Below are 55162 nucleotides of genomic sequence, written 5' to 3'. Positions count from 1 at the left end.
GCGACGACACCGTGCGCCGCTGGATCGACGCCGGCACCCTCGCGAGCGGCAAGGATGAATCCGGGCGCACCGTGGTCGACGGTCTCGCCCTCGCCACCCTGGCGCGGGACAACGCGGTGCTCGCCGCCGACACCTCCGGCATCGGTCGCTCCGCGCGCAACCGCTTTGTCGGCCTCGTGACCAAGGTGACCATGGACACCGTGATGGCGCAGGTCGAGATCCAGTGCGGACCGCACCGCGTCGTGTCCCTCCTCAGCAGCGAGGCCGTGCGCGAACTCGGCCTCGAGCCGGGAAGCGTCGCCATCGCCGTCGTCAAGGCGACGAGCGTGATCGTGGAGACGCCGAAGGTGCAGGCGTGAAATGACCCCTCGCATTCGCGCCATCCTGGCCGTTGTCGTTGCCGCCACGCTCATCCTCGGAGCCTCGGCGTGCACCGCGGCCACCGCCGCCAGCACCGGGACCAGTACCAACACGTCTCCGCCGGTCAGCGGCTCCATCACCGTCTTCGCGGCGGCCTCGCTCAAGGGCACCTTCACCGAGCTCGCGAAGCGCTTCGAGGCGAAACACCCGGGCACGACGGTGAGCCTGAGTTTCGCCGGATCGTCCGACCTGGTCACGCAGATCACCGCCGGCGCGCCGGCCGACGTCTTCGCCTCGGCCGACACCCGGAACATGGCCAAGCTCACGGGGGCGGGGCTCGTCGACGGCAACCCCGTCGACTTCGCCACGAACACCCTCGAAATCGCGGTTCCACCGGCGAACCCCGCCGCGATCGCGAACTTCGCCGATCTGGCGAGGCCCGGAGTCAAGACCGTGATCTGCCAGGCGCAGGTGCCCTGCGGATCCGCGACCGTCGAGGTCGAGGCGGCGACCGGCGTGAAGCTCACCCCGGTGAGCGAGGAGCTCTCGGTCACCGACGTGCTCGGCAAGGTGTCGTCGGGGGAGGCGGATGCCGGACTCGTCTACGTCACCGACGTGAAGGCCGCCGGGCCGAGCGTGAAGGGGATACCGTTCCCCGAGTCGGGCAAGGCCGTGAACACCTACCCGATCGCGGCGCTCGGGGCGAGCGCGAGCCCGGTGGCGTCGGCAGCCTTTGTTCGGTTCGTGGTCGGCACGATCGGGCGCTCGGTGCTCACGGCGGCCGGCTTTGGCTCGCCCTAGCGTGGCCGGGCGGCTCGGCCGCCCGGGGTTCGACACGATCCCGCGCTGGGTGGTGGCGGTCGCGGCGATCGGCGCCCTCTTCGTGCTCCTGCCCCTCGTCGCGATGGCCACCAGGGTGGACTGGGCCAACTTCCTCGCCCTTGTCACCTCCGAATCATCCGTGGCCGCGCTGCTGCTGAGCCTGCGCACCTCGGTCGCGGCGACGGCGCTGTGCGTCGTGCTCGGCGTTCCGATGGCGCTCGTGCTCGCCCGCACGACGTTTTGGGGGCAGCGCCTGGTGCGCACGCTCGTTCTCCTGCCGCTCGTGCTGCCGCCCGTGATCGGCGGAATCGCCCTGCTCGCCGCGTTCGGCCGCCAGGGGGTGCTGGGCCACACGCTCGAGCTGCTCGGCATCCGGATCGCCTTCTCCACGACCGCCGTCGTGCTCGCCCAGACGTTCGTGGCCCTGCCCTTCCTCGTGCTGAGCCTCGAGGGGGCGCTGCGCGTCGCCGGCACCCGCTACGAGGCCGTGGCGGCCACCCTGGGGGCGCGGCCGACCACGGTGCTGCGCCGCATCACCCTGCCTCTCGTGCTGCCCGCCCTGCTCTCCGGTGCCGTGCTCTCCTTCGCGCGGGCACTCGGCGAGTTCGGGGCGACCCTCACCTTCGCCGGGAGCCTGCAGGGCGTGACGCGCACCCTGCCGCTCGAGATCTACCTGCAGCGGGAGACCGACCCGAACGCCGCCGTGGCGCTCTCCCTCGTGCTCGTGGTCGTGTCGGTCGCCGTCGTGGCGCTGACCCTGCGCACCGTCCCCGGCCCGGCCGGCGCGCAGTGACCCTCGCCTTCAGCGCCCGGCTCGCGGCCCGCGGCTTCGACGTGACGCTCGACGTGGCACGGGGCGAGACGGTGGCGATCCTCGGTCCGAACGGCGCGGGGAAGTCGACGGCGCTCGAAATCATCGCCGGGCTGCTGCGCCCGGACTCCGGTCACGCCGAGTGGGACGGCTCTCCGCTGTTCCGCCTCGACGGCGGGCCGCGCGGATCCTGGCTGCCCCCGCACCGCCGCGGGGTCTCGCTCCTCGCCCAGGACGCGCTCCTGTTCCCCCACCTGTCGGCGCTCGACAACGTCGCGTTCGGGCCGAGGAGCGCCGGGGCGGGGACGGATGCCGCGAGGGCGACGGCCAGAGCCTGGCTCGCCGAGGTGGAGGCCTCCGATCTCGCCGCGGTGCGCCCGGGCAGGCTCTCCGGCGGGCAGGCCCAGCGCGTGGCCATCGCCCGGGCGCTCGCCGCCGACCCGAACCTGCTGCTGCTCGATGAGCCGCTCGCCGCCCTGGACGCCGCCGTCGCGCCGACGATCCGGCGCATGCTGCGCCGGGTGCTGGAGGGCCGCACGGCGATCGTGGTGACCCACGAGGTGCTCGACGCTCTCACGCTCGCCGACCGGGTGGTGGTGATGAACCGGGGCGTGGTGGTCGAGACGGGCCAGACTCTCGAGGTGCTCGAGCGCCCGCGTCATCCGTTCACCGCCGAGCTCGCCGGGCTGAACCTCGTCGTGGGCACTCGAACCGCCAGGGGGATGGCCGCCGGCTGGGGCGAGCTCGTCGCGACCGTCGTCACCGTAGCCCCCGTATCCTCGATCGCCCTGGGCGACGCGGTCGCGGGCGCCATCCGGCCCTCCGCGATCGACGTGTCGCTGGAGCGCCAGCCCGGCAGGGACAACAGCGTTCCGGTGACCGTGATCGACCTCGAGCCGCGCGGCGACTCGATTCGGGTACGCGCCGATTCGCTCTCCGCCGACGTGTCGCCCGGCCGCGCGGCGGCCCTCGATCTCGCACCGGGTGACCGGGTCTTCTTCGGCTTCGACGGCGACGACGTGAGCCTTTACGCCTCGGAGCGGCCGTCGACCCTTCGGTAGTCTGTGCTGCACGCAGGTTCGAGGCTTCGAAGGGACGGTGGGCAATGCAGCACACACGGGCGCTCCAACCCGGCCAGGGTCCGATCCGATCGGCGATCTACCTGCCGGCCGATCCGTCCGCGGTGCTCTGGGGACGCCTTCCGTGCGCGACGGACAGCCCGGTGCTCACGATCGACTCCGGCACCGAGGTGACGATCGACACCCTCAGCCACGAGGGCGTGCTCGAAGACCAGGGGCGGGATCCTGTCGCCTTCTTCGGGGGATTCGGCGTGCGGCGCGAAGACGTGCTCCTGGACGCGATCGCGCTCGCCGCGTCCGATCATCCGCGGGATCCGGCCGTCGACGGTCCGCACGTCGTGACCGGCCCGATCCACGTGCGCGGCGCCGTGCCCGGGGACCTGCTCGCGATCACCGTGCTCGAGACCCTGCCGCGCGTGCCATACGGCGTGGTGTCGAACCGGCACGGTCGGGGAGCCCTGCCCGGCGAGTACCCGCTCGCCGCCGGCACGGTCAGCGTGTTCGCCGCGGTCGACGGCGAGCACGGCACCCTGCCCCGCGTGCTCGGCGGGGCGCACTCGGTGCGGTTCCCGCTCGCGCCATTCCTTGGCATCATGGGCGTCGCGGTGGCCGGTGGCTCGCGGCCGCACTCTGTGCCGCCGGGCGCGCACGGCGGCAACATCGACATCAACCTGCTCGCCGTCGGCAGCACTCTCTACCTGCCGGTGCAGGTTGCCGGAGCCCTCGCCTACGTGGGCGACCCGCACTTCGCGCAGGGCGACGGGGAGGTCGCGCTCACCGCGATGGAGGCGTCGCTGCGGGTGACCCTACGGTTCGACGTGCTCTCCGAGGCGGACGCGCTCGGGCAGTTCGGGCGCCAGGTCGGCCCGCTCGCCGAAACGGCCGATTTGCTGATACCGACGGGTCTTAGCCCCGATCTGGACGAAGCGGTGCAGAATTGCGTGCGGGCCGCCATCGGCCTGCTGCAGGCGCGATACGGCATGGATGCTGCCCACGCCTACGCCTACCTGAGTGCAGCAACCGACTTCAACATTTCCCAAGTCGTCGATCTCGTCAAGGGTGCGCATGCGCGCATCAGAAAGGGAGATTTTCATGACTGACGTGCGAGTTTCCATCCCCAGCGACGCCGAGGAGCCGAGCGGTTTGCTCGACGCCTTCTGGAGCTACGAGCGGGCCCTCACCGAAAACGACGTCGACGCGCTCGATTCGCTCTTCGCCCCCGGTCCGGACACGCTGCGCGGCGATGCCGGCGGGCTGCTCGTCGGGCACGACGCGATCGCGGCCTTCCGCCGCGGTCGGGCCGCGGCCCCGAAACGGGACATCCTCGAGGTGCGCGTGCTGCCGGTCGGCGATGACGCCGCCCTCGTCGTGGCCGTCACGGCCCCGGCCGACGGCGGTCGCGGCCAGCAGACCCAGTTGTGGACGCGCACGGATGACGAGTGGCGCATCGAGGCGGCGCAGGTGAGCGCCCCGGCGCCGGCCATCGCGGCCACCACCTGGCGGATCGTCGGCGACCCGCTCGTCGAGGGTGCCGCATCCGGTCCGCTCTCCGGCCACCGTGTCGCCGTCAAGGACCTCTTCGACGTCGTCGGCTTCCCCGTGGGGGCCGGCGTGCCCCAGTATCTCGCCGAGAGCCCCCGCGTTGTCACCAATGCGACGGCGGTGACCGCGCTCCTGGCCGCCGGGGCGAGCGTGCAGGGCATCGCCCGCACCGATGAATTCGCCTACAGCCTCTCCGGGCTCAACGCGCACTACGGCGCCCCGCAGAACCCCGCGGTGGTCGGAGCGATCCCCGGCGGCTCGTCGAGCGGCCCGGCGACCGCGGTCTCGAACGGCCAGTCGTCGATCGGTCTCGGCACGGACACGGGCGGCTCGATTCGGGTTCCCGCCTCCTGCCAGGGCCTCTGGGGCCTGCGCACCACCCATGGCTCCGTCAGCCGGGATGGCCTGCTCGGCCTGTCGCCCACCTTCGACACGGTCGGCTGGCTCACCCGCGACGGCGCGACGCTGCGGGCCGCCGCCTCGGCGTCCCTCGCGGGCGCGCAGCGCGTCTCGGCCGAGTCGCGCTTCGCCGTGGCTCCGAGGCTGACCGCCGTGGCGGGCGACGAGGTGCGGGCGGCATTCGAGGAGGCGCTCTCCGCGCTCGCCGCCGTCGACTTCACCGACGACATCCTGTCGATCGAGCTTCCAGACTCCGACGACCTGCTCGAGATCTTCCGCACCGTGCAGGCCGCCGAGGCCTGGCACACCCACGGCGCGTGGATCGAGGCGCACCCGGGGGCGCTCGGCGACGACGTCGCCGAGCGATTCGCCTTCGCGAAGTCGATCGACGCCGAGACCGAGGAGTTCGCCCGCCAGGCCCTCGGGCTCGCGCGGGAGCGCATCGACTCCGTGCTCGGCGACCGCATCCTGCTGCTGCCGTCCGCGTCGTCCGCCGCCCCGCTCGTGGACGCGGATGCCGAGGAACTCGAGCAGGCCAGGTCGAGCACGCTTCGCCTCACCTGCATCGCCGGTCTCGCCGGGCGTCCGGCGCTCAGCGTGCCGGTGCTCACCGTGGCCTCACCGACCTCGTCGGCCGCCCCGGTGGGGTTCGGCCTGGTCGGCCCGGTGCACAGCGACCTGTCGCTGATCGACGTCGGGGTCGCGCTCGCACTCAGCCTCGGCTAGTGGGAGAAGATCGCCGAGCCGCTCTCCATGTCGATCGGCAGCGAGGTGTGCTCGTGCACGACCTTCCAGACGCCGTCTTTCTTGTGCAGGCCGATGCTGAGCCGGTTGGTCATGGCGCGCTCGCGCTCCGCGGTCGCGGAGATCCCGGTGAAGGTCACCGCCGCGTGCCCGAACGCCACGTCGTCCCCCACCACCGACCGGAGATCGGCGAACCCGACCTCGACCGTCTCGTCGCCGAGCGACTCGAACCAGCCGGTGGCCATCGCGCGCCACTCGTCGATTCCGGAGTACTGCCACCGGCCCCAAGAATCGAAGATGTGCACGTCGTCGTCGTAGATCGCGGCGAACGCGTCGACGTCTTTGGCGTTGACCGCGGCCGCGTATGCGGCCAGCGTCCGGCCGACCGGGGTGTGCTCGATGCTCATGCCGTCACCATACTCCGGCACCGGCTATCGCGAGATTATGTCGTGTAGAGGCTCGTCGTCGATGGGGGCTGTGCCTGGTCAGGAGCGTCGGGACTGTAGCGCCGCTCGGGACCGCAGCGCGGCTCGGGACTGCAGCGCGGCGATCGCGGCGGTCAGCGCCGCGCGGTGCTCGCGAAGTCGCTTGTCTGACCATGGCTCGTCGCTCGCGGCCGCCCGCAGCGCGGGGCTGGCCATGAACCAGGAGGTGACGAGGCCGAGGGCGAGTGCGAGGGTGTCAACGGCTTCCGCATCCCCCTGCGCCGTGAGCGCCGCGACCTTCGCGGCGTAGGCCGTGGTCTCGACGGCCGTCGCCTCGGCGCGCTCGAGTTGGGCCCACACCGACACGCGGCCGAGCAGCGGGTTGGCAACGATGAAGTCGAAGAGCGCACCCCCGTAGCCGGGGAGGTCGTCGGCGGTGAATGGCACCTCGACCTCGAGTTGCGCGATGGTCTGCTCGATCACGATGTCGAACAGCCTCTCCTTCACCCCGAAGTGCACGTAGATCGAGCGCTTGTTGGCACTGGCGGTCTCGGCGATGCGGTCCACGCGGGCGCCGGCCAGCCCGTACTCGGCGAACTCGGCGCGGGCGGCGGCGAGAATTCGACGCTTGGTTTCGGTGGCGTCGGGCGGCATGCCCTCATCATACAAGGTAACCAACCAGATATTGACGAACCCGTCGAGGTGTGTCAGGGTAAGTAATAATCCGGATAGTTACCTACCTATTCGGTTCACACACCTCCCACAGAAGGACACCATCATGGCCAGGAAAGTCGCTCTCGTCACCGGCGCATCGTCGGGAATCGGCGAGGTCACCGCACGCCACCTGAACGAGCTCGGCTACACCGTGTACGCGGCGGCGAGGCGCACCGAGCGGATGAGCGGGCTCGCCGCGCTGGGCATCCGCCCGGTGGCCGTGGATGTGACGGACGACGCCTCGATGGTGACGCTGGTGAACGAGATCGTTGCCGACACCGGCCGGATCGACGTGCTCGTCAACAACGCCGGGTACGGCTCGTACGGCGCGCTCGAGGACGTTCCGATGGCCGAGGCTCGCCGCCAGTTCGAGGTGAACATCTTCGGGCTGGCCAGGCTCACGCAGCTCGTGCTGCCGCACATGCGCGCGCAGAAGGACGGCTACATCGTGAACATCTCCTCGATGGGCGGCAAGATCTGGGAGCCGCTCGGAAGCTGGTACCACGCCACCAAGTTCGCGGTCGAGGGCCTCAGCGACAGCCTCCGGGTGGAGGTGGCCCCGTTCGGCATCAAGGTCGTGATCATCGAGCCGGGAATCATCCGCAGCGAATGGGCGGCAATCTCCGCCGACGGGCTCGAGTCGACATCGGCCGGAACCGTCTACAGTGAGCAGGCGAGGGGCATGGTCCGCTCGTTCCGCGCGGCCAACGACGGACGGCTCGCGTCCGAACCGATCGTCGTGGCAAAGGCCATCGGCCGGGCAGTGCAGAGCCGGAGGCCGCGCACCCGGTACGCGGTCGGTGGCGGCGCCGGCCCCATCATCCTGCTTCGGCGGGTGCTCGGCGACCGTGGATTCGACCGGTTCATCGCGCGCACACTCGCGAGCGACTGACCGGGCGGCCGAAACCCGGCTGAAACATCCGTTCCGTAGAATCAGGATCTGAAACATCTGACTCACGTTGCGGAAGGGCCCACAGTGTCGCACCAGATCAACCCCCCCCAGCGGCTGCTCATGGGGCCGGGCCCGATCAACGCGGACCCGCGCGTGCTGCGCGCCATGTCCGCGCAGCTCGTCGGCCAGTACGACCCGGCGATGACCGCGTACATGAACGAGACGATGGGGCTCTACCGGGGAGTCTTCCGCACCGCAAACGCCGCCACCCTCGTCGTCGACGGCACCTCCCGCGCCGGCATCGAGGCTGCCCTCGTCTCGCTCATCGAGCCGGGCGACCGAGTGCTCGTGCCCGTCTTCGGGCGATTCGGGCACCTGCTGCGCGAGATCGCCGAGAGGTGCGGGGCGGAGGTGCACGTGGTCGAGCGGGAGTGGGGCACGGTGTTCACTCCGGCCGAGATCGAGCGGGCGATCGTCGAGACGAGGCCGAAGCTCGTCGCGATCGTGCACGGCGACACGTCCACGACGCTCGCCCAGCCGCTCGAGGAGCTCGGTGCCCTCTGCGCGAAGCACGGGGCGATCCTGTACACGGATGCCACGGCATCCCTCGGCGGCAACGCCTTCGAGGTGGATGCCTGGGGCATCGACGTCGCCACGGCCGGGCTGCAGAAGTGCCTCGCCGGGCCGTCCGGCAGCGCCCCGATCACCCTGTCGGAGCGCGCGGTCGAGGCGGTGAACGCGCGCAAGAGCATCGAGGCGGGCATCCGCTCGGTCGGCGACGCGGTGAGCGCGAGCCCCATCCGCTCCAACTACTTCGACCTGGCGATGATCCTCGACTACTGGGGACCCAAGCGGCTCAACCACCACACGGAGGCGACGTCGATGCTCTACGGCGCCCGCGAGTGCGCCCGGCTGCTCGTGGAGGAGGGGATCCCCGAGGCGGTGGAGCGCCATCGGCTGCACGGCTCGGCGATGGTCGCCGGCCTCGGCGGCCTCGGACTCGACCTCTTCGGCGACCAGGGGGCGCGGATGAACAACGTGGTCGGCGTGGAGATCCCGGCCGGCATCGACGGCGACGCCGCCCGGGCCGCCCTGCTCACCGACTACGGCATCGAGATCGGCACCTCATTCGGGCCGCTGCACGGCCGGGTCTGGCGCATCGGCACCATGGGCTACAACGCCCGGCGGGACACGGTGCTCACGACCCTCGCCGCGCTCGAGCAGGTGCTGCGGCGGGGCGGCGTCCCGGTGACCGCCGGCGGCGGCGTCGGCGCGGCCATCGACTTCTACGGCGAGCGATGACGCTCACCACCGCCCAGCTCGCCATTGCCCGGGTCATCCTCGACCGCTGCGACGAGCTCGCGACGCACAGCTCCCGTGAGACCGGTATCGAACGGGTCTACCTGTCCGCGGAGCATCGGGCGGTCAACGAGCTCGCAGCGGAGTGGATGCGCGGGGCCGGCCTCGCTCCCTGGCAGGACCCGGCGGGCAACCTGTGCGGCCGGCTCGAAGGCTCGAGCCCCGGACTGCCCGCGCTGCTGCTCGGCTCCCACCTCGACACCGTGCCGGGCGCCGGGCGCTACGACGGCATCCTCGGTGTGCTCGCGGCGATCGCCGTGGCCTCCCGAGTGCCGGCAGGCGAGCTGCCGTTCGCCCTGGAGGTCGTGGCGTTCGGCGACGAGGAGGGCACGCGCTTCGGCGCCACCCTGCTCGGCTCCCGCGCCCTCGCCGGCACCTGGCGACCGGAGTGGGCCGGACTCGTGGACAACGACGGCATCACCCTCGGCGACGCGGCGACCGCGTTCGGCCTCGATCCGGAACGCATCGGGGACGCGGCCCGCGACCCGGCCTCCCTCGTCGGCTACCTCGAGGCGCACATCGAGCAGGGGCCGCTGCTCGAGGACGCAGGCCGAGCCCTCGGCGTCGTAACCTCGATCGCGGCCGCGCGCCGACTACTCGTGACCCTCACCGGCGAGGCTCGGCACTGCGCAACCCCGTGGAACCTCCGGCACGACGCCCTGCTCGGGGCCAGCGAGGCGATCCTCGCCATCGAGCGGATCGCACGCGAGCACGGCAGCCCGGCCACTGTCGGGCACATCTCCGTGGAGCCGGATGCCGTGAACGTGATTCCGGGTACCGCCGAGTTCAGCCTCGACCTGCGCGACGAGACGGTCGAGGGCCGGGACCGCACCTGGCTGGCCATCCTGGCCGAGATCGAGCGTATCGCCGCGGACCGCGGCCTGGGCGTTGCCGTCGCCGAGACCCACTCGGCCCCGGCCGTGCAGTGCGCCCCGGAGTTGCGCGAGGTGATCCGCGCGGGCGTGCGCTGGACGGGCGACACCGACCCCCTCGAGCTGCACAGCATCGCCGGCCACGACGCGATGGCGGTCGCCGCCGTCACGGACGTCGGCATGCTCTTCGTGCGCTGCCGGGGAGGCATCAGCCACCACGCCGACGAATCCGTGCTGCTCGAGGATGTCGCGCTTGCTGTCGACGCGCTGCACGCGGCCGTTCTCGCCCGGGCGGCCCGGTCGTGACGCCCGGCCTCCTCGCCCGGATCGAGCAGGGCTACGGCGAGCTGTCCCCGCAGGAGCAGCGCGCCGCCGACTTCCTGCGCGACCACCTCGCCGACCTCGCCATCTACAACGCCACCGAGGTGGCGCGGCTCAGTGGGGTGTCGAAGGCCACCATCAGCCGGCTCTACCGCCGGCTCGGGTTCGGCAGCGCCGAGGAGTTGCGCGACCACGTGCGCGGGCTGCGGGCGGCGGGCACGCCGATCGCGACGGACGCTCCGATGAGCGTCACCGCCCACCTCGAGCGGGAGGTGGCCAACCTGCGCGCGGCGCTCGCCGCTCCGAAGCTCGAGCCGGCGGCGGCGCTCATCGCCTCGGCGAAGCGGGTGCTCGTGATCGGCTTCCGCAACAGCTATCCGGTGGCCCTGCACCTGCGCCAGCAGCTCGCCCAGGCGCGGGACGGCGTGGAGCTCGCGCCGCTGCCCGGCCAGTCCCTCGGCGAGGAACTCGTCTCCCTGGCGCCGGACGACGTGGTCGTCCTCGTGGGGTTCCGCCGCCGCCCCGAGGCGTTCGCCCGGCTCGTCGCGGCGGTGTCGTCGGCGCCGGCCCGCTCGGTGCTGCTCACGGACTCCACCGGCCGCCGCTTCGCGTCCGATGTCGATCACCTCCTCGAATGCCCGGTCGACAGCGTCTCGGCCTTCGACAGCTACGCGGCGGCGACGAGCCTGGTGAGCGTGCTCTCGGCGGCCGTGCTCGGGGCTCGGCTGCGCGAGGGACGCGAGCGGATCGCCGGAATCGGCGCCGCCTACGATCGGCTCGGAGAGCTCGAAGGGCCATGACCGGGGCTCCTTCCGGTATCGGACCTTCGTTTTCGTTGTGTCAATTCGGCGTGACACCAGGTCGAATTGACACGCGAAGAGTCGGTCCCGATCGATGTCAGTCCCTATCGATATCGGGCCCGGTCGATGTCGCGGCCGTCGAAGAGGTCGCCGCACTCGACCTCGGTCACGCCGTGCGCCACGAGGTAGGAGCGCGCGCCCCGGTCGCCTGCGACCTCGGCACCCACCGCGGCCCAGTGCGACCGCCCGATGAGCACCGGATGCCCCGGCCGGCCGTCGAAGACGGCCTGGCGCAGCGTCGAGGCGCGCGCGTCGTCGCCGAGCACTCGGAGGGCGACGACGAGCGGCAGGTCCGGCAGGTCGACGAGCGTGATGAGCGCGGCCACGGCATCCGTCTCCGCTGCGGCGGCAAGGCCCACGCGCAGCGACTCGGCCATGCCGTCCGCCCAGCGATCCGCGACGACCACCGCGACCCCGGACGGCACGAGTGGCGCCGCCTCGGCCGCGCGGGCGCCGAGCACCGCGATCACCGGATCACAGCCGGCCGCGCGCAGCAGGGTAGCCGCCCGGGCGAGCCACGGCTCGCCGTCCGCGGTGTGCAGAAGCGCCTTGGGGCTGCCGATGCGCGTGCCGGCTCCCGCCGCGAGGACGACGCCTGCGACTTCGGGCACTGCGGTGTCGGCCATGGGTAATGTTAGGCAGACCATGATGGAAATCCCCCTCAGCGAACTCCGCGAGAATCTCAGAGCGTGCCTCTCCGTGCAGCGCTGGATCGACGATGTCGTGCTCGCGGCCCCCTTCGACGACGTCGCCCAGTTGCTCGCCGTGGCCCACGACGCGGCCACGCCGCTGAGCCCAGCCGAGATCGACGAGGCCATCGCGCACCATCCGCGCATCGGCGAGAAGCCGCAGGGCGAGGGCGCCGCCCAGGACTTCAGCCGCAGCGAGCAGGCCGGACTGGGCGAAGACGAGAGCGAGTCCGGGCTCGCCGCGGCGATCGCCGCCGGCAACGGGGCATACGAGGATCGCTTCGGGCGCGTCTTCATCATCCGTGCGGCCGGACGCACTCGCGCCGAGATTCTCGAGGAACTCGAGCGGCGCCTCGAGCTGCCGAACAGCACCGAGCTCGAGATCGTGGGAGAACAGCTCCGGGAGATCGCCCTCATCCGGCTCGAGAAGATCTACGGGCGGGAGCTCCCGTGAGCCACGTCACCACGCACGTTCTCGACGCGGCGCTCGGCCGGCCGGCGTCGGGGGTCGCCGTGTCGCTCGAGAGCGAGGATGGCAGCCTGCTCGGCTCCGCGGTGACCGGCGCCGACGGGCGGGCGGGCGAACTCGGACCGGATGCCCTCCCGGCCGGTGCGTACCGTCTCGTCTTCGACACGGCAGCCTACTTCGCCGCGACGGCCACTCCCACCTTCTACCCGCGCGTGAGCATCGACTTCGACCTCGCGGACGCCTCGGCGCACTATCACGTTCCGCTGCTGCTCAGCCCGTTCGGCTACTCGACGTACCGCGGCAGCTGACCACGGTCGCCGCCTCTTCACCGCCTCTTCACCACCGTGAGGAGCATGACCGAGTCCTCCACGGCATCCACCGAATGGCGCCCCTCCGGCATGATCATCAGGTCGCCGACCGAACCGTTCCACGAGACGTCCCCGGACCGCAGCAGCACTCGGCCGACGAGCACCTGCAGGGTGGCCTCTCCCGGGTTCTCGTGCTCGGCGAGGCTCTCGCCTGCCCGCAGGGCGATGAGCGTCTGACGGAGCTGATGCTCGTGCCCGCCGAACACGGTGCTCGAACTGCGCCCGCTCGGGGCGTCGAGTGCCTGCGCCAGTTCGTGCCGAGCAAGAGCAATGAGTGAGGACTTCTGCATGTCGTCGCTCCCTTCGCTGGGTGACGCCGGAACGTCATGTTCCCAGTGTGCTCCTCCCGCGGCTCAGTAGTCGGTTCGGCCGTCCTGGGCGAGCCACGCGTCGAACGGCTCCTGGGAGTTGTCTGGCCGCACGGCGACGACCGGCATCGGCCAGCTGGCCCGATCCCGGCTGAACAGCTCGTAGAACTCGAGGTCGTCGAATCCGCCGCGCGCGGCGTCGTGGCGGTCGGCCGCGAACACGACCCGGTCGACGCGGGCCCAGAGCGCAGCCGAGAGGCAGAGCGGGCACGGTTCGCAGGACGTGTAGAGCGTCGCGCCGGCGAGCGAGAAGTCGCCGATGGCGAGGCACGCGGCGCGGATGGCCACCACCTCCGCGTGGGCGGTCGGATCGAGCGTGGCGGTCACCCGGTTCTGGCCCTCGGCCAGCAGCGCGCCGTCCTTCACCATGAGGGCACCGAACGGCCCGCCGCCGTTCGCCACGTTCTCGGTGGCGAGCTCGATCGTGCGCGCGAGCCACGCGGCGTCGGTCGGCGCCGCGGTCATGCGAGACCCGCGGATGATCGCCAGGCCTCGTGCGCATCCGGTGCATCGTCGCGCAACACCGTCGCCTCGATGAGCCCGTACGGCCGGTCGGCGGCGAAGAAGACCTCGCCGGGGTTCTCGAGCCCGAAGGGGGAGAGGTCCACCACGAAATGGTGCTTGTTGGGCGCGGTCAGGCGCACCTCGGCGATCGAGGGGAAGGCCTCGAGCACGGCCTTGCCCATGTGCCAGAGAGTCTGCTGGAGAGCGAGTGACTGCAGCACGGCGAACTCCTTGATCATGATCGCCTTGACGCCGGCGTACACCTCGTCCCACGGCACGTCGGTGCTGGTGAACCGCCACTTGGCCACGAGGGAGGTCGCCATCACTCGGTCGTGGGTCTCGGGCAGGGTCGTGTACTCGTCGGTGAGGAAGCCCGCGAACTCGGAGCCGGTGGACTTCAGCAGCACGAGATCCTTGAACCCGCCGACCACGTACTCGCCGGTCGCGTCGACGGTGACCGCCGCCGTGCGCACCTCCTGCCCGCTGCGCGTCCAGGTGTGGTCGTGCTCGACGCCGTCGACGATCGCTCGCTGCCAGGCGTACTCCTCGATCTCGATGCGGGCGCCCTCCACCGGCCCGATGTCGGTCACGAAGTGCCGGGCCAGATCCAGTCCGAAGTGCTCCATCGAGGAGACGCCCTTCGACCGGGCGAAGGCGTATGCGGTGTTCTTCTGCGTGTCGGTCGGCAGCACGTCGGACTGGTCGCCGACGAGGTAGGCCGGATCGAACGGCCCGCGAAGCGCCGTCGTCACGTTGAGGTCGCGGATCTCGTGTCGCGGCTGGTCGCGGTAGATGCGAACGAGCCGCGATTCGGCCTTTCCGTACTGGTGGTCGCCCAGGATTATTGCCATGCCCGATTGTGCCAAATCAATGTGACGGCGATGTTTCCGCAGCGTGCCGACAGGGCTCATCGGCCGGCCTCGAGCAGGCGTCCGCTGGGCGCGGCATCCGGTGCTGTCGACACCGGGTTCCCGGCGAGCCAGGTGCGCCGTGCGACGCCGCGAAGGCTCGCGCCGTCGTACGCGCTCACCGGGTTCCGGTGCTGCAGGGCCTCGGCGTGCACCGTGAAGCTCTCGTTCGGCGCGAAGGCGACGAGGTCGGCAGCCGCTCCCACGGCGATGCGGCCCTTGCCGGGCAGGCCCACGAGATCCGCCGGGCCGGTCGACATCCAGCCGAGCACGCGCTCGAGCGGGATGCCGCGCGCGTGCGCCTCGGTCCAGACCGCCGCGAGCCCGACCTGCAGGCCGGCGATGCCGCCCCAGGCGAGTCCGAAGTCGCCGCCGTGCGCGAACTTGAGGGCCGCGGTGCTCGGGCTGTGGTCGGTGACGACGATGTCGATGTCGCCGTCGAGCAGCGCCTGCCAGAGCGCGTCGCGGTTGGCGTCCGACCGGATGGGCGGGCAGCACTTGAACTGCGTCGCGGCATCCGGGATCCGCTCCGCCGCGAACGCCAGGTAGTGCGGGCAGGTCTCCACCGTGATCGGCAGCCCTTCGGCGCGGGCGGCGCGCAGGGCGGGCAGGGCCATCGCCGAGGACAGGTGCAGGATGTGCGCGCGAGCACCGGTGCGGCGCACCCCGGCGATCACCCGTTCGATCGCCGTGGTTTCCGCCTCGTCCGGGCGGGAGTCGACGAACCGGCGGTAGTCGACCCCTCCGGCGTTCGCGTGCGCGTCGAGCACGGCCGGGTCCTCGGCGTGCACGATGAGCAGGCCGCCGAACCCCGCGATCTCCTCGAGCGCCCGGTCGAGCTGGGCGGCGTCGAGGTGCTCGAACTCGTCGACGCCCGAGGGGGCGAGGAAGGCCTTGAAGCCGAAGACTCCGGCGTCGTGCATGCTCTCGAGGGTGCCGAGGTTCTGCGGCACCGCGCCGCCCCAGAAGCCGACGTCCACGATCGACTGCGGCGCGGCCGACGCCCGCTTGGTCGCGAGCGCCTCGACCGTGACGGTGGCCGGGATGCTGTTGAGCGGCATGTCGATGATCGTCGTGACGCCGCCGGCGGCCGCGGCCCTGGTCGCCGACGCGAAGCCCTCCCACTCGGTGCGACCCGGTTCGTTGACGTGCACGTGCGAGTCGACGAGCCCGGGGATGAGCACCTCGTCGTCGGCGAGGGTGACGGTCTCGTCGCCCTCAAGCGGCGAGGAGCTGATCGCGGCGATCCGGCCGCCGGAGACGCCGATGTCGGCGGGGCTGAACTGTCCGTCGACGAGCACGGATGCCGCCCGCAGGACGAGGTCGAATCGGTGCGCTGGTGGCATCGTTTCATTATCGCGGACTCGGGCGCGTGCTCGGTTCAACTGAAGTTCGCGAACCGTTCCGTCGTTCGCCTTGCATCGAGAACCGACGTTCTCTAGGATTGGAGCACCAGCCGAGAACGGACGTTCTCGGTTTCTACGAAGGGAACAACATGTCGTACATCACCGTCGGCCAGGAGAACTCCACGGACATCGAGCTGTACTACGAGGACCACGGATCTGGGCAGCCGGTCGTGCTCATCCACGGCTATCCCCTCGACGGGCATTCCTGGGAGCGCCAGACGAAGGTGCTCATCGCCGCCGGTTACCGCGTGATCACCTACGACCGACGCGGCTTCGGCCAGTCCAGCCAGCCGACAGTCGGGTACGACTACGACACCTTCGCGGCCGACCTCGACGCCGTGCTGACGACCCTGGACCTTACGGATGTCGTGCTCGTCGGATTCTCGATGGGCACCGGTGAACTGGCCCGCTACGTCGCCAATCACGGCGCCGACCGGGTGGCGAAGCTCGCTTTCCTCGCCTCACTCGAGCCGTTCCTGCTGCAGACCGACGACAATCCGACCGGCGTTCCCCGCGAGGTCTTCGACGGCATCGAGCAGGCGGCATCCGCCGACCGTTTCGCCTGGTTCACGGGCTTCTACCAGAACTTCTACAACCTCGACGAGAACCTCGGCAGCCGCATCAGCGAGGAGGCGGTGCGCAACAGCTGGAACGTCGCCGCGTCGAGCGCGGCCATCGTCGCCGCCGGTGTGGTGCCCAGCTGGATCGAGGACTTCCGCGGCGACGTGGCGAAGGTGCGCGCCTCGGGCACGCCGAGCCTCATCCTGCACGGCACGAAGGACCAGATCCTGCCGATCGACGCGTCGGGCCGCGAGTTCCACCGCGTCTTCCCCGAGGCCGAGTACGTGGAGGTCGATGGCGCTCCGCACGGCCTGCTCTGGACCCACGCCGACGAGGTGAACGCGGCACTGCTCGCCTTCCTCGGCAAGTCCTAACCCTCGCGGCGGGGGAAAGTAGTTCGCGGAGGGGGTTGCGACTCCCGCCGCGAGCCCTCTTCCCCGCCGCGCGGCGCGCTTTCTCCCTCCGCGACGGCGCCCTAGGCTGAGGCCATGACCGGCCTGCTCGAGTGTCCCAAGCGCATGGAGTACGGCCCGTGCGGCGGGGTGCAGTTCGACGGAAGCTGCGAGGTCTCGCCGCAGGCGTGCGTGTTCCTCGAGACGCCGACCGTGCGCTGGAACGACGCCGGGGACGCAGATCCCGGCCCGTCCGCGACGCCCCGGTCGATGCCGCCCCAGTCCGTCGGCGCCGTGCGGATGCGCGGGCTCCTTGCCGCGAGGCAGGTCGTCGTCGCCGACTTCCCGGCGCGCGCCCTCGACGCGGCGTCTCTCGCGGAGTGCGCCGCGGCGCTGGGTGGACGCGTGGATGCCGTGCTCGCCGGGGACGCCGGAACCGCGCGCGTGCAGTTCTCGCCCTCGTATCGCGCCCACCTCATCCGGTCGGCCGGACTCGACGTGTGGACCGGGTTCAACTGCCGCGACCGAAACCGGGTGGCGATGGAGGGCGAGCTCGCCGGCCTCGCCCACGTCGGCGTGTCCGGGGTGCACTGCGTCACCGGCGACCACACCCTCACCGGGTCGCGGCCCGATGCCCTGCCGGTGTTCGACCTCGACTCCACGGAGGCGGCCGCGCTCGCCCGCGCGAACGGGCACCTCGTCTCGGTCGCGGAGTCGCCGGCCGCCCCGCCGGTGGATCGCCGCCCGTCCCGGCTGCTCGAGAAGCAGCACGCGGGAGCGGAGGTCTGCTTCGTCAACCACTGCGGAGGCGCGGCGGCCGTAGCCGCGTTCGTCCGCGCCTCGCAGGACGTCGGCGTGACAATGGGGTTCATCCCCTGCGTGCCCATCGTCGTCGACCGGGGCAGCGCGGAGCTGCTGCGGAGCTTCACGACGCTCGTCCTCCCGGACGGCTACCTCGACCGCATCCTCGCCGCGCGCGATCCATTCGCGGAGGGCGTGGCCGCCGCCGCCGACCTGGCGCGGTCGTTCCTCGCGATCGACGGCGTCGCGGGAGTGAACCTGTCCGGCGGCGCCGGCCCCGGCCGGGAGGCCTGGTTCGCCGAGGCGCTCGCGCGGATTTCTGATGAGTTGGAGTTGGTGGGCGAATGAGCAACGCGATGTGGGACGAGCGCTACACGCAGGCGGCAGCGGCCGGATCGACGGTGTGGTCGCGGGGGCCGAACGCGTGGGTCGAGTCGACGGTCGGTGGGCTGCCAGCGGGCAGGGCGGTGGATCTCGCGGCAGGCGAGGGCAGGAACGCCCTGTGGCTGGCGTCCCTCGGCTGGTCGGTGACCGCTGTGGACTTCTCGGCGGCGGGGCTCGCGATCGGGAAGGCGCGCGCCGCGGAGCTCGGCGGCGACATAGAACGCGGCGACATTGAACGCGGCGACATCGACCGGGCCGACGTCGACCGGGCCGACGTCGACCGGGCCGACATCGACCGGGCCGGCATCGATCGGGCCGGCATCGACTGGGTGGTCGCGGACGCGACCGCGTGGGTCGCGCCGGAGCCGGTCGACCTCGTCGTGATCGCCTACCTCCAGCTTCCGGCCGCGGAGCTCGCCCGGGCGGTCGCCAACGCCGCGGCGTCCCTCCTGCCGGGCGGCACCCTGGCCATGATCGGCCACGACCGCGAGAATCTCACGCGCGGCATGGGCGGCCCGCAGAACCCGCTGATCCTGCACGACGTCGCGGAGCTGCGCGCCGCCGCGACCGGCGCGGCCCTCGACATCGTGGAGTGCGCCCGCCTCGAGCGGAAGGTGGCTGGCGGTGTCGCGATCGACACCGTCCTGCTCGCCCGCACACCCTCGGCCTAGCCGGGAAGGTGCGCGACCGTCCATCCGCCGGACGTCGCCCGGTACTCGAGGCGGCGGCTCGCCGCCTCCTGGTCGCTCGTCCAGAACGTCATCCGACTCGGGCGCACGAGGAAGCCGATCCAGTTGTCCGGCTGTTCGAAACCCGAGGGGTGGGAGGCCGTGAAGGCCGCCCAGCGGGCGCGGCGCTCCTCATCCGGCATCTGCGCGTACTCGAAGGTGTTGAGCCAGGCGAGCTGCTGCAGGTACGGCGAACGCGACCGGTAGGCCGCCGCGATCTCCGCCGCCGGCGCGACCTCGGCCCGGCCCTGCACCACGAGCTGGCGCGTGAAACCCGGCCAGAGGAAGGAGAGCGCCACGGCGGGATTGGCGACGATGCTCGCCGCCTTGCGGGACAGCGCGTCGGTGTGGAAGTAGAAGCCCTGCGCGTCGAATTCGGTGAGCAGCACGGTGCGGGCGTCCGGCTCCCCGGATGCCGACACCGTCGCGACCGTCATCTGCGGCCGCTCGGGGTCGTCGTTTGCCGGCAGCCACTCGGCCACGAGGGCCCACGGCTCGCTCGGCTCCCTCATGGCTGGTGCCTGAACCCGGCGATCTCGGTGAGGGCCGCGACCCCGTTGGCCACCGCGCGCTCGAACAGCGTCGCTCCCCATTCGGCCGTCGCGCCGGTGGCGTCGCCAATCACCCCGGACGGCCCGAAGTCGTTGCTGAGCCACCCGAAGCTCACCGGCCCGCCGTTGAACTTGATGTGCTCGAGGTCGGCCATGTGGTCCGGCACCCATCGCTCGGCGAGGGAGAGGTCAACGAGATCCGGCCGGAGGTGAAGGATCATGGATGTCTCGCTGTGCCCGCCGTGGATGCCGAAGCCGCGCTCGTCCGGGCCATCGATCCCGTCGCCGGCGGTGATCGATGCCCCCATCAGGAACGTGCGCAGCCCGAACCGGCGGCGCAGCTCGCGCAGCGCCACCTGCAGCAGGGCGATGTTGCCGCCGTGCCCGTTGTAGAACACGAGAGTCTTCGCGGGGGTCGCGGCGACCGACCGGCCGATGTCTACGACCGTCTGCATGAGCGTGTCCCAGGTGAGCCACACGGTGCCGGGCGCCCAGTGGTGCTCGTCCGACTTCGTGTAGGCGAGGGACGGCAGCAGCCAGACGTCGCGGCCGGCCGCGGCGGCGGTCTCCACGACGGCCCGCCCGATCTGGTCGGCCATGAGGTAGTCGGTGGAGAGCGGCAGGTGCGGACCGTGATGCTCGATCGCGCCGGTCGGCAGCACGAGGATCGAGTCCTCGGTGAGTGCAGCGTTCGCGGCCGGACCGGACAGGTCGACGAGGTTGCGGGTGTTCATCGCTGGTCTCCCGTCACGACGGCCGGTTCGCGCCGCAGCTTGCCCGGGTTGAGCAGGCCGTGCGGGTCGGTCGTCTCGGCCAGCCGCGCGGTGCGCTCCGGCTGGTAGTCCACGAACCACTGGTGCGGGTTGTGGTAGCCGACCCCGAGTTCGGCCAGTCGGTCGAAACCCGCGTAGACCTCGTCCGCGGTGGAGTAGACGCCCGCGAGCATCCCGATCGGGCGGCCCTTCTGCGCCTCGATGTGCAGCATCCCTCCCGGGTACACGGCCTGCACCTCGTCGATGCGGTCGACGAGCGCATCGCCGGACACCTCGACGTGGAAGTAGGTGTCTGGATAGGCCTTCTGCAGCCACTCGATCGGGTGGTTGTACGACATCATGCTGATCTTCATCGAGGCCTGGGCGCCCTCCCTCACGTCCTCGACCAGGCCGCCGGCCGCCTCGACGAGCCTGGTCGCCTCCGCGACGGATGCCGCATCGAGAATCGCCCGCAGGCTCGCCCGGTCGGCGGGGATCGCCGCATCCGTCGGCAGCGCGTTCGCGAGAGTGGCCTGGTCGGCCGACACGAGCCTGGGCGTCGGCTCGAGGTCGGCGAACGGGCGGATCACGGCGAGCGCCTGCTCGAACGTGTCGAAGCTCGCGAAGAATCCGCGCCAGTCCTGCAGCGGTTCGAGGGCGACCGTCGCGCGCACGATGATGCCCGCCGTGCCGTAGTTGTGGATGTATGGTTCGGCATCCGCGCCCACCACGTGCACGAGAGTCGCGTCCGGAACAGCGTGCACGACGTCGAGCGCGAGGGCGAATCCGGTGTGCAGCATGCCGTGTTTGATGGAGCCGGTGCCGCCGGAGCCGCCGGAGAGGAAGCCGCCGATCGACGAGTTCGCGGTGGACGGATACATCAGCACCTGCTGGCCGGCCCGGTTCGCGGCCTGCTCGAGCGCCGCGAGCGATGCCCCCGCATCCGCCGTGATGTAGCCGTCACCGACCTCCACGATCGTGCGCGCCTTCGACAGGTCGAGCACGAGTCCGCCGCTCATCGGGATCGCCTGGCCGTAGTTGCCGGTTCCCTTGCCGCGCGGGGTGATCGGCACGCCGTGGCGCACCGCGGCGGCCACCGCGAGGGCGGCCTGCTCGGCGGTTGTCGGCCACGCCACGAGGTCCGCGAGGCCGAGGGGGAGCTGTTCGGTGATCACCGGGGAGAGCCGAGACCCGTCCACCGACGCGCGTTCGCGCGCGACGAGTTCCGCGCTCACCCCCTTGTCGCCGAGGATTCCGCGAAGTTCGGTTTCGAGTGCCGTGAGGGGGTCGTTCATGGGATTTCCTTTGGATCGAGCATCAGTGTGGATCGCGAATCAGTGCATGACCATGCCGCCGGTGACGTTGATCGCCTGGCCGGTGAGGTAGTTGGCGTCCTGGGACGCGAGGAACAGGGCGACGCCCGCGACATCCGACGGTTCGCCGAGTCGGCCGAGCGGCGAGAACGACGACCAGGTCTTCACATCGTCGTCGGTGCGGGTGGCGGCGCCCATGTCGGTGAGCACGTAGCCGGGGCAGAGCGAGTTCGCGACGATGCCGTGCTCGCCCCACTCGAGCGCCGCAACCCGGGTGAGCGCGACGACGGCGGCCTTCGAGGCGGCGTAGTGGCCCTCGCCGGCCCCGCCCCTCTTCGCCGCCATGCTCGCGAGGTTGATGATCTTGCCGCCCTCGCCCGCCGCGATCATCGACCGCGCGGCGACCTGCATGGTGGTGAGCATCGCCCGGGTGTTGATCGAGAACATCTCGTTCCAGTCGGCGACGGTCACCTCGAGCAGCGGCAGGCAGCGCAGGATGCCGGCGCTGTTGACGAGGATGTCGATGCCGCCGAGTCCGGCGATCGCCGCCTCGGTGGCCGCCGTCGTGTCGACCGGATCGACGAGGTCGACGGCGTGGAAGCTGCCGCCGAGCTCGCCGGCGAGGCGCGAGCCCTCGTCGACGAGCCGGTCGAGGATGCTCACGCTGGCACCCTCCGACGCGAATCGGTTGGCGATCGCCCCGCCGATGCCCCGTGCCCCACCGGTGACGACGACGCGCTTGCCCGCGAGCCGCCCGGTCGCCGTCACCAGTGGGTCATTCATGAGTGGTTCAGAATCCGATCGTCTTGTCGATGAATTCGTTGGTGAACAGGTCGGTCGCCTTCAGTCCGGCCTTCGGCGCTGACCCCGTCTTCGTGAACAGCGGGGTGTCGATGTCGATGACCTTCTGCACGCGCGCCTCGTCGAAGTCGCCGACGTAGGCGTTGTCGCCGTTCGTGGCGATCTTGAGCTTCTTCATCTGGCTGACGCCGAAGTCCGCGACCTTCTCGGAGTAGACCCAGCCGTTGTTGTAGGCCGTCACGAGGTCGGCGATGAGCGTGTTGGTCGCCGCCGGCTTCGAGATGTAGTCCACGTCGGCCTGCTGCAGCACCGGCACCAGCTTCTTGAGGCAGGGGCTGAGCTTCTCGAGGTCACCGCTGCGCACCGAGATGGCCTCGGGGTAGATCGGGTAGCCCGTGTCGTTGATGAGCTGGAAGTTCACCGGCTTGCCCCACGCGCTCACCTCGTTCTCGTAGATGTACGGCTCGGCCGTGGCGAAGCCCTGCTGGCCGTCCTTGCCCTTGGCCGTGACGAACTTGGCGGGGGTGCCGTCGTACGCGCCATCCGTCTGCGCCTCCGGGAGGATCCCCGAGCCCTGCAGGTAGCCCATGTACGCGGCCCCCTGGAAGTAGCGCACGACACCGCCGTCCGCCTTGAGCGCCTCGCCGAGGTCCTTGATGGTCTTGACCTTCGGATAGGTGGACGGGTCCCACATGATCATCTGCGGGGAGATGTTGTTCTCGGCGAACACCGCGGTGGTCGGCAGGGTCGCCGACAGCTGCACGGCCTCGTCGGTGGAGACGTAGGCGAGGGTGATGTCCTTGTCCTTGTACAGCTCGGAGCTCACGGTGGAGAAGCCGATGGCCGGGCCGCCCGAGCGCACCTCGACCTTGACCCCGGTGGACTTGCCGCCGGAGTAGAGGTCACCGCTCACCGCCTTCTTGTCGGCGTTGATCACGGGGTTCGGCCCGAGAAGCTGGTAGAGGTGGCCGTGGTCGGCCTCCGGGTTCCAGTCGGTCTGGATGGTGACGGTTGCCGGGCAAACTCCGGACAGGTCGACGGCGCCTGCTGCGGCGGTCGGTGCCGAGCTGCTGCTGCTGGACGGGCTGCTCGCGCAACCGGCCAGGGCGATTCCCGCAGCGAACACCATGCCGACGGCGATGGTGGAGCGAACTGCTGTTCTGTGCATTGCTTCTCCTCTTGGTGGTGGGGGTGCGAAGGGTGTTGCGGGTAAAAACCGGGGACGATCAGCCGAAGTCGTACCACTTGCCCACGACGAGGCGGCCGAGCCGGCCGAAGAAGAGGAAGACCGCGATGCCGAGCAGTGAGGCGATGATGATCGCGGCGAAGGTGCCGGGACCGTTGAGACGCGCGGTCGCCACCTGGATGAGCACTCCGAGGCCCGGCGTGCCGCGCTGGAAGAAGAGGTCACCCACGATCGCGCCGATAACGGAGAGTCCCGCGGCGTTGCGAAGCCCGAGGAAGATCGACGGCATGGCCGCTGGGAACCTCAATTTCATCAGCGTGGTGACCCTTCCGGCACCCTGGAGCTCGAAGAGTTCCCGCTGCGATTGATCCACAGACTGGAGACCGAAGAGGGTGTTGGAGACCATGGGGAAGATGGCGATGATTGTGGCCACGATCACCCGGGAGAGAAACTCGTACCCGAAGAGGGACCCGATCAATGGCACCAGGGCCAGGATCGGGATGCACTGGAGGATCACCGCATAGGGATAGAGCGATCGTTCGATCCATTTTGCGAGTGACATCAGGGTTGCCCACCCGACACCGATGATGATGGCGCAGGCCAGCCCGGTGAGCGCAACCTGGGTCGTGTTCAGCAGATCGGCGTAGAGGAGGGGTGTGAAGAACGGGTCGCCGTAGAATTCTTTGAGCACGAGATGCGGATACGGGATCAGGTAGGGCAGCTGCACCACCTTGTCGTAGTACAGCGCGATGACGTAGCCGACTCCCACGAGAATCGCGAACACGACCAGTGGTGGCCACCACAGCGACGACCGGCGCGAGTAGAACCGGAAGACACGCACCTGCTGCCGTTGAGAATCCGAAGTGGCGCCCGAAGTGATTTCCTGGCTCGACGTCAATGACATCAGCTGTGCCCCTCTCTGAGCGCGTGGGAGACTTCGCCGACGAGGGCCCCGAACTCCGGGGTGAAGCGGATGTCCGGATCCCGCGGCATCGGGAAGGGCACGTCGAAGGTGCCGACGATCGACCCAGGCCGGCCGGACATCACGATGACCTTGGTCGAGAGGTAGACGGCCTCGGAGACGGAGTGGGTGATGAACAACCCGGCGAACTGCTTCTCTACGAAGAGCCGCAGCAGCTCGTCGTTGAGGCGCTCGCGGGTGATCTCGTCGAGGGCGCCGAACGGCTCGTCGAAGAGGAACAGCTCAGGTTCGAGGGTGAGCGAGCGGGCGAGCGAGGTGCGCATCCTCATGCCCCCTGACAGCTGCTTGGGCAGGTTCTTCTCGAAGCCACCGAGGCCGACCAGATCGATGGCCTCCTGTGCCTTCGTGCGCCGCTCCTTCGCCTTCATGCCGCTCAACTCGGCCAGCAGCTCCACGTTGTCGGCGACGGAGCGCCAGGGCAGCAGCGTTGCGTCCTGGAAGACGTAGCCGATGCGATCGGTGTCCACGACGACGCTGCCCTCCGAAGACACCTCGAGGCCCGACGCGATGCGCAGGAGTGTCGACTTTCCGCACCCCGACGGCCCGACCACGGTGACGAATTCGCCCCGGTTCACGGTGAGGTCGACCCCGCGAAGGGCGACGGTGCCGTTGGGGAAGGTCATCTCCACGTTGGTGAAGTCGAGCAGGGTTCCGGCGGACCGGGGCGCGGCGGTGGGCCGGGCGGGAGCTGTCGCGGACATCTACAGCATCACCTCTCTTCTGGTTAGCGGGGCGGTGGAGGGCGCGGCCACTTCGTAGGTCACCCGGCTCTGGGCGACGAGGCTGCCGGCGTGGATCACGAAACGGTCGGCCGAGGCGTTCGCCACGACATCCGAGAGGGTGGCGCCGCGCACGGCGAGCAGTTCCGCCCGCGCCCCCACCTCGACGCCGGCAAGGGGGAGCGACATCACCGAGCGCGCCCCGGTGCTCACCGCGGCGTACGCCTCGTCGAGCGTGAGGTGGCCGGCGGTCACGAGCAGGGACGCCGTCTCGAGAGCGTCGCTGCGCCCCACCGGGTTGAACGGGTCGCGCACGTTGTCGGCCCCGGCCCCCACCCGCACCCCGGAATCCAGCAGCGCGCGCAGCGCGGTGAGCCCGCGCGGAGTGGACACCGCGTGCTGCCGGCCCTGCAGGTAGAGGTTGGTGATCGGCAGGGAGATTATCCCGATGTCGCTCGCGAGCACCTCGGTGATCACCGCCTGCAGCGCGTCGGGCTCAAGCGTGCCGAGGCGCACGCAGTGCCCGGCCGACACGGTGCGGGTGGCCGGCCAGTCCCGCACGATCCTGGCGAATTCGATGATCGTGGGTTCCCCGGAGAGCCCCTCGTCGGTGTGGATGTCGACGCCGACGTCGCGACGCTCGGCGATCGCGAGCAGCCGGCCCAGGTCGTCGTGCGGCTCCGGTGCGAGATGAGGAGCCCCGCCCACCAGTTCGACGCCGAGGTCAAGGGCCTGCTCGATCGTGGAATCCATCGTGTTCCAGCCGGCGAGGGCGACAAGCTCGATGTCCATGAGCCCGGCGAGTTCGTCCCGCACCTGGCAGAGCGCGTGCACGCCGCGCAGCGGGTCGTCCCCGGTGAGCATGTCCACGTGGCTGCGCACCGCGGTCGTGCCCTGCCGCAGCATGAGCAACGCGGCCTCCCGAGCCCGATCCGCGATGCTCTCCACCGTCATCACGCAGGAGTAGTCCTTCCACGAGGCGATCGCGAGTCCGAGGTCGCCCATGGGCGGGTTGATCAGGTCCCAGGACAGGGCCTTGTCGAGGTGGGCGTGAGGTTCGGCCGGCGCGGTGAGCAGCAGGAAGCCGTCGAGGTCGAGGGATGCGCCGGGCAGATGCGCGGTGGCCGGCCGACCGGTGCCGGCGGGGCAGACGGTGCACACGGTGTCGTCATCGAGTTCGACGTCGACCACCGAGCCGTCGGGGAGCGTCGCGTTGGTCAGCAGGGTGAGCCGACGGGGAAGCGCGGGCATGGGCGGCCTCCCTAAGAATCCAAGGGGTGTGCAGCCACCGCAGCGCTGAGCCGGTTACACGCGAATGTTGATAACCTCAACATTGTCGAGGCTAGGCACGGCGCGTTTCCGGCGTGTAACGCCCCCGTTTCGACGTGTAAATTGCTGGGAAAACACCGCCATCGCTCCCGCCGGTCCGGCGATAGTGGATCTCGGGCCCACCAGAGGCTGGGCCAACCAAAGACCAGGAGGACAACGTCACCTCGCTCGACACCGCGATCGACCAGCAGGCCTCGGCCATCGGCGGCCGCATCCGCGCCCTCCGCCGCGCTCGCGGGCTTACGCTCGTGCAGCTGGCGGCGATCGCCCAGCTGTCGCATCCGTTCCTGAGCCAGCTCGAACGCGGCCGCGCCCGCCCGAGCATGGTCTCGCTCGAAAAGATCGCGCGAGCCCTTGGGACGAGCCAGCTTGAGCTCATGGCGGCCGCCGAAGACGCGGCGGAGCCGGTGGAGTCCCCGACCGTGCTCGTGCGCGCCGACGAGGGCACCCGCGGGCCGTACGGCGGCGGCACCGGGCGGCTGCTCGTGCACGGCAGGCGCCGGTTCCACCCCATGGAGTTCACGGGCGACAACCTCGACGCCGGCGAGTACTTCGTGCACGCCGAGGACGAGTTCGTGCACGTGGTGGCCGGCACCGTGGTGATCGACCTCGCGGAGCACGGCACGTCTACCCTGCGCGAGGGTGACTCGCTCTACTACGTCGGCGGAACCCCGCACCGCTGGAGCGCCATCGACGCCGACGGGTATCGGCTCTTCGTGGTCAAGGAGAAGCCGGTACGACTGTGACGGACCACCACGAGACCGAACTCGACACGGGCGTCGTCCGGCGCAGCCGTGCGTCGGACGACGTCGACATCTTCGAGCTGCGTGCCCCGGACGGCGCACCGCTGCCGGCCTGGAGCCCCGGCGCCCACATCGACGTGATCCTGCCCGGCATCGGCGAACGCCAGTACTCGCTGTTGCCGGCCCCTGCCGGATCCTGGCGCATCGGCGTGCTTCGCGAGCCGGGCGGCCGGGGCGGCTCGGCCTGGCTGCACTCCGCCCTGGTTGTCGGGGCAGCCCTGCGCGTGCGCGGGCCCCGCAATCACTTCGCCTTCGAGCCGCAGGCCGGCACCCGCTACCTGTTCCTGGCCGGAGGAGTGGGGATAACGCCGATCGCGGCGATGGTCGACGCCGCGGCCGCGGCCGGCGTCGACTTCACCCTGCACTACTCCGGGCGGTCCCGCACCTCGATGGCGCTCGTGGACGAGATCACCGACGCGCACCAGGGCCGCGCGTTCGTGCACGCCTCGGATGAGGGGAACCGACTCGACCTCGACGCGCTCTTCGCCGGCCTCGACCCCGAATACGTGGTCTATTGCTGCGGGCCGGCCCAGTACATCGACGCGGTCGAGACCGCCGCGGCCGGCAGGCCGCTGCACGTCGAGCGCTTCGAGGCGAAGACGCTCGGGCCGCCCCTGCTCGATGGGGCGTTCGACGTGGAGCTCGCGGGCACGGGGGTGACGGTGACCGTTCCACCGGAGCGCAGCATCCTCGACCTGGCAGAGGAGGCGGGCGCATTCGTGCTGTCGAGCTGCCGCGAGGGTACCTGCGGCACGTGCGAGACGGTGGTGCTGGAGGGCGAGGTGGACCACCGGGACTCGATCCTCACCCCGGACGAGCAGGCGGAGAACTCGGTGATGTACATCTGCGTCTCCCGCGCGGCCGGACCGCGGCTCGTGCTTGACTTGTAAGTCGCCAGCACAGCGGTCGCCAGCACAGCGGGCTTCGGCACAGTGGTCGTCAGCACGACGGCCGTCGGCACGGTGGTCGTCGGTTCAGGGGGCTTCGGCCTAGCGGGCGATCCGCTCCGCGAGGGCCGCGACGAGCTCCCGCTCGTCCTCGTGCACGAGCTCGTAGTCGCGCACGACCACGCGCCCGGCCACGACAACGTGTCGGGGACGGCGGCCGGGGTTCGCCCAGAGCAGGCCGGCCACGGGGTCGGCGACCCCGGCATCCGCAGCCCCCGACACGTCCCAGACGCACAGGTCGGCGGCCGCGCCCGCGCGCAGGTGCCCGAGTTCCGGGCGGCCGAGCCCGGCGGCGGAGCCGGCCGTCGCCATGGCGAGCACCGAACGGGCGTCGATCGGCGGCCCGACGAGCGGGGCCACCTGCATGGCGAGCCGGGCATCCGCGAGCAGGTGCCCCGCGTCGTTGCTGCCGCCGCCGCTGGTGCCGAGGCCCACGGTGATGCCGGCGGCGCGTAACGCGGCGACCGGGGCGATCCCCCAGCCCATCGGCAGGTCGCAGCCGGGGGCATGGGTCGCGGTGATGCCGGCGGATGCGAGCCGCGCGATCTCCGCGCCGGTCACGTCGCAGAGGTGGGCGAGCGTCACGTCCGCGGCGAGCCAGCCCCACTCCTCGAGCAGGTCGATCGGGCGACGGCCGTACCTCTCGAGCGCGATCGCCACATCCACCTGTTCGTTGGCCTGGCTGCGACGGCGCAGCCCGTGCCGCGCGGCCACCTCGCCGAGCAGTTCGAAGGTCTCGCGGGAGTCGCTGTGCACCCCGGCCGGCCCCACCGCGAGCTGGAGCATGCCGTCGGCGCTCACGCCGCCGGTCGTGCCGGGCAGCAGTGCGGCGATGATCGCCTCGGCGGAGGCCGCGGCCTCCTGAGGGTCGTCGCGGGCGGAGCCGCGAACGAAGGTGAGCCGGGCGCCGAGGCCGCGCACGGCCCCCGCCGTCGCTTTCGCGATGGCGACCGTGTCCGCTCCGGCCGGCCAGGTCAGGTGGTGGTCGGCGACGGTCGTCACCCCGTTCAGCAGGCCCTCCGTGACGCCGACCGACGCGGCCGCGTGGGCGAGCTCGGCATCCACTCCCACCCGGGCGTAGGCGGCCGCCATTGTCGGCAGCCAGTCGGCCATCGGAACGCCGCGGGTGCCCGGCAGGGTGCGGAAGGCGGTCTGCAGCAGGTGGTGGTGGGCGTTGACGAGCCCGGGGGTGAGCACGCAGCCCGACACGTCGATGGTCTCGCCGCCCGAACGCGCCGCCGCCTCCACGACGACTCCGTCGTCGACGACGAGATCACCCTCGCGCTCGGTGGTCTCGTCGATGACGATGCGGAGGGCGCCGGAGAGAGTGAGCATGGTGAGTTCCTAGCACGCCGATGTGTCGAGCTGATGTCGCGGAACGGACCGGCGGCTACCTCCCGAGCCGCCACACCCGGTCGCGCGACATCGGCAGCTCGAACGGGCGAATGCCGAGGGCGTCGCGCACGGCGTTCGCGAGGGCGGGAGCCACCGGGTTGTACGGCGCCTCACTCATCGACTTGGCGCCGTGCGGCCCGAACGGGTCGTGCGTGGACGCGAAGTAGACCTCCGTGTGCGGGATGTCCGCGAACTGGGGCAGGTGATAGTTGCGGAACGCCGCACTCGTGACGGTGCCCTCGTGGTCGAGCAGCAGCTCCTCGTACAGGGCCGTGCCGATCGCCTGGGCCGTTCCGCCCTCGATCTGCCCGCGCAACTGCTCGGGGTTGAGCACCGTCCCCGCGTCCGCGGCCTGGATCGACTGCAGGATTCGCACCTCGCCGGTCGAGCGGTCGACGGCCACCCGGAAGGCGTGCACATTGAACGCGACCGACCGTGGCGTGCCGTCGTGGCTCCCGTCGGCGATGAGCGGGCCGGCCTCGAGCAGCTCATATGCCGGAACGAGAATGTCCCCGGCCCGCACGCCCCCGTCCTCGACGACGCCGCCCAGGTAGCCGAGCGACGCGGCTCGGGCGAGCATGCGGTCCCGGAGCTTGCCGGAGGCCGCGAGCAGCGCCTTGCCGGCCACCACCACCCCGGCCGAGCCGAAGGCGCCCGTGTCGTAGCGGGCGACATCGGTGTCCGACTGCAGGATCACCACGCGGTCGACGGTCGTGTTGAGCGCGGTCGCCACGAACTGGGCATGCACCGTCGTCGTGCCGTTGCCGAACTCGGCCGTGCCCACGTTCACCTCGAAACGTCCGTCGTCGAGCAGGCTCACGCTCGTGTCTGCGAAGTGCCCGCGCGGCGGCACGGTCGCGATCATCGCGATGCCCATCCCCGTTCCCACGCCCCAGGTGTCCCCGGTCGGCGCGGCCACCCCGGTGCCTCTCGCCAGCGCGGCCTCTGCGAGGTCCAGGCACTGGTCGAGGCCGTAGCTGCCGATCAGCAGGTCGGTGCGTTCGTCGGCGTCCGCGACGATCATCGGGTCGCCCGGCACGATCACGTTGCGTCGCCGCAGCTCGAACGGGTCGATCCCGAGCTTCCGCGCGAGCTCGTCCATAGCCGACTCCACCGCGAAGATCACCTGCCCGAGCCCGTAGCCGCGGAAGGCGCCGGATGGCAGGTTGTTCGTGTACACCGACTGGGCATCCACCCGCTTGTTCGGACAGCGGTAGACGCTCGTCGACTCGTGGATGCTGTGGTACATCACCCCGATTCCGTGGTTGCCGTACGCGCCGGTGTCCGCGAGCTCGTCGACGGCCATCGCGGTGAGCACGCCGTCGCGGGTGGCCCCGAGTGTGACGGCGACGCGCATCGGATGCCGCGGCGGGGCGGTGCGGAACTCGTCCTCCCGGGTGAACTCGTATTGCACCGCGCGGCCGGTGCGAAGCACGGCGAGGGTGACGATGTCCTCGGTGAGCAGTTCCTGTTTGCCGCCGAAGCCTCCGCCGACCCGGGCGGTGAAGACCCGCACCCGGTCGGTCTCGAGGCCGAAGATGTGGCACAGCTCGTCGCGCACGAGGAACGGCACCTGGCTGGAGGTGCGCAGCACGAGTCGCCCATCGGCATCGAGCCAGCCGCGGGTGGCGTGCGTCTCGAGCGCGGCATGGTTCACCCGCTGGGTGCGCCAGGTGCCGGAGACCACGGCGTCGGCCGTGGCGAGCGCCGCCTCGACGTCGCCGGTCTCACCGTGGAACTCGGCGACGGTGTTGCGCGCGGGGTCGGCGATGCGGGACTCCGGCCCCTTCGTCGCGTGCAGCAGGGGCGCGCCGGGGGAGCGGGACTCCTCCGGGTCCCAGACGGCAGGCAGAAGCTCGTACCCGACGTGGATGGCGGCAAGGGCGCGCTCGGCGATGGCCACGGTGTCGGCGACGACCGCGGCGACGCGCTGGCCGTGGAACCGCAGCACCGGGTCGAGCACGAGGGAGTCGTCCGGGTCGTCGGTGCGCTGCTCGTGCCGGCCGGTGGAGAAGAGGGTGGCTGGCGACTCGCGGTAGGTGAGAACGGCGTGCACCCCCTCGATCGCCTCGGCCGCGCTCGTGTCGAGGTAGACGATTCTGGCGTGCGCGTGCGGGCTGCCGAGCACGGCGAGGTGCAGCAACCCGGTGGTCTTGAGGTCCAGCGTGTAGCCCTCGGTGCCGGTGACCACGCGCAGGGCGGCCGGTGGGGCGACCGAACGTCCGGTGAGGTCGCCCGTCGGTGCGACCTCGGTGTTGGCGACTCCGCAGATCGCGTCCTCGATGGACCGGTAGCCGGTGCAGCGGCAGAAGTTGCCCTTGAGCAGACGGGGCAGGTCGTGCCGGTCGTCCTCGGTGAAGGTCGAGGCCGTCACGATCAGGCCGGCCGTGCAGAAGCCGCACTGGAATCCGCCGGCCGCGACGAAGCTCTCCTGCAGCGGATGCGGATGCTCCGGCGTGCCGAGGCCCGCGACGGTGGTCACGTTCGCGCCGTCGAGCCGGTGCGCGGGGTAGATGCAGGAGTGGATGGGCGCGCCGTCGAGCAGCACGGAGCACGCGCCGCAGTCACCGGAGTCGCATCCCTTCTTCACCTCGAAGTGGTCGAGCTCCCTCAGCAGGGTTCGCAGCACCTGGCCGGGTCGTGGATCGGCGTCGACCGGCTCTCCGTTCACCTCGAATCTCATGTCGCCCCTCCCAGTTCCACCCGCAGCTGCTCGGCGAATAGCAGGCTCATCGCGCGCCGCCAGTCCGGCGTTCCGTGAGCATCCGAATACCAGTCGTCGATCCCGTCCAACGCGTCGGCGAGAGCGCGGTCGCCGGGAAGTTCGTCGAACCGTAGCTGGTGCGGCCGGGTCGTGCCACCGGTCACCGTGATCACCGTCTCGCCGGAGGCGTCGACGCGGGCGATGACGACTGTGCCGGCGCGGCCGAGGGGGGAGAGGGCGATGCGGCGGAATCCGGTGCGTGCGGCGAGGCTCGACGCCGGGAACTCGATGGAGCGCAGCACCTCCCCGTGCGCCAACCCCGTGCTGCGCACCCCGGTGACGAGCTCGGCGACGGGAGTGCGGCGTTCCCCGCCGTCCGCCGTCCAGACGACGGCGACGGCGTCGAGGGAGGCCGCGAGGGATGTCATCGGCCCGGCCGGCAGGGCGAGGGCGATGTTGCCGCCGATGGTCGCGACGTTCCAGACCTTGAACGACGCGAGCAGGGAGGTGGCGCACTGCCAGAACAGCGCGTCGGCGGCCTGGCCGGGCCGCGGGGCGCGCGAGTGCTCGGGGGTGAGGGCGGCGAGCTCGGCGATCGTGCAGGTCGCGGCAATCTCGAGGCCAGCCTCCGTGCGCCGGATCGGTTCCCAGCCGAGCGCGGTGAGGTCGACCAGGCCGGTGAGTCCGGGCTGCGGCTCGGAGAACAGCCAGGTGCCGCCGCCGAAGGGTCTCTCGCCGGGGGCGAAGATCAGTCCGCCGCGGGCGGTCGGCACCCGGATCTCGCGCACGTCGATGAGGTCCATTGTCCTCAGAGTCAACATCATCAATGTGACGGGCTTGTAACGGTTGCGGCCGCTGTCGGCATCCTCCCAGCCGGCGTCATCCGCTCCTTCCGAAAATGCAGGAGATTCGGCGGTTTCGTGCCGTGAACCCGTCGATGTGGTCGGTTCCACTGTGCATCTCCTGCGTTTTCGGGCGCAGGGGGAGAAGCCTCATCGCTGGGCTAGGGTTTTGGCGTGACTGTGCATCCGGATGACGAGGGCCTGACCTGGGGCGCCGAGAGCGATCCGACCCACGTCGACGCCCTCGTGGCGGAGCCCGAGTCCGGGGACCACCCCGAGGAGGCCGTCGGCATCAGCTCGCCCCTGCTCGTGAGCTACGGGGTGTTCGGCGGGGTGTTTCTGCTCTTCATCGTCGGCTGGATCATCGCCGCGCAACGCGACACGCTCACGATCCCCAACCCGTTCTTCGACTTCATGTACCGGCTCGGCGAGGTGCTCACGATCGCCTCCCCGGCCGCCTGGTTCGTCGGCGTGCTCTCCGTGGCCCGCGATCGACCGGCGTGGGCCAGAATCCTCTGGCTTCTGCTCGGGGTGGCACTCCTCGCGCCGTGGCCCTTCATCCTCGTATTGGGGCGTTCATGACGGATGCAGCGAGCACGCACGAGCCGACAACCGATCGTCCGACGAGCGACGAGCGTCGACCCGCCGTCCGGCTCGGCTGGGTCGGCATCGGCGTGGCGATCGTCTTCGGCCTGTTCTACGCCTACGACCTGTTCGAGGCGATCTCCAACGTCGTCGGAGTCGTGACCCAGATCAGTGCAACGAACGGCGTGCGTAATGCCCTCGCCCTCGCCCTCGTCCCCATCCCGTGGACGCTGCTGATCGTCGACCTGGCCATCGCCCCGGTCGTGTATGTGGCGGCGTTCCTGCTCGCACGGCGCCGGTCGCCCCTCGTGCTGGCCGTGCTCCTGCTCGTGGGGCTCACCGCGGTCGCCGCGATGTCGACGAGCCTCGTCGCGCTCGCCTGAGCCCCGACCGCAGCGAGACGCCGGTCAGACGATGGCGACGAGAATCAGGGCGATCAGCACGAGCTGGGCGATGCAACGGGGCCAGAACGGGATGGCCGCCGCCCCGAACCGCTCCGGATGCTCAGACGCGAACCGGTTGGCCGGGAACACGGCGATGAGAAAGAACACGAGGGCGATGCCCGCGGCGAACGCCGTCCACGGCACGAGCAGACCCACGCCGCCCGCGATCTCGCACACGCCGGTGAAGTAGACGAGGTTGAGGGGACGCAGCGGGCCGCTCCAGCGCAGCCCAGGCGGGATCATGGCGGCCATGCCCCTGGCGAGCCTCGGGCGGAAGTGGTTGATGCCCATGCCGATGAACATCACGGCGATGAGAACGCGCAGCACGAGTTGCACGATCTCGAAGGGGGTCACCCCACCATTGTCCCAGCCGCGCGCGGGCGGCCCGTCCAACTTCGCGGCATCCCAACTTCGCGGCGCATCCCAACTTCGCGGCGCATCCTAACTTCACACCGCGTCACGCGTTCGGAGTGACTGCCGCGGCTGGGATAAAGTTCAAGTGCCGACGGCATGTTCGTCACGGCATCCCCCCCAATCCGAAGGACCCGATTCGTGGCAAAGCCGATCGTGTTGATCGCCGAAGAACTCTCCCCAGCTACCGTCGAGGCCCTCGGGCCCGACTTCGACGTGCGGTCTCTCGACGGCACCGATCGACCAGCCCTGCTGTCCGCCCTGGCCGAGGCCAGCGCGATCCTCATCCGTTCGGCGACGCAACTCGACGCCGAGGCGATCGCGGCGGCGAAGAACCTCAAGGTGATCGCCAGGGCCGGCGTCGGGCTCGACAACGTCGACATCAAGTCGGCCACCGAGGCCGGCGTCATGGTCGTCAACGCCCCGACCTCCAACATCATCTCCGCCGCCGAGCTCACGGTCGGCCACATCCTGAGCCTCGCCCGCCACATCCCGGCGGCGCACGGCGCGCTCGCCGAAGGCCAGTGGAAGCGCTCCAAGTACTCGGGAGTCGAGCTCTACGAGAAGACCATCGGCATCATCGGTCTCGGCCGCATCGGAGCCCTCATCACCCAGCGTATGCAGGCCTTCGGCACCAAGGTTGTCGCGTATGACCCGTACGTCACCGCCGCCCGCGCCCTGCAGCTCGGTGTGACCCTGCTCACCCTCGACGAGTTGCTCGCCCAGTCCGACTTCATCACGATCCACATGCCGAAGACGCCCGAGACCACCGGCATGATCGGCGACGAGCAGCTCGCGCTCATGAAGCCGACCGCGTTCATCGTCAACGTCGCGCGCGGGGGCCTCATCGACGAGGACGCGCTGCACCGGGCGCTCACGAACCACACCATCGCGGGCGCCGGCCTCGACGTCTTCGTGCACGAGCCGCCGACCGGGTCGCCGCTGCTTTCCCTGCCGAACATCGTCGTCACTCCGCACCTCGGCGCGTCGACGGACGAGGCGCAGGAGAAGGCGGGCGTCTCGGTGGCCCGATCCGTGCGCCTCGCGCTCTCCGGCGAACTGGTTCCGGATGCCGTCAACGTCGCCGGCGGAGTCATCGACCCGACGGTGCGCCCCGGCATCCCGCTGATGGAGAAGCTCGGACAGCTGTTCGCCGGCATCGCCTCGAGCCCCATCACGAGCATCGACGTGGAGATCCGCGGCGAGATCGTCGAATTCGACGTGAGCGTGCTCAAGCTCGCCGCGCTCAAGGGCATCTTCACGAACATCGTGAGCGAATCGGTGAGCTACGTGAACGCGCCGCTGCTCGCCGAGCAGCGCGGAATCGCCGTTCGACTCGTCACCGACGCGGTGAGCGACGAGTACCGCAACCTGCTCACCATCCGCGGCGCCCTGAGCGACGGCGAGCAGATCTCCGTCTCCGGCACCCTCACCGGGCCGAAGCAGACCCAGAAGATCGTCGAGATCAACGGCTACGACGTGGAGGTGCCCGTCGCCGAGCACCTCATCGTGATGGTCTACACCGACCGCCCGGGAATCGTCGCGGTCTACGGCAAGGAGTTCGGCGAGGCCGGCATCAACATCGCCGGCATGCAGATCAGCCGGCGCGAGGCCGGCGGCCAGGCGCTCAGCGTGCTCACCGTCGATTCGCCGGCTCCGGATGCCCTGCTCGAGACCGTCCGCGTGGCGATCGACGCCGACCTGCTGCGCGAGATCGACATCACCGAGTAGATTTCTCCCGCGCTGTCGATTCCGTCCGTGCTCGTTCGTCGTTCTTCTGATTGACCGGGACCGCGAGGTTCCCCGACACAGGGAGTGCACATGTCCGACAAGTACCTCATCCTCATCGTCGAGCCGACCTGGGATCCGGCGTCGGTGCCGGACGGCGCGATGGAGGAGGCGTCCAAGGCTCACGGGGCGTTCGCGGCGGCGGTCGCGGCGGCCGGGGCCAAGATCCTGGGCGGGGAGGCGCTGCAGACGGCGTCCGCCTCGGTGCGCATCACTCCCGCGAGGGACGGCAAGCCGGCCGTCTTCACGAACGGTCCGCTCGCCGAGACCACCGAGGTGCTGAGCGGGTACTACCTGATCGAGGCCGACTCGCTCGAGCAGGCGAAGCAACTCGCCGCGCTCTGCCCGACCGGCGACCGGCTCGAGCTCCATCCCATCTGGGATCTGCCCGGAATGTAGCGGTGATCGCCGCGAGAATGGGCTCATGAGTCTCGAGGCGGCGTTCGCCGAGGAGTGGCCGCGCGTGGTGGGGGCCACCCTCCGCGCGTACGGCAGCGTGGATCTCGCCGAGGAGAGCGCGCAGGAGGCCTTCGCGCGGGTGGCGGAGCGCCTCGCCGCAGGCGAACGCATCGACAACATCGGGGCGTGGGCCACGACCGCGGCGCGGCGGATCGCGGTCGACACGCTGCGCCGCGACCAGGTGCTGCGGTCGAAGCTGCCGCTGCTGGTCGAGCCGCAGGGGTCGGATGACCCGGCCCTCACCGACGCGGCCCCCGTCGACGACCGGCTGGGTCTCATCTTCGTCGCGTGCGATCCGCTGCTCTCGCCCGAGCAGCAGATCGCCCTCGCCCTTCGCATCGTGTGTGGCGTGCCCACCGCCGACATCGCCGCGTTCTTCGGCAGCCAGGAGGCGACCGTCGCCGCGCGCCTCACCCGGGCGAAGCACGCGATCACCCGCTCGGGGGAGCGCTTCGCCTGGCCGGACGCCCACGACCGGGCCGCACGACTCGACCGCGCCCTCACCACCACCTACGGCGTCTACACCCTCGGGCACACCGCGGCGGCGGGGGACGCGCTCATGGACGAGCGGCTCGCCCACCTCGCGCTCGCGCTCGCTCGCTCGATCGCGGCGGAATACCCCGACGACACGGAGGTGCTCGGTCTTCTCGCGCTCATCGAGCTCGGGGAGGCGAGGGGCGTCGCGAGGACCACGGCGGACGGCATGCCGCTCACCCTCGCCGAGATGGACCGGTCGGCCTGGGGCAGGCGGCGCATCCGGCACGGGCTCGACCTGGCCGCGCGGGCCCTCCCCGGCGGCGGGCGCTTCGCCCTGCAGGCCGGAATCGCCGGCCTGCACAGCGCGGCGCCGAGCTGGGAGGAGACCGACTGGGGTGCCATCGCCACGCTGTACCACGGGCTCAACCGCGTCTGGCCGGCCCCGATCGCGCGGCTCGGCGGCATCATCGCCAGAAGCCATCTCGGCGAGCGGGAGCTCGACCATGCGGCCGACGAGCTTCGTGCGCTGCGCGGCACTGGGTCGTCCGACTTCGATCGCAGGGTGAGCGCGGCCCTTGCGGAGGTGGAGGAACGCCGAGGTGCCGTGCCCGAGGCCCTCGAGGCGCTCGCGGACGCCTCAGCCGGCGAGCGCAACCTGGCCGTTCTTCGCTACTACGAGCGAGCGGGGGAGCGGCTCCGTCGTCGAGCGGTCAGCGATCGTTGACGAACCGCGCCGAGGCGTCGAGGCCGCCCTCCGGCCGGTTGGTGAGACGCACGGTCGCCCCGCTCGCCGACGCCAGTTGCGCGACGATGGCGAGTCCCAGACCGTTGCCGGCGCCGTCGGCGCTGCCGCGCCAGAAGCGTTCGAACGCCCGCTCGGTCTCCTCCGGCGGCATCCCCGGCCCCTCGTCGAGCACGTGAACGGTGGTCCAGCGGCGATCGTCGAGCACTCGCACCACGATCGACCCGCCGGGCGGGCTCACCGTGAGGGCGTTGTCGATGAAATTGTCGATGATCTGTTCGGCCGCCGTCGGCACGGCGAGCACGGGCCGGGAGGAATGCGCCTCGACCTCGAGGGTGACTCCGGATTCCTGCGCCAGCGGTCGCCAGTGCTCCACCCTCTCCCGGGCGATCTCGTCGAGGTCTACCGGTTCGACCGGCGCCGAACTCGACTCGGTGCGGCTCAGCAGCAGCAGGCCCTCGATGATTCCGCCCAGGCGATCGGCCTCCGTCTCTGCGCTGAGCAGCCGGTCCGCCGCCCCCTGGGGATCGGTCTCGATCAGGGTGCGGGCGGATTCGAGCCGCAGCCTCAGCGCGGTCAGCGGGGTGCGCAACTGGTGGGAGGCGTTCGACGCGAAGGTGCGCTGCTGCTCGAGCAGGGCATCCAGCCGCTCGGCCATGATGTTGAACGACCGGGAGAGCGATCGCAGTTCCGGGGCGCCTGTCGTCTCGTCGGCCCGAACGTGCAGCCGCCCCTCGGCGAGGTGCTCGGTGGTCTCCTTGAGCCGCTTGAGGGTGCGCGTGATGGTCGTGGAGAGCACGAGTCCCACGATGCCGGCCAGCAGCACGGTGGTGAGCGCCACGAGCCACAGCGTGAACAGCCGGCGGTTGAGCGAATCGGTCACGAATTGGGCCGGGTAGGTGAGGCGCACCGCCCCGGGGATCTTCGCGCCGCCGAACACCGGAACTGACACGTAGAGCAGCTGCTCCCTGAGCGTGTCTGAGTACCTCTCGCCGGTGGCGATCTGGCCGGTGAGGGCCTTCGCGATCTCCGGGCGGGACAGGTAGGAGCTGCCGACCGCCGAGCGGTCGTCGTCGCTCGTGACGAGCGCGATGCCCGCCGAGTCGACGATCACGACTCGCGCGCCGCCCGCCGCGCGGTACTGGCGGGCGAGATCGGTGATCACGGCGTGGTCGGTCGAGGTGTTGGCCTCGAGCGATTCCTCGCTTCGCCCGGCGAGAACGAACGCGTCGCGTTCGAGGGAGGTGATGATCCGGTCGCGCTCGACCGCCTGCAACTGGCTGCTCAGCGGAATGTCCTGCACGAGCACCACCAGCAGGGCCACGATCATGAGAACGGCCGTGAACCGCCACTTCATGTGGGCACGTCGAAACGGAAGCCGACTCCGCGCACCGATTCGATCCACCGCGCGTCGCCGAGCTTCTTGCGAATCGAGGCGATGTGCGTGTCGAGGGTCTTGGTGGTGCCGTACCAGTTGGTGTCCCACACGTTGTGCAGGATCTCCGACCGGCGGAAGACGGCTCCGGGGTCGCCGGAAAGGTAGGCGAGCAGCTCGAATTCCTTGGGGGTGAGGTACACCTCGATGTCGCTCACCGTCACCCGTTGCGCCCGCGGGTCGATCGTCAGGTGCCCGAAACGCTTCGCCGGCGTGGGCGCCGCGGCGTCGCTCGAGCCCGTGCGGCGCACGACGGCCCGCATCCTGGCCACGAGCTCCCGCATCCCGAAGGGCTTGACGACGAAGTCGTCCGCCCCCATCTCGAGGGCGACGACGTGGTCGATCTCGTCGCCTCGGGCGCTGACGACGATGATCGGGGTCTGCGAGTCGCGCCGGATGGCTCGGCACACGTCGGTGCCGTCGATGTCTGGCAGGCCCAGGTCGAGAAGCACGATGTCCGGTCGGAACGACGGCATGGCATCCAGGCAGCCCTGGCCGGTGCCCACGAGCATCGATTCGAAGTTGGCGTGCGATAGCCCGTCGATGATCCCGTCGGCCACCGCGGCATCGTCCTCGACCACCAGCACCCGCATGGCTCCATTCTGGGGCCCAACCCTGTTCGAGCGATGGATGCGGTGCTGAGCCGGGCAATCTTTGACAGATCTTGGATTACCGTCGGCCGATTGTGGGGAGGGCGATTCCTATCGTTGGATCATGAAAACTCCAGCAATCACGATTCTCACGGTCATCGCGGTACTCGGCACTGCGGGGGCGGCAATGGCCGTCAACTCGGGCACGCTGTCGTTGACGTCGTCGCAGACGCCGGGCAACGCCACGAACGTGCTCATCCCGACGCCCACGGCAACGCCGACCCCGACGCCCAGCAAGGCCGGGGACGACTCGACGGAGGCACCGGAGGCCACCGAGACCCCGGAGCCGGCGAAGACGCCGGAGGCGGTCGAGCCGAGCCGCGAGGCAACCGAGACCCACGAGAGCGGCGAGCACACCTCGACCCCCTTTCCCGAGCCGACGCATGAGCGCGAAGGAGACGACTCGCGCTCCGGTTCCGACCACCACGATGACTAAAACGAACCACCCGGCTCGCCGGGCGCGTGCGTTCACGGGGGCGGCGTCCGTCGTCGCCCTCGTGGGCATCGTCGCCGGACTCCAGATGGCTGCGAACGCCCAGGGCGCCGAGCAGTCTGGCGCCCCGTCCCCCGATGGTTCGAGCCCGACCGTTTCGCCGGCGCCGAGCGCTCCACCCGCCGGTAGCACGCCGTCGCAGACGACGGCCCCGGCCGCCCCGGCACCTGCTCCGGCCGCACCAGCTCCTGCCGCCCCCGCCGCCCCGGCTCGAGCCGCCCCGGCACCCGCTCCCAAGCCGGTGGCACCTCCGGCTCCCGCGCCCGCCCGGGCACCCGTGCACGGGTCAACGGGTGGTTCGGGAGGCTGATCGCGTGGCAGCACGATCCATCTCGGGCGACGCCGTCCGAGCGGTGTTCGAACTCACCGGCAGCCAGCCGATGTCGGCGTCTCGCCGCGACGCGCACATGGGCGGCCACAGCACCATCACACTCGTCGGCGGTTCGCCCCGGCTGCTCGATGCCTGCTTCGAGTTGGCCCACCGCTGCGAGCGGCTCTGGAGCCGCTTCATCCTCTCGAGCGATATCACCCGGTTGAACTGGGCGGAGGGGGCGACCATCGCCGTCGACCCGCTCACCGTGCGGCTGGCCACGGCGATGCTCTCCGGTTTCGCCCGCACCACCGGTGACTTCGACCCCACGCTCCTGCCCGACCTGCTGGCCGCCGGCTACACGAGGTCCGTCGTCGATCCGTCGAGGGAGACGACCCTGCCGCTCTCGGCGAAGGCTCCGGGCGAAATCGCCGGAATGGTCATCGAGGACAACGCCATCACCCTGCCCCGCGGAACCACCCTCGACCCCGGCGGCATCGGCAAGGGGCTGGCCGCCGACGTCGTGTGCGAGTTCGCGCTCGCGGAGGGAGCCTGGGGCGTGATGGCCGAAATGGGCGGGGACGTGGTTGTGGCCGGGGACTCCCCGGAGGCCCAGGGCTGGCGGATCGGGGTCGAAGACCCCTTCCAGGACGAGCAGTACGCGGCGATCGTGCGGCTGGGAACGGGAGCCATCGCCACGTCGAGCCAGCTCAAGCGCCGATGGGCAGCCGGCCAGACCGAGGCTCACCACCTCATCGATTCCCGTAGCCGACGAAGCGCCGTCACCGACGTGCAGACCGTCTCGGTGATCGCCGCCCAGGGCTGGTACGCGGAAGTCCTCACCAAACCGGCGTTCGTGCGCACCCCGCAGGACTACCTCGACTGGCTGCCCTCCGTCGGAGCGGCCGGGAGCCTCATCGACGCATCCGGCGCCATGCTCGAATCAGCAAACTGGCGAGACTACACGTGAACTCTCCCCACATCTGGTGGTACATCACTCGGGCCAGCGCGATCATCGCGTGGGCGCTCATGACGCTGTCTGTCGTGTGGGGGACCCTGCTGTCCACGCGGGTGCTGCGCAAGGTCGACAACCCGTCCTGGTTGCAGGATCTCCACCGCTACCTCGGCGGCACGGCGATGGTCATGGTCGTCGCCCACATGGTCACCCTCATGCTCGACGGCTGGCTGCACTTCTCGGCGGCCGCCGTGCTCGTGCCGTTCGCCACCGACTATCGGGCGCTTCCGGTGGCCATCGGCATCCTGGCCTTCTACCTGCTCATCGCCGTGCAGGGCTCCTCGTTGCTCATGCGCTGGCTGCCGCGCCGGTTCTGGAAAGGGGTGCACTACTCGAGCTACCTGGTGGTGGTTCTCGTGTCTTTTCATGCCGGCCTCACCGGCACCGACGTCGGGTCGCTCTGGTACCGCGCGGTGGCGGCCTCCATCATCGGTCTCTCGGTGATCGCCGTGCTCGTGCGCGTCGTCGCCGGCAACCGCGCCGCGGGCCGGGGCAGCGCGGTGGTGCGAGCGCAGTCCACCCCGCCGACCCCAGCCCGTCGTGGGCTCACCATGCGGGTGGCGGCGACGTTCCGAGTCTCGGACGAGGTGCTCGGGATTCGGCTGGTGCCGACCGCCGGAGAGATTCTGCCCGTCTGGCGGCCGGGCGCCCACATCACGGTCACCCTGCCGAACGGGTTGGAGCGGCAGTATTCGCTGTGTGGAGACCCGGCCGACCGGTCGCACTTCGACATCGCCGTGCTGCGAACACTGGACTCCCAGGGTGGGAGCAGTTGGATCCACGCCAATGCGCGGCCGGGAGTGCCGCTCGAGGTGACGGGACCGCTCAACCACTTCGAGCTCGAACCGGCCTTCTCCTACCTGTTCGTCGCCGGCGGGATCGGCATCACGCCCATCAAGTCGATGATCGAATCCCTGCCGGACCGCCGAGACTGGCACCTGCTCTACTTCGGTCGAAGCCGCCGGTCGATGGCCTTCGCCGACGAGCTGTCCGCGAGGTATCCCGGCCGCATCTGGGTGCACGCGAGTGACGAGAACGTGACGGGTCTCGACATCGAGCACCTCCTCTCGACGGTCGACGGCGACGTCTACTGCTGTGGCCCGGAGACGCTCATGGCGAGAGTCGCGTCGGCGGTGCCCCGAGAGCGGATGCACCTCGAGCGTTTCACGCCCATCGAACGCACAGCCATCGGCGCTCCGCAGTCTGTGCGGGTCACCTGCCGCAAGAGCAAGAAAGACTTCGCGGTGCCGTCCGGCCAGAGCATCCTCGATGCGCTCGAGGAGAACGGCATGCCCGTCATGGGATCGTGCCGAAAGGGCGTGTGCGGCACCTGTGAGGTGCGCGTGGTCGGCGGCCTTCCCGAGCACCTGGACTCGGTCGTCGACGACGAGGAGAAGGACCGTCTCGGCGTGATGTACCCGTGCGTCTCCCGCGCGACCACGCCGGAGCTCGTGCTCGACATCTGACGCTCGACATCTGACGGCGTCTGACGCTCGCCGTCTGACCCGCGCCGTCTGACCCGCGCCGTCTGGCGCTCGACATTTGAGGGCTGACCGACCGCGGCGCATTGCCGTCGGCGGGAACCGGGTAACCAGCCGAAAAAGGGTGACGCGCCCCACACTGAACCCGAATCAGGAGCGGGGCGCGCCGGTCTTAAGGTTACGCGACGCTACTCAGAGAACGTCGCCTTTTGTTTCGTGCTGCACCGCCTGGTCGCCACCGTCGGGGTTCACCGTGCGGGTGGTCGTGAGCGTCCGGCGCTTACGCAGCGTCAACACGAGCGAAATGATGAAGACGAGTACTCCCGCGCCCATCATCAGATACCCCACGAGGTGAAGATCAATCCAGGTGACCTGGATATTGAGCGCGAAGGCCAGAATCGCGCCGACGACGAAGAGTAAAATCCCTGAACCAATTCCCATGATGCAGCCCTTCCGTTCGGTTATGCGTAACTCCGGGCGAAGGTTCGCTTCAGAGCGCAGATATCGATCACCCTAATCTTACTCCGATGTCCCCAGTTCGGGGGCCAGAATCGCCGAGATCTACCTGCCAGTACGCTGGGATGAGCCTAGCCGTTGGAGACACAGGAGCCCGGATGACGCGCACCATTAACCTCGCCGTGATCGCCGGAGACGGCATCGGCCCCGAAGTCGTGGCCGAGGCGGTGAAAGTGCTCACGGCGGTGATCCCGAGCGACGTCACCGTCGACGTCACCGAGTACCCGTTCGGTGCGACCCATTTCCTTCGGACGGGCGAGATCCTGCCCGACGAGGGCCTCGCGGCCCTCACCAAGCACGACGTGATCCTGCTCGGCGCCGTCGGCGGCGATCCGAGGGATCCACGGTTGGCCGGCGGCCTCATCGAGCGCGGGCTGCTGCTCAGGCTGCGGTTCGCACTCGACCACTACGTGAACCTGCGCCCGTCGCGGCTGTTCCCTTCCGTCGTCTCGCCGCTCGCGAACCCCGGCGATGTCGACTTCATCGTGGTGCGGGAGGGCACGGAGGGGCCATACGTCGGCAATGGGGGAGCCATCCGCGTCGGCACCCCGCACGAGGTCGCCAACGAGGTCTCCGTCAACACGGCGTTCGGCGTGGAGCGGCTGGTCCGCTACGCGTTCGCCGCCGCCGCCGGGCGGGAGCGCAAGAAGCTCACCCTCGTGCACAAGACGAACGTGCTCACCAACGCGGGCGGCCTGTGGCAGCGCACCGTGGACCGGGTCGCGCCGGAGTTCCCCTCGGTGGCCGTCGACTACCTGCACATCGACGCGGCCACTATCTTCCTGGTCACCGATCCGAGTAGGTTTGACGTGATCGTCACGGACAACCTCTTTGGCGACATCCTCACCGATTTGGCCGCCGCGATCAGCGGGGGCATCGGGCTGGGCGCGTCGGGAAACATCAACCCCGACGGAACGTTCCCGAGCATGTTCGAGCCGGTCCACGGTTCGGCACCGGACATCGCAGGCAAGCAACTCGCCGACCCCACCGCGGCAATCCTGTCCGTGGCGCTCATGCTCGATCACCTCGGGCTGGCGGATGCCTCGGCCAGGGTCACGGCGGCGGTCACGGCCGATCTCGCCTCCCGGGGCGCGACTGGCCGCTCGACATCCCAGATCGGCGACGCGATCGCGGCCCTGGTTTAGCCCGCCCGCGAATACTGGCGCAGAATATCCTCTAGGACAATCGAAGGACCACCGATGATCACCAATCTCCTCGCACCACCGGCGTTCACGTTCAGCGTGATCAAGAACCCCGCGGCCAAGAGCGCGGCGGAGCGTGAAGCGATTCTTGCCAACCCCGGTTTCGGCAAGTATTTCACCGACCACATGGTCGACATCTGCTGGTCGGTGAAGGGCGGCTGGCACCGCCCGCGGGTGCAGCCGTATGGTCCGATCGCGCTCGATCCGGCCGCCGCGGTGCTGCACTACGCGCAGGAGATCTTCGAGGGACTCAAGGCCTACCGGCATGCGGACGGCTCCATCTGGACCTTCCGCCCCGAGGCGAACGCGCGCCGGATGCAGCGCTCGGCCAAGCGACTCGCCCTCCCCGAGCTGCCCACCGAATACTTCATCGAATCGCTGCGCCAGCTGATCGCCGTCGACGGCGATTGGGTGCCGTCCGCACCGGAGACGAGCCTGTACCTGCGGCCGTTCATGTTTGCCAAGGAGGCGTTCCTCGGCGTACGGCCGGCCGAGAAGGTCAACTACTACGTGATCGCGAGCCCAGCGGGCGCCTACTTCACCGGGGGTGTCGCGCCGGTGTCGATCTGGCTCTCCACGAACTACGCGCGTGCGGGCAAGGGCGGCACTGGAGCGGCCAAGACGGGCGGCAACTACGCGTCATCGCTCGTGGCCCAGGCCGAGGCCTACGATCACGGCTGCGCGCAGGTGCTCTTCCTCGATGCGGTGGAGGGCAAGTACCTCGAGGAGCTCGGCGGAATGAACATCGTGCTCGTGAAGAAGGACGGCACCCTCGTCACCCCGGAGTCCGACAGCATTCTCGAGGGGATCACCCGGGACTCCATCCTGCAACTCGCCGAGGACCGCGGCCACACGATCGAGCGCCGCAAGGTCACCCTCGACGAGTGGCGCGACGGCGTGGCATCCGGCGACGTCACCGAGGTGTTCGCGTGCGGCACGGCAGCGGTCGTCACCCCGATCGCCCTGCTCAAGGGCGAGGGGTTCGAGATCGGGTCCGCGGATGCCCCGGCCGGCGAGCTGACGATGTCGCTGCGCCAGGAGCTCACCGACATCCAATACGGGCGCGTGCCCGACCGCCACAACTGGCTGACCCGTTTGGACGTCTAGGCTGCCGTAGTGAAGATCGCACGATTCAGCGTCGCCGGCGGAGACCCCCGGTACGGAATTATCGACGGTGACGAGTATGTCGTGCTCACGGGCGATCCCCTGTTCCAGGGCTTCGACACCACGGGCGAGCGGGTGCCGGCGGACCGGGCGAAGTTGCTCGCGCCGGTGATCCCGCGCTCCAAGGTCGTCTGCATCGGGCTCAACTACGCGGCGCACCGTGACGAGCTGCGAGACGATGCGAAGGGTCCGGAGTCGCCGCTCATCTTCCTGAAGCCGAACACCGCCGTCATCGGCCCGGGAGACACCATCCAGATCCCGCCAGTCGAGGGCCGCATCGTGCACGAGGGCGAGCTCGCGATCGTGATCGGCAGCATCGCCAAGCGCGTGAAGGCGGCAGACTACGCCGACGTGATCTTCGGCTACACGATCGCGAACGACGTCTCGGCGCGCGACCAGATGTTCGCCGACGGGCAGTGGGCCCGGGCGAAGGGCTACGACACGTTCTGCCCGCTCGGGCCCGTGATCGAGACGGAACTCGACTGGAGCAACCTGGAGATCCAGACCTCTGTGGACGGCGAACCGCGGCGTCACGGCAACACGAAGGACATGATCCACAAGATCCCGGAGCTCATCGAGTACGTGTCGGACGTCTGGACGCTCCTGCCCGGCGACGTGATCCTCACCGGCACGCCCGCCGGCCTCGGCGGCTTCGTGGACGGCCAGACCGTGGACATCACGATCGAGGGCATCGGCACCCTGAGCAACCCGGCCAAGAACCGCGTCTGAGCGCGGCCCGCTCGCTCGCGCTACTTCCGCTCACCTCTCACCTCTCACCTCTCACCTCTCACCTCTCACCCGAATCACCCGAAAACGCAGGGGATTTGATGCCCCCACGTGCGACACGCCGCGAAACCGGCGTATTTTCGCGGTAACTCCTGCGTTTTCGGGAGGTCGTCCGCTTCGGGATGTCGCCCGAGCCAGCGTCGCCCGAGCCAGCGCTGGCGCTCGCCGGTCACGGCTAGGCTCGAACATGTGAGCCGCAGCGAATCCGCCCCGCGACGGCGCCCGGGATGGCCGGCCGGGCTCGCGCTCGCGGCGGTCGGCGCCGCGGCCGGCTACGGCATCCATGCGCTCGTCCCGGCGGTCCCCTGGCTCACGTCTTCGCTCGTGCTCGGCGTGATCGTCGGTTCAGTTCCCGTGTTCCGGCCGGCGCTCGGCGGGGCTCTCAGGCCGGGACTCGCGATCGCATCCCAAAGGCTCCTGCGCCTCGGAATCGTCGTGCTCGGACTCGGCCTCAGCCTCGGCGACATCGCCGCGCTCGGCTGGGTCGCCATCCTCTCGATCGTGGCGCTCGTCGTCGTGAGCTTCCTGCTGACGCTGCTCATCGGCCGGCTGTTCCGGCTCGAGGGCGACCAGCCCGTGCTGCTCGCCGCCGGCTTCTCCATCTGCGGTGTCTCCGCAGTCGGCGCGATGGCGGCGGCGCGCGGCTCCGACGAGAAGGACACCGCGACGCCGGTCACTCTCGTGACTCTCTATGGCACGCTCGCCATCGTCGCTCTGCCCTTTCTCGCCGCCCTCCTTCAGCTCGACACGCAGCAGTTCGGCCACTGGGTCGGCGCGAGCGTGCACGACGTCGGGCAGGTCGTCGCTACCGCGCAGACGGCCGGGGCCGCGGCCCTCGCCGTGGCGGTCGTCGTCAAACTCACGAGGGTGCTCATGCTCGCGCCGATGGTGGCCGTGACCTCGCTAATGACCCGGCGGCGCGCGTCCGGGGCGCACCGCTCGGTGCCGCTGCCGGCGGTGGTGCCCCTATTCATCGTGGGGTTCCTCGCCGCCGTGCTCATCCGGTCGTTCGTGCCCCTGCCGCCGGAAGTACTCGTCGCCGCGGGCATCGTGCAGTCTGCACTCCTCGCCTGCGCGCTCTTCGCGATCGGGGCGTCGCTGCGGCTCGAGGAGCTGGCACGATCCGGCGCGCGGGCCCTCGCGGCCGGCCTCGTGTCGTGGGGCGTCATCCTGGGCCTCGCCCTGGGGCTTGTCTACCTCTCCTGAGCGAATCGCCCCGCGCACATCGTGCCGCCCGTGGTCGGCGTTCTGCTCTTCGGCATCTTCGCCCTCGTGGGGGGATCTCGAAGCCTGTTCTGGCACACCCTCGTGCTCGGCTCTATCGCTGGTTCGGTTCTCGCGTCCCTCGTGATCGGAATCGTACTCAGTCGCCGCTGGTGGCGGCGTGCGCGCTGACCACCGCCTCCAAAGCGCGCGGAGCCGCCGGAAGCGAGCGGCACCGCCGCACGCCCGGATCCCACCCGACCGCCGCCGGTAGGATTGACGGGCCATGCCAACTATGTTCTCCACAGCCACCGGTCCCGACGTTCGCGTTCGATTCTGCCCATCGCCCACCGGCACTCCGCACGTCGGCCTCATCCGCACCGCCCTGTTCAACTGGGCGTATGCGCGCCACACCGGCGGGTCGCTGGTGTTCCGCATCGAGGACACGGATGTCGCCCGCGACAGCGAGGAGAGCTACCTGCAGCTGCTCGACGCGCTCCGCTGGCTCGGCATCGACTGGGACGAGGGGATCGGCGTCGGCGGCCCGCACGAGCCGTACCGCCAGTCGCAGCGTGCGGGCATCTACACCGAGGTGATCGAGACGCTGCGCGCGAGCGGGCACCTCTACGAGAGCTTCGCGACGGCCGAGGAGATCGAGGCCCGCAACATCGCGAACGGCCGCGACCCCAAGCAGGGCTACGACAACTTCGAGCGCGACCTCACCGACCAGGACCGGATCGCGTTGCGCGCCGCCGGCCGCGAGCCCGCGCTGCGCCTACGCGTGCCGGACACCGACCTCTCCTTCGACGACCTCGTCCGCGGCGAGATCACCTTCCCGGCCGGCTCCTTCGTGGACTTCGTGGTGGTGCGCCCCAACGGCGCTCCGCTCTACACGTTCGTCAACCCCGTCGACGACGCGCTCATGGGCATCACCCATGTGCTGCGTGGCGAGGACCTCCTCTCCTCCACCCCGCGCCAGATCGCGCTCTATCACGCGCTCATCGACATCGGGCTGGCCAGCGCCATCCCGCGCTTCGGCCACCTGCCGTACGTGACGGGGGACGGCAACAAGAAGCTCTCCAAGCGCGACCCAGAGTCGAACCTGTTCCACCACCGCGACCGTGGCTTCATTCCGGAGGGCCTGCTCAACTACCTGAGCCTGCTCGGCTGGTCGCTCACCCACGACCGCGACGTGTTCACGATGGAGGAGATGGTGGCCGCGTTCGACGTGGTCGACGTCAATCCCAACCCGGCCCGCTTCGACCTCAAGAAGGCCGAGTCGATCAACGGGGACCAGATCCGCCTGCTGCCGGTAGAGGACTTCACTCAGCGGCTGATCCCGTACCTCGGCGACTATCTCGCCGACCCGCCGACCGGCGAGCAGGAGGCGATCCTGCGCGAGGCGGCGCCCCTCGTGCAGGAGCGCATGCAGCTGCTCGGCGAGGCACCGGCGCTGCTCGGGTTCCTGTTCACCCCGGATGACGCCCTCGAGTACGACGCGGACGCCCTGCCAGGCGCCGGTGCCGACCTCATCCTCGACGCGGCGGTCGGCGCGCTCGAGCGGCTCAACGACTGGTCGCACGAGGAGATCGAGCGCGTGCTGCGCGCCGAGCTCATCGACGGTGCAGGCCTCAAGCCGCGCGTCGCCTTCGGGGTGTTGCGTACGGCCATCAGCGGCCGCCGCATCAGCCCGCCGCTCTTCGAGTCGATGGAGATCATCGGCAAGGAGTCGTCGATCGCGCGGATCGAGAGGCTCGCGGCACGCCTGTGACGCACGCCTGTGACGCACGGGTGCGACGTCGCTGTGGTCGGCGGACCGGCCTAACGGGGCCGGTTGCGCAGGTGTTCGCGCGTGAGCGCGGCCATCTCCTCGTCGCTCAGGTCATCGAGCGCCTTCGCCTCGTGGCGGTCCACTCGTGACCAGCGGATGAATAGCAGGATCAGCACGGGCACGTCCGCGATCTCGGCGATGAACCAGAGCAAGTCCCCGGACAGGTGCTGGTCGTGCAGCGCGTTGGGGAACCAGCCGGGTACGGCTCCGAGCACGGGGCCGACCTTGTCGAGCACCGCATCATTGAGGCGCAGCAGGATGCCGGGGACGGCATCCATCACCAGCTCCACGAACACGAGCAGAAACTCCACGGTGATGAAGAAGCTCGTGCGCTGGGTGGTGTGCTCCACGATGGGAAGCACCATGAGCAGCCCGACGAGAGGCGCGGCCAGGGTCAGGATCGCGCCGGCGGCCGGCGACTCGCGCAGGCTCCCCGCGAGCGGCGTCAGGAAGACGCAGAAGGCCGCGAAGGCGAAGACCGGCGCGAAGACGGCGTTGCCGGTGAGTCGCACCGGCCAGGAGGCGAGCACAGCATCCATCACGCGCAGCGGCGCTCCGCTCAGCACGAGCCGCGAGAGGGCCACAGGCGTGCCGAGGCTCAGCAGGCCGGGCACGGCAAAGAGCAGCAGCGCGATGCGCGTGCTGAAGGCCCAGCGCAGCTCGCCGCTGTGCACGCCGAGAAACCCGAACTGCACCACGGCAAACGATCCGAGGCCGAGCCCGAAGAACGCGAGCGTGCGGGAGACGGGCCAGCGGATGCCGCGGCGCGCGACGCGCCAGGCCCCAGTCGCGTAGAGCCCGCCGGCCGCGACGATCGCGACGATGGCCACCGGATCGGCGCGCCAGGTCGTGAGAAAGGTGATTAGGGGAGGCGTGGCTGGGCTCGATTCGTTCGTTACGGTGTTCAAATTCTGCCACCGTGCCGGCCACACGCCGGCCCATTTGGCCGACCATCCGAACGTAGGTTAGAGTGACTAGTCGGCTCGGCTTCGGCTTGGCCCGGTGGGGTATGGTGTAATTGGCAACACGGAAGATTCTGATTCTTTTGTTCTTGGTTCGAGTCCAGGTACCCCAGCAAGTGTTCCCCCGGAAATACGCGGCAACCTAGCCCATCTGGCCCTCGCCACTACCCACGTTTTACGGGTCGTGTGACCACAAACGTCACCATGAACTCGCTAAACCGCCCGTCTGTCGGCTTCTCGCGGCATCGTGTTACGGCTGATGCCGACTCGTACGGAGCACTACGGGTTCGACGGATCCACCTATTCGGTATGGATACTCTGCCGTCGCTCGCTCCCACATTCCTGACACAGCCGGAAGTCGCCGACCTACTGCGGGCGACCCGGTGGCGGTGCTCATTCCCAATTTGGTCGACTTTGCGCGTCTACTATGCGGTGCTGGCCCTCGGTGGAGTCGTGGTCCCCATCCACGCACTACTGAAGGCCGGCGAGATCGGGTTTGTGCTTGAAGACAGCGGCGCACGGCTTCTTATTTGTGCACATTCGATGTTGGGCGAAGGAGCGGAAGGTGCAGCGACCGCCGGGGTTGAAGTGATCACCGTTGGAAGCCCGGAGAGCAGCGGAGCAGCCCGGCGGCTGGAAACGGAGGCGGCGAGGGCGCACCCGATATTCACGTACGTTGCGCGACTACCGGACGAGTCGGAGCCCGGCAAACGCTGGCCGCCGTTCTCGAGGGCAAAGCGTTCACGCCGGCGGAAGCCCTCGCCCTGGGCGCGGTCGACGAGGTGGTGCCCCAGGACAAGGTGCTCGAGCGCGCTCTCGAGCGAGCGGAATTCCTGGGCCTGCGAGCAAAGAAGTCCCTCGGGGCCATTAAGCGATCCGTGTATTTCGGGGCCTCTCTGCCGCTCGCGCAGGGACTCCAGTTCGAGCACGCTGAGTTCCTCGTGAGGGATCAGGACAAAGAAGCTCAGAAGCGGATGCTCGGCTACATTGACGCAATCAAAGCCAGTGGCGACCTTCCCTTGTTGGACCCGAAGATCTATGCCCGATCGGTGCGCGAGGGTCGCATCGGGAACTACTCCAAGGTATAGACGCGTTCGATCCAACCCGCGATCACGAAACGACAGAAGGCCGCAGCCGATGCTGCGGCCTTCTGCGTTGTCGCTCGGGGATACGGTGGTGACCCCACAGAGGCGTGACAGTCTGGGCGCTCAGCGTCAAGTGCTCCGCCCGGAACGGCAACTAGATCATCTCGGTGCGGACTTACCCTGATCCCGTTACTCGCCTGCCAAGCACTCGCTTGCGGGCTCCGGTCGTCAACGACATACGGAAAGTAAGGGTATGAAAACAACAGATTCAGCCAGAACAGTAGGGGGTCGTCGCAAAGCAGCAGCGGCCCTTCTTACTGCGGCACTCATTGGGACAATGCTGTCCTCACTCACGGTAGAGTCTGCGGGAGCGGAGAGCGAAACTGCGTCCCACGTCGCTACCTCCCCCACATCCACCTCGCCAGCCGCGACGCTCACGGAGGTGCATGTCCCGGGGACAACCGCACTATCGGCCGCTGCAGTTGATCTCGCCAAGTATGGCTACATCGAACGCGAGTTCTATGCGGCGGGCACGGCGAACCGCTACCGTGGTGCCGTCGCGGGCTCCCAGCAAACGGCGACCATCATTGACGGAAACTGGGCGTACAGGACCCGAGTTCTCGTCAGGGCTCCGAAACCGGGCCACTTCAACGGCACGCTCCTGGTCGAGTGGACCAACGTCACGATCGGCGTCGATGCCGACTTCGTATTCGCTGAGGCCCACGAGGATCTGCTGCGTCAGGGGTATGCCTATGCGGTCGTGTCGGTGCAGAGGATCGGCGTCAACCGCCTCAAGTCGTGGAGCCCCGCTCGCTACGGAACCCTGTCCGTCGACGCGAGCAACGTCGATCCTCAGGGCGGTGGAAACATCGACGCCTGCGGGCCGACCGCCTGCGCAGGGGACCCGCTCTCGTGGGATGTCTACACGCAGGTCGCTGCGGCTCTCAAGGCCAACCACGGTTCGCAACCCCCCTTCCCCGGGCTCCGAATCCACGACGTCATTGCCACGGGCCAATCGCAGTCGGCGTTCCGACTCAGCACCTACTACAACACAATCCAACCCATCGCGAACTTCTTCGATGGATTTGTTCTGTGGGACCGCGCCGGCGCATTGCGGTCGGACCTGCCCGTGCCCGAGGTCAGCGTCAATTCGGAGGGTCTCTCTGGGCTTGCCCCGACGTTCCCGACAACCACGTACACCCGTGCGTGGGAGGTAGCAGGCTCGACGCACGGGTCGCTCTATGCGGCGCAGTACGTCGATGCGATGTTCAATCGGGACAAGGCGCTGATCGGTCCGAGTGGCGAACCCGAATCCTTCACTCAGTGGGTTGAGCCATCGTGCGCCGTGCTTCCCGCCTTCAGTACGGTTCCGAATGGCCTGGTGGTGAGTGCGGCTCTCGACTCCGTCAAGAAGTGGGTCGAATGGGGCAAGGCGGCACCGCCCACGATTCTCTTCACGCGGGACGCCAGCGGCACCATCCTTCGGGACTCGAACGGGAAGGTAGAAGGCGGAGTTCGTTTGTCACAGTTCGCTGCGCCGACGGCCGACGTTAGTGCGTTCAATGGCACCGCGTTCCCCTGCCTGGTCTCAGGCTCGCACCGCTATTACACCCCGACCGAACTGAAGCAGATCTATGGGACGAGCTTCAACTATGTGTCACAGGTCGGTGCATCAATGTTCACGGCGGCGAAGGGTGGATACATTCTGCCCTTCGATGCGGTGACCGCAGTGGCTGACGCAACGAGGGTGCGGATCGGCTAGTGCCGTGGGGGAGCGGGCTTTACTCGGCTTGCTCGCTCCCCCACTCTGTCGAGCCATGCCCTCACGAGAGCCTCGCGGGTCAGATCCCCGTGACGAGGTAGCCGCCGTCGACCGGGAGAACAGCGCCCGTGATGAATGAGGCGGCGTCCGAAGCCAGAAATGCCACAGCGGTGCCGACTTCTTCCGGGTCGCCGTATCGGCCGAGGGGAGTCCGGGAGAGAAGGCGATCGCCGATCGCCGGGTCCTCTTTGAGCGGCGTGAGCAGCGGCGTATCGATCCACCCGGGGGCGATGGAATTCACTCTGATGCCGTCCGCGGCGTAAACCTCGGCGAGCGATTTCGTCAGTTGCACCACGCCGCCCTTGGATGCGGAATACGCGGCGATACCACCACCGCCGAAGTAGGCATACATCGAGGCGATGGTGATGACGTTGCCACGGCTGCGGGCGAGCAGGGGATGCCCGAGCTGGATCGTGCGGTACACGGCAAGGAGCTGGATCGAGACCACTCGCTTGAACGGTTCCCACTCGAGCTCGCGCTCGCCCATGCTGATGCCGGCTGCCGGCACCAGAATGTCCAGCCGATGGAGCCCAGCAAACAGTGCGGTGAGAGCGTCGTCGTCAGTGACGTCGAGCTCCTGAACGTGGATGAGCGGACTGTCGAACAGCCCGGGATCTGCACCGAGGCCGACCGCGTATACCTCCGCACCCAGCCGGGCCAGTACTCGCGCCGTCGCCGCACCGAGCCCAGACGTTCCACCGGTTACCACGGCGATCTGCCCCGCGAAGAGGTCTGTTAGGAAAGTCATATCAATCACCATTCAGTGTTCGAACCTGCAGTCGACTAGCCCAGGTACGCAGTGCGCAGTAGCTCCTGGTCGGCCAGGAGCTCACTCGCCGAGCCCTGATAGGACACTCGCCCACTCGACACGACGAGGGCGTCCGTGGCTGCTTTGAGCGCCATGTGCGCGAATTGTTCGACCAGCAAGACGCCGACCCCGGACTCCGCGATGCCCTGCACAACCGGCACCAACCGGAGGAATACGACCGGGGCGAGGCCTAGCGACATCTCGTCGATCATGATGTAACGAGGCTTGGCCGCGAAGGTGCGGGCGAGCACGACCATCTGCTGCTCGCCTCCCGACAGGAGTGCGGTCGGCGAATCGACGCGCTTTTCAAGTTCGGGGAAGAGCGCCATCGCCTCGTCGAAATCAGTTGAGGAACGCGCGGTCAGCCGCAGGTTCTCCCGTACGGTGAGCGA

The 55162-nt window shown here is 69.7% G+C and carries 58 protein-coding genes, 1 tRNA gene and 1 pseudogene (1 of these 60 cut by a window edge); 35 read left to right on the top strand and 25 right to left on the bottom strand.

The annotated features are described in order from the left end of the window. The 6 genes in view from VIM54_RS02370 to VIM54_RS02345 are tightly spaced (at most 44 nt apart) and all read left to right on the top strand, a layout consistent with a single transcriptional unit that may run on beyond the window. Positions 1-359: the 3' portion of a TOBE domain-containing protein gene (locus VIM54_RS02370; RefSeq protein WP_331898843.1), read on the top strand. The gene continues 46 nt to the left of window position 1, outside the view; only the last 359 of its 405 coding nucleotides appear in the window; the start codon falls outside the window, past its left edge; the stop codon is at positions 357-359. A gap of 1 nt (position 360) precedes the next feature. Next, positions 361-1161: a molybdate ABC transporter substrate-binding protein gene (gene modA, locus VIM54_RS02365; RefSeq protein WP_331898841.1), complete on the top strand. Its 801-nt coding sequence runs from the start codon at positions 361-363 to the stop codon at positions 1159-1161. After that, the gene (locus VIM54_RS02360) at positions 1148-1975 is read left to right on the top strand and encodes an ABC transporter permease (RefSeq protein WP_331898839.1); all 828 of its coding nucleotides are present in this window, start codon (positions 1148-1150) and stop codon (positions 1973-1975) included. Before modA ends, VIM54_RS02360 begins: the two co-directional genes overlap by 14 nt. Further along, complete coding sequence (locus tag VIM54_RS02355; RefSeq protein WP_331898837.1) at positions 1972-3054, top strand: ABC transporter ATP-binding protein; 1083 nt, start codon at positions 1972-1974, stop codon at positions 3052-3054. Before VIM54_RS02360 ends, VIM54_RS02355 begins: the two co-directional genes overlap by 4 nt. A 44-nt stretch (positions 3055-3098) precedes the next feature. Continuing rightward, on the top strand, positions 3099-4172 hold the full coding sequence (locus VIM54_RS02350) for an acetamidase/formamidase family protein (RefSeq protein WP_331898835.1): 1074 nt from the start codon (positions 3099-3101) through the stop codon (positions 4170-4172). Then, entirely contained in the window at positions 4165-5739 is a 1575-nt protein-coding gene (locus VIM54_RS02345; protein WP_331898833.1) for an AtzH-like domain-containing protein, read from the top strand. Before VIM54_RS02350 ends, VIM54_RS02345 begins: the two co-directional genes overlap by 8 nt. On the opposite strand, the gene VIM54_RS02340 is transcribed toward VIM54_RS02345, so the two are convergent. Continuing rightward, positions 5736-6164, bottom strand: coding sequence for an SgcJ/EcaC family oxidoreductase (locus VIM54_RS02340; protein WP_331898831.1), 429 nt, complete (start codon positions 6162-6164; stop codon positions 5736-5738). The genes VIM54_RS02345 and VIM54_RS02340 overlap by 4 nt on opposite strands. Positions 6165-6242: 78 nt before the next feature. Beyond that, positions 6243-6836 carry a TetR/AcrR family transcriptional regulator gene (locus tag VIM54_RS02335; RefSeq protein ID WP_331898829.1) on the bottom strand — a complete coding sequence of 198 codons (594 nt, stop codon included), beginning with the start codon at positions 6834-6836 and terminating at the stop codon, positions 6243-6245. 124 nt (positions 6837-6960) lie between these two features. Here VIM54_RS02335 and VIM54_RS02330 point away from each other — a divergent pair, with 124 nt between their 5' ends. The 4 genes from VIM54_RS02330 (at position 6961) to VIM54_RS02315 (ending at position 11140) form a co-directional block, all read left to right on the top strand. Further along, a complete protein-coding gene (locus tag VIM54_RS02330) occupies positions 6961-7788 on the top strand; it encodes an oxidoreductase (RefSeq protein ID WP_331898827.1) in 828 nt (275 codons plus the stop codon). A 120-nt stretch (positions 7789-7908) separates the two neighbouring features. After that, positions 7909-9090, top strand: coding sequence for an alanine--glyoxylate aminotransferase family protein (locus VIM54_RS02325; protein WP_331898901.1), 1182 nt, complete (start codon positions 7909-7911; stop codon positions 9088-9090). Further along, positions 9087-10325, top strand: a complete 1239-nt coding sequence (locus VIM54_RS02320; protein ID WP_331898825.1) for an allantoate amidohydrolase — start codon at positions 9087-9089, stop codon at positions 10323-10325. Before VIM54_RS02325 ends, VIM54_RS02320 begins: the two co-directional genes overlap by 4 nt. Continuing rightward, positions 10322-11140, top strand: coding sequence for a MurR/RpiR family transcriptional regulator (locus tag VIM54_RS02315; protein ID WP_331898824.1), 819 nt, complete (start codon positions 10322-10324; stop codon positions 11138-11140). Before VIM54_RS02320 ends, VIM54_RS02315 begins: the two co-directional genes overlap by 4 nt. Positions 11141-11244: 104 nt before the next feature. On the opposite strand, the gene VIM54_RS02310 is transcribed toward VIM54_RS02315, so the two are convergent. After that, the gene (locus VIM54_RS02310; protein WP_331898823.1) at positions 11245-11826 is read right to left on the bottom strand and encodes a nucleotidyltransferase family protein; all 582 of its coding nucleotides are present in this window, start codon (positions 11824-11826) and stop codon (positions 11245-11247) included. Between the two features lie 19 nt (positions 11827-11845). Here VIM54_RS02310 and uraD point away from each other — a divergent pair, with 19 nt between their 5' ends. Together uraD and uraH are read left to right on the top strand one after the other, a co-directional pair. Further along, a complete protein-coding gene (gene uraD / locus VIM54_RS02305; RefSeq protein WP_331898822.1) occupies positions 11846-12343 on the top strand; it encodes a 2-oxo-4-hydroxy-4-carboxy-5-ureidoimidazoline decarboxylase in 498 nt (165 codons plus the stop codon). Continuing rightward, a complete protein-coding gene (uraH, locus tag VIM54_RS02300; protein WP_331898820.1) occupies positions 12340-12666 on the top strand; it encodes a hydroxyisourate hydrolase in 327 nt (108 codons plus the stop codon). Before uraD ends, uraH begins: the two co-directional genes overlap by 4 nt. A gap of 17 nt (positions 12667-12683) precedes the next feature. Here uraH and VIM54_RS02295 read toward each other — a convergent pair whose 3' ends face one another. The 4 genes from VIM54_RS02295 to allB form a co-directional block, all read right to left on the bottom strand. Continuing rightward, entirely contained in the window at positions 12684-13016 is a 333-nt protein-coding gene (locus VIM54_RS02295) for a cupin domain-containing protein (RefSeq protein ID WP_331898818.1), read from the bottom strand. A 63-nt stretch (positions 13017-13079) separates the two neighbouring features. Beyond that, positions 13080-13559, bottom strand: a complete 480-nt coding sequence (locus VIM54_RS02290; protein WP_331898816.1) for a nucleoside deaminase — start codon at positions 13557-13559, stop codon at positions 13080-13082. After that, positions 13556-14449 carry a factor-independent urate hydroxylase gene (gene pucL / locus VIM54_RS02285; protein WP_331898814.1) on the bottom strand — a complete coding sequence of 298 codons (894 nt, stop codon included), beginning with the start codon at positions 14447-14449 and terminating at the stop codon, positions 13556-13558. The genes VIM54_RS02290 and pucL overlap by 4 nt, the downstream gene beginning before the upstream one ends. A 56-nt stretch (positions 14450-14505) precedes the next feature. After that, complete coding sequence (gene allB, locus VIM54_RS02280; RefSeq protein WP_331898812.1) at positions 14506-15852, bottom strand: allantoinase AllB; 1347 nt, start codon at positions 15850-15852, stop codon at positions 14506-14508. Between the two features lie 149 nt (positions 15853-16001). On the opposite strand from allB, the gene VIM54_RS02275 reads away from it, so the two are divergent. From VIM54_RS02275 to VIM54_RS02265, 3 genes are all read left to right on the top strand, one after another. Next, positions 16002-16847, top strand: coding sequence for an alpha/beta hydrolase (locus VIM54_RS02275; RefSeq protein WP_331898810.1), 846 nt, complete (start codon positions 16002-16004; stop codon positions 16845-16847). Between the two features lie 114 nt (positions 16848-16961). Next, on the top strand, positions 16962-18014 hold the full coding sequence (locus tag VIM54_RS02270; RefSeq protein WP_331898808.1) for a methylenetetrahydrofolate reductase C-terminal domain-containing protein: 1053 nt from the start codon (positions 16962-16964) through the stop codon (positions 18012-18014). Continuing rightward, entirely contained in the window at positions 18011-18721 is a 711-nt protein-coding gene (locus VIM54_RS02265; protein WP_331898806.1) for a class I SAM-dependent methyltransferase, read from the top strand. Before VIM54_RS02270 ends, VIM54_RS02265 begins: the two co-directional genes overlap by 4 nt. Here VIM54_RS02265 and VIM54_RS02260 read toward each other — a convergent pair. From VIM54_RS02260 to VIM54_RS02225, 8 genes are read right to left on the bottom strand one after another with little or no spacing between them, the layout of a single operon-like run. Continuing rightward, the gene (locus VIM54_RS02260) at positions 18718-19290 is read right to left on the bottom strand and encodes a pyridoxine/pyridoxamine 5'-phosphate oxidase (protein WP_331898804.1); all 573 of its coding nucleotides are present in this window, start codon (positions 19288-19290) and stop codon (positions 18718-18720) included. The two genes, VIM54_RS02265 and VIM54_RS02260, sit on opposite strands and share 4 nt — an antisense overlap. Continuing rightward, positions 19287-20063 carry a creatininase family protein gene (locus VIM54_RS02255; protein WP_331898802.1) on the bottom strand — a complete coding sequence of 259 codons (777 nt, stop codon included), beginning with the start codon at positions 20061-20063 and terminating at the stop codon, positions 19287-19289. The genes VIM54_RS02260 and VIM54_RS02255 overlap by 4 nt, the downstream gene beginning before the upstream one ends. Then, positions 20060-21376, bottom strand: a complete 1317-nt coding sequence (locus VIM54_RS02250; protein ID WP_331898800.1) for an FAD-binding oxidoreductase — start codon at positions 21374-21376, stop codon at positions 20060-20062. Before VIM54_RS02250 ends, VIM54_RS02255 begins: the two co-directional genes overlap by 4 nt. 39 nt (positions 21377-21415) lie before the next feature. Further along, complete coding sequence (locus tag VIM54_RS02245) at positions 21416-22177, bottom strand: SDR family oxidoreductase (RefSeq protein ID WP_331898798.1); 762 nt, start codon at positions 22175-22177, stop codon at positions 21416-21418. Between the two features lie 7 nt (positions 22178-22184). Then, positions 22185-23363, bottom strand: a complete 1179-nt coding sequence (locus VIM54_RS02240; protein WP_331898796.1) for an ABC transporter substrate-binding protein — start codon at positions 23361-23363, stop codon at positions 22185-22187. A gap of 58 nt (positions 23364-23421) precedes the next feature. Then, positions 23422-24285, bottom strand: a complete 864-nt coding sequence (locus tag VIM54_RS02235; protein WP_331898794.1) for an ABC transporter permease — start codon at positions 24283-24285, stop codon at positions 23422-23424. Then, positions 24285-25064, bottom strand: a complete 780-nt coding sequence (locus VIM54_RS02230) for an ABC transporter ATP-binding protein (RefSeq protein ID WP_331898792.1) — start codon at positions 25062-25064, stop codon at positions 24285-24287. Before VIM54_RS02230 ends, VIM54_RS02235 begins: the two co-directional genes overlap by 1 nt. Then, positions 25065-26333 (bottom strand): amidohydrolase family protein, encoded by a 1269-nt coding sequence (locus VIM54_RS02225; protein ID WP_331898790.1) that lies wholly within the window; start codon positions 26331-26333, stop codon positions 25065-25067. It abuts the gene before it with no gap. A 257-nt stretch (positions 26334-26590) separates the two neighbouring features. On the opposite strand from VIM54_RS02225, the gene VIM54_RS02220 reads away from it, so the two are divergent. After that, the gene (locus tag VIM54_RS02220; protein ID WP_331898899.1) at positions 26591-27157 is read left to right on the top strand and encodes a helix-turn-helix domain-containing protein; all 567 of its coding nucleotides are present in this window, start codon (positions 26591-26593) and stop codon (positions 27155-27157) included. Then, on the top strand, positions 27154-28104 hold the full coding sequence (locus VIM54_RS02215; RefSeq protein ID WP_331898788.1) for a PDR/VanB family oxidoreductase: 951 nt from the start codon (positions 27154-27156) through the stop codon (positions 28102-28104). Before VIM54_RS02220 ends, VIM54_RS02215 begins: the two co-directional genes overlap by 4 nt. Positions 28105-28203: 99 nt before the next feature. On the opposite strand, the gene VIM54_RS02210 is transcribed toward VIM54_RS02215, so the two are convergent. The 3 genes from VIM54_RS02210 to VIM54_RS02200 are packed head-to-tail and all read right to left on the bottom strand — an operon-like array spanning position 28204 to position 33063. Beyond that, positions 28204-29496, bottom strand: coding sequence for an amidohydrolase family protein (locus VIM54_RS02210; protein ID WP_331898786.1), 1293 nt, complete (start codon positions 29494-29496; stop codon positions 28204-28206). 55 nt (positions 29497-29551) lie between these two features. Further along, positions 29552-32239, bottom strand: a complete 2688-nt coding sequence (locus tag VIM54_RS02205) for a molybdopterin-dependent oxidoreductase (RefSeq protein ID WP_331898784.1) — start codon at positions 32237-32239, stop codon at positions 29552-29554. Beyond that, entirely contained in the window at positions 32236-33063 is an 828-nt protein-coding gene (locus VIM54_RS02200; RefSeq protein ID WP_331898782.1) for an FAD binding domain-containing protein, read from the bottom strand. Before VIM54_RS02200 ends, VIM54_RS02205 begins: the two co-directional genes overlap by 4 nt. Positions 33064-33276: 213 nt before the next feature. Here VIM54_RS02200 and VIM54_RS02195 point away from each other — a divergent pair, with 213 nt between their 5' ends. Both VIM54_RS02195 and VIM54_RS02190 read left to right on the top strand, forming a co-directional pair. Beyond that, on the top strand, positions 33277-33684 hold the full coding sequence (locus VIM54_RS02195; RefSeq protein WP_331898780.1) for a hypothetical protein: 408 nt from the start codon (positions 33277-33279) through the stop codon (positions 33682-33684). Next, positions 33681-34070, top strand: a complete 390-nt coding sequence (locus tag VIM54_RS02190) for a hypothetical protein (protein WP_331898778.1) — start codon at positions 33681-33683, stop codon at positions 34068-34070. Before VIM54_RS02195 ends, VIM54_RS02190 begins: the two co-directional genes overlap by 4 nt. 24 nt (positions 34071-34094) lie before the next feature. Here the strand turns inward: VIM54_RS02190 and VIM54_RS02185 are convergent, their stop codons facing one another. Then, on the bottom strand, positions 34095-34484 hold the full coding sequence (locus tag VIM54_RS02185) for a DoxX family protein (protein WP_331898776.1): 390 nt from the start codon (positions 34482-34484) through the stop codon (positions 34095-34097). Between the two features lie 198 nt (positions 34485-34682). Between VIM54_RS02185 and serA the strand changes: the two genes are divergently transcribed. From serA to VIM54_RS02170, 3 genes are all read left to right on the top strand, one after another. Beyond that, entirely contained in the window at positions 34683-36272 is a 1590-nt protein-coding gene (gene serA, locus VIM54_RS02180) for a phosphoglycerate dehydrogenase (RefSeq protein WP_331898774.1), read from the top strand. Positions 36273-36362: 90 nt separating this feature from the next. Continuing rightward, positions 36363-36728: a YciI family protein gene (locus VIM54_RS02175; RefSeq protein WP_331898772.1), complete on the top strand. Its 366-nt coding sequence runs from the start codon at positions 36363-36365 to the stop codon at positions 36726-36728. Positions 36729-36753: 25 nt separating this feature from the next. Further along, positions 36754-37989 (top strand): RNA polymerase sigma factor, encoded by a 1236-nt coding sequence (locus VIM54_RS02170; protein WP_331898770.1) that lies wholly within the window; start codon positions 36754-36756, stop codon positions 37987-37989. Here the strand turns inward: VIM54_RS02170 and VIM54_RS02165 are convergent. Continuing rightward, entirely contained in the window at positions 37976-39364 is a 1389-nt protein-coding gene (locus tag VIM54_RS02165) for an ATP-binding protein (RefSeq protein ID WP_331898768.1), read from the bottom strand. The two genes, VIM54_RS02170 and VIM54_RS02165, sit on opposite strands and share 14 nt — an antisense overlap. After that, positions 39361-40035 (bottom strand): response regulator transcription factor, encoded by a 675-nt coding sequence (locus VIM54_RS02160; RefSeq protein ID WP_331898766.1) that lies wholly within the window; start codon positions 40033-40035, stop codon positions 39361-39363. Before VIM54_RS02160 ends, VIM54_RS02165 begins: the two co-directional genes overlap by 4 nt. A 121-nt stretch (positions 40036-40156) precedes the next feature. On the opposite strand from VIM54_RS02160, the gene VIM54_RS02155 reads away from it, so the two are divergent. From VIM54_RS02155 to VIM54_RS02145, 3 genes are all read left to right on the top strand, one after another. Next, positions 40157-40528 (top strand): hypothetical protein, encoded by a 372-nt coding sequence (locus VIM54_RS02155; protein WP_331898764.1) that lies wholly within the window; start codon positions 40157-40159, stop codon positions 40526-40528. Between the two features lie 371 nt (positions 40529-40899). Continuing rightward, the gene (locus VIM54_RS02150) at positions 40900-41865 is read left to right on the top strand and encodes an FAD:protein FMN transferase (protein WP_331898762.1); all 966 of its coding nucleotides are present in this window, start codon (positions 40900-40902) and stop codon (positions 41863-41865) included. After that, the gene (locus VIM54_RS02145) at positions 41862-43376 is read left to right on the top strand and encodes a 2Fe-2S iron-sulfur cluster-binding protein (RefSeq protein ID WP_331898760.1); all 1515 of its coding nucleotides are present in this window, start codon (positions 41862-41864) and stop codon (positions 43374-43376) included. The genes VIM54_RS02150 and VIM54_RS02145 overlap by 4 nt, the downstream gene beginning before the upstream one ends. A 207-nt stretch (positions 43377-43583) precedes the next feature. On the opposite strand, the gene VIM54_RS02140 is transcribed toward VIM54_RS02145, so the two are convergent. Beyond that, entirely contained in the window at positions 43584-43832 is a 249-nt protein-coding gene (locus VIM54_RS02140; RefSeq protein ID WP_331898758.1) for a DUF6458 family protein, read from the bottom strand. A gap of 173 nt (positions 43833-44005) precedes the next feature. On the opposite strand from VIM54_RS02140, the gene VIM54_RS02135 reads away from it, so the two are divergent. From VIM54_RS02135 to gltX, 6 genes are all read left to right on the top strand, one after another. Next, complete coding sequence (locus tag VIM54_RS02135) at positions 44006-45052, top strand: 3-isopropylmalate dehydrogenase (protein ID WP_331898757.1); 1047 nt, start codon at positions 44006-44008, stop codon at positions 45050-45052. Between the two features lie 54 nt (positions 45053-45106). After that, on the top strand, positions 45107-46216 hold the full coding sequence (locus VIM54_RS02130; protein ID WP_331898756.1) for a branched-chain amino acid aminotransferase: 1110 nt from the start codon (positions 45107-45109) through the stop codon (positions 46214-46216). Positions 46217-46225: 9 nt separating this feature from the next. Then, positions 46226-47002, top strand: a complete 777-nt coding sequence (locus VIM54_RS02125) for a fumarylacetoacetate hydrolase family protein (protein WP_331898755.1) — start codon at positions 46226-46228, stop codon at positions 47000-47002. Positions 47003-47248: 246 nt separating this feature from the next. Then, on the top strand, positions 47249-48265 hold the full coding sequence (locus VIM54_RS02120; protein WP_331898754.1) for a YeiH family protein: 1017 nt from the start codon (positions 47249-47251) through the stop codon (positions 48263-48265). Between the two features lie 30 nt (positions 48266-48295). Further along, positions 48296-48454, top strand: a complete 159-nt coding sequence (locus VIM54_RS02115) for a hypothetical protein (RefSeq protein ID WP_331898753.1) — start codon at positions 48296-48298, stop codon at positions 48452-48454. A 94-nt stretch (positions 48455-48548) separates the two neighbouring features. Continuing rightward, positions 48549-50033, top strand: coding sequence for a glutamate--tRNA ligase (gene gltX / locus VIM54_RS02110; RefSeq protein ID WP_331898752.1), 1485 nt, complete (start codon positions 48549-48551; stop codon positions 50031-50033). A gap of 50 nt (positions 50034-50083) precedes the next feature. Here gltX and VIM54_RS02105 read toward each other — a convergent pair whose 3' ends face one another. After that, positions 50084-51001, bottom strand: a complete 918-nt coding sequence (locus tag VIM54_RS02105; protein WP_331898751.1) for a cytochrome c oxidase assembly protein — start codon at positions 50999-51001, stop codon at positions 50084-50086. A 95-nt stretch (positions 51002-51096) separates the two neighbouring features. On the opposite strand from VIM54_RS02105, the gene VIM54_RS02100 reads away from it, so the two are divergent. The 4 genes and pseudogenes from VIM54_RS02100 to VIM54_RS02085 all read left to right on the top strand — a co-directional run bounded on the left by VIM54_RS02100 (position 51097) and on the right by VIM54_RS02085 (position 53902). Next, positions 51097-51168: transfer RNA gene (locus tag VIM54_RS02100), tRNA-Gln, on the top strand. 91 nt (positions 51169-51259) lie between these two features. Continuing rightward, positions 51260-51571: pseudogene (locus VIM54_RS02095) on the top strand (hypothetical protein); the annotation flags it as partial. A 149-nt stretch (positions 51572-51720) separates the two neighbouring features. Next, the gene (locus tag VIM54_RS02090) at positions 51721-52143 is read left to right on the top strand and encodes an enoyl-CoA hydratase/isomerase family protein (RefSeq protein WP_331898897.1); all 423 of its coding nucleotides are present in this window, start codon (positions 51721-51723) and stop codon (positions 52141-52143) included. A 334-nt stretch (positions 52144-52477) separates the two neighbouring features. After that, positions 52478-53902, top strand: a complete 1425-nt coding sequence (locus VIM54_RS02085) for an alpha/beta hydrolase domain-containing protein (protein WP_331898750.1) — start codon at positions 52478-52480, stop codon at positions 53900-53902. A gap of 79 nt (positions 53903-53981) precedes the next feature. Here the strand turns inward: VIM54_RS02085 and VIM54_RS02080 are convergent, their stop codons facing one another. Then, the gene (locus tag VIM54_RS02080; protein ID WP_331898749.1) at positions 53982-54710 is read right to left on the bottom strand and encodes an SDR family oxidoreductase; all 729 of its coding nucleotides are present in this window, start codon (positions 54708-54710) and stop codon (positions 53982-53984) included. A gap of 35 nt (positions 54711-54745) precedes the next feature. Further along, positions 54746-55162, bottom strand: a 417-nt coding sequence (locus VIM54_RS02075; protein WP_331898748.1) for an ATP-binding cassette domain-containing protein, incomplete at its 5' end; no start/stop codon positions are given.

Origin of the sequence: Lacisediminihabitans sp. (assembly GCF_036569425.1) — a bacterium.
Taxonomy (GTDB): domain Bacteria; phylum Actinomycetota; class Actinomycetes; order Actinomycetales; family Microbacteriaceae; genus Lacisediminihabitans.
Note: the sequence above shows the minus strand (reverse complement) of the source record. Positions and strands in the feature narration are given on the sequence as shown.

Coding starts and splice junctions, on each gene's coding strand:
- modA (WP_331898841.1), top strand. CDS start 361: ATGACCCCTCGCATTCGCGCCATCCTGGCCGTTGTCGTTGCCGCCACG.
- VIM54_RS02350 (WP_331898835.1), top strand. CDS start 3,099: ATGCAGCACACACGGGCGCTCCAACCCGGCCAGGGTCCGATCCGATCG.
- VIM54_RS02345 (WP_331898833.1), top strand. CDS start 4,165: ATGACTGACGTGCGAGTTTCCATCCCCAGCGACGCCGAGGAGCCGAGC.
- VIM54_RS02340 (WP_331898831.1), bottom strand. CDS start 6,164: ATGAGCATCGAGCACACCCCGGTCGGCCGGACGCTGGCCGCATACGCG.
- VIM54_RS02335 (WP_331898829.1), bottom strand. CDS start 6,836: ATGCCGCCCGACGCCACCGAAACCAAGCGTCGAATTCTCGCCGCCGCC.
- VIM54_RS02330 (WP_331898827.1), top strand. CDS start 6,961: ATGGCCAGGAAAGTCGCTCTCGTCACCGGCGCATCGTCGGGAATCGGC.
- VIM54_RS02325 (WP_331898901.1), top strand. CDS start 7,909: ATGGGGCCGGGCCCGATCAACGCGGACCCGCGCGTGCTGCGCGCCATG.
- VIM54_RS02320 (WP_331898825.1), top strand. CDS start 9,087: ATGACGCTCACCACCGCCCAGCTCGCCATTGCCCGGGTCATCCTCGAC.
- VIM54_RS02310 (WP_331898823.1), bottom strand. CDS start 11,826: ATGGCCGACACCGCAGTGCCCGAAGTCGCAGGCGTCGTCCTCGCGGCG.
- uraD (WP_331898822.1), top strand. CDS start 11,846: ATGATGGAAATCCCCCTCAGCGAACTCCGCGAGAATCTCAGAGCGTGC.
- VIM54_RS02295 (WP_331898818.1), bottom strand. CDS start 13,016: ATGCAGAAGTCCTCACTCATTGCTCTTGCTCGGCACGAACTGGCGCAG.
- VIM54_RS02290 (WP_331898816.1), bottom strand. CDS start 13,559: ATGACCGCGGCGCCGACCGACGCCGCGTGGCTCGCGCGCACGATCGAG.
- pucL (WP_331898814.1), bottom strand. CDS start 14,449: ATGGCAATAATCCTGGGCGACCACCAGTACGGAAAGGCCGAATCGCGG.
- allB (WP_331898812.1), bottom strand. CDS start 15,852: ATGCCACCAGCGCACCGATTCGACCTCGTCCTGCGGGCGGCATCCGTG.
- VIM54_RS02275 (WP_331898810.1), top strand. CDS start 16,002: ATGTCGTACATCACCGTCGGCCAGGAGAACTCCACGGACATCGAGCTG.
- VIM54_RS02270 (WP_331898808.1), top strand. CDS start 16,962: ATGACCGGCCTGCTCGAGTGTCCCAAGCGCATGGAGTACGGCCCGTGC.
- VIM54_RS02265 (WP_331898806.1), top strand. CDS start 18,011: ATGAGCAACGCGATGTGGGACGAGCGCTACACGCAGGCGGCAGCGGCC.
- VIM54_RS02260 (WP_331898804.1), bottom strand. CDS start 19,290: ATGAGGGAGCCGAGCGAGCCGTGGGCCCTCGTGGCCGAGTGGCTGCCG.
- VIM54_RS02255 (WP_331898802.1), bottom strand. CDS start 20,063: ATGAACACCCGCAACCTCGTCGACCTGTCCGGTCCGGCCGCGAACGCT.
- VIM54_RS02250 (WP_331898800.1), bottom strand. CDS start 21,376: ATGAACGACCCCCTCACGGCACTCGAAACCGAACTTCGCGGAATCCTC.
- VIM54_RS02245 (WP_331898798.1), bottom strand. CDS start 22,177: ATGAATGACCCACTGGTGACGGCGACCGGGCGGCTCGCGGGCAAGCGC.
- VIM54_RS02240 (WP_331898796.1), bottom strand. CDS start 23,363: ATGCACAGAACAGCAGTTCGCTCCACCATCGCCGTCGGCATGGTGTTC.
- VIM54_RS02235 (WP_331898794.1), bottom strand. CDS start 24,285: ATGTCATTGACGTCGAGCCAGGAAATCACTTCGGGCGCCACTTCGGAT.
- VIM54_RS02230 (WP_331898792.1), bottom strand. CDS start 25,064: ATGTCCGCGACAGCTCCCGCCCGGCCCACCGCCGCGCCCCGGTCCGCC.
- VIM54_RS02225 (WP_331898790.1), bottom strand. CDS start 26,333: ATGCCCGCGCTTCCCCGTCGGCTCACCCTGCTGACCAACGCGACGCTC.
- VIM54_RS02210 (WP_331898786.1), bottom strand. CDS start 29,496: ATGCTCACTCTCTCCGGCGCCCTCCGCATCGTCATCGACGAGACCACC.
- VIM54_RS02205 (WP_331898784.1), bottom strand. CDS start 32,239: ATGAGATTCGAGGTGAACGGAGAGCCGGTCGACGCCGATCCACGACCC.
- VIM54_RS02200 (WP_331898782.1), bottom strand. CDS start 33,063: ATGGACCTCATCGACGTGCGCGAGATCCGGGTGCCGACCGCCCGCGGC.
- VIM54_RS02190 (WP_331898778.1), top strand. CDS start 33,681: ATGACGGATGCAGCGAGCACGCACGAGCCGACAACCGATCGTCCGACG.
- VIM54_RS02175 (WP_331898772.1), top strand. CDS start 36,363: ATGTCCGACAAGTACCTCATCCTCATCGTCGAGCCGACCTGGGATCCG.
- VIM54_RS02170 (WP_331898770.1), top strand. CDS start 36,754: ATGAGTCTCGAGGCGGCGTTCGCCGAGGAGTGGCCGCGCGTGGTGGGG.
- VIM54_RS02165 (WP_331898768.1), bottom strand. CDS start 39,364: ATGAAGTGGCGGTTCACGGCCGTTCTCATGATCGTGGCCCTGCTGGTG.
- VIM54_RS02160 (WP_331898766.1), bottom strand. CDS start 40,035: ATGCGGGTGCTGGTGGTCGAGGACGATGCCGCGGTGGCCGACGGGATC.
- VIM54_RS02155 (WP_331898764.1), top strand. CDS start 40,157: ATGAAAACTCCAGCAATCACGATTCTCACGGTCATCGCGGTACTCGGC.
- VIM54_RS02140 (WP_331898758.1), bottom strand. CDS start 43,832: ATGGGAATTGGTTCAGGGATTTTACTCTTCGTCGTCGGCGCGATTCTG.
- VIM54_RS02135 (WP_331898757.1), top strand. CDS start 44,006: ATGACGCGCACCATTAACCTCGCCGTGATCGCCGGAGACGGCATCGGC.
- VIM54_RS02130 (WP_331898756.1), top strand. CDS start 45,107: ATGATCACCAATCTCCTCGCACCACCGGCGTTCACGTTCAGCGTGATC.
- gltX (WP_331898752.1), top strand. CDS start 48,549: ATGCCAACTATGTTCTCCACAGCCACCGGTCCCGACGTTCGCGTTCGA.
- VIM54_RS02085 (WP_331898750.1), top strand. CDS start 52,478: ATGCTGTCCTCACTCACGGTAGAGTCTGCGGGAGCGGAGAGCGAAACT.
- VIM54_RS02080 (WP_331898749.1), bottom strand. CDS start 54,710: ATGACTTTCCTAACAGACCTCTTCGCGGGGCAGATCGCCGTGGTAACC.